This window comes from Undibacterium sp. GW821-FHT07F11, from assembly GCF_059418665.1.
Genome location: NZ_JBWKQH010000003.1, coordinates 454,053 through 511,723 on the forward strand (window position 1 = coordinate 454,053; position 57,671 = coordinate 511,723).

Sequence of the window (57,671 nt, forward strand, 5' to 3'; positions counted from 1 at the left end):
ATGGCAATCCTGTTGAAGTTGTGGGTTCATTGACCGACATCACCAAACGCAAGGAGATGGAAGCAGCTCTGTTCAAGAAAGGTGAAGAACAGCAGCTTTTAATAAAAAAACTGCAAGAAGCTCACGAACAGTTATTGCAATCAGAAAAAATGGCTTCAGTCGGCCAACTAGCCGCTGGTATCGCTCATGAAATTAATAATCCCATAGGTTTTATCAATTCAAATATCGGTAGTTTGCAAAACTACGTAGAAAAATTATTTGAAGTCATCAATCAGTATGAGGATTTAATACAGCAACAGTCCCCGCCAGCTGCCGTCAGCAAAATGGACGAATTAAAAGAAAAGGCGGACCTGGAATTTTTAAAGGAAGACATACAGGACCTGGTGCGTGAATCCATGGATGGACTCAAACGCGTGAAAGATATCGTGCAGTCTCTGAAGGATTTTTCCCATGTCGGCGAAACAGACTGGCAGGAAGCTGATTTGCACCAGGGAATAGACAGCACCCTGAACATCGTCAAAAACGAGATCAAATACAAAGCCAATGTTGTCAAAGAATATGGCCAGGTTCCTTTGGTGAAATGCATTATTTCCCAGGTCAATCAGGTTGTCATGAACTTGTTGGTTAATGCCTCACATGCCATCAAAGAAAACGGCATGATCAAAATCAGCACAGGGTGCGAGAAAGACATGGCATGGATCAAGGTATTGGATACTGGTTCTGGCATCCCGCAAGAAAACCTGAATCGCATCTTCGAACCTTTTTTTACGACCAAACCCGTAGGTAGTGGCACTGGCCTGGGTTTATCGCTTTCCTACGGCATCATCAAAAAACATGGCGGACGCATAGATGTACAAAGCGTCATGGGAAAAGGCACGTGCTTCACCGTCTGGCTACCTTTGCACCAGACAAATGCATCGACTGAGTCATGATACTGCTCTCTATCACTCAGCAGAGTCACCTACAACATATTGAAGTCCAGACAGGGCTATCGCCATGAATACGATAGAACACGACAGTATCGATATAGAAGCTGAGCTCAATGTCGCCATTGATACCAATGCATTGCATTTGCACTATCAACCTACCGTTGATTTGCAGACAGGGCATGTGGTTGGAGCAGAAGCCTTGTTACGCTGGCAGCACCCGATTCACGGCAGGATCCCGCCTGCAGTACTGATCCCGGTTGCCGAAAAATCTGATCTCATCGTGCGCCTGGGCGAATGGATTATCAAGCAGGTGTGCAAGGATATCGCCCAGTGGAATTTGGCCGGACTGCATCCACCCTGTATTGCCATTAATATTTCCCCCATACAATTGCAAAGCAATGACTTTAACAATCGACTCTCTGGAATACTGGAAAGTATGGCTGTCACGCCAGATAAAGTATCACTAGAAATAACAGAACAAATACTGATGTATCGTAGCGATAGCATAGATAAGGTATTCAGCGACTTCAAAAAACAAGGGTTTACTCTGTCACTGGATGACTTCGGCACCGGTTATTCAGCCCTGAGCTATCTAAAGCATTACCCGTTTGACTATGTCAAGATTGATCAGTCTTTTGTTCAGGAATTACCGCACAATCTTGACGATGCTTCCATTACCAGAGCAGTAATATCCATGGCTCACAGTCTGGGCATCAAAGTCATTGCCGAAGGAGTCGAAACCGAAGCCCAATGCAAATTTCTGAGTGACAATATGTGTGATCAGATACAGGGACATTTCTTCGCAAAACCCCTGGACTCAGAGCACATGCAAGTTTTTCTCCAAGAAAACCCCATTCTGGACAAGCATTTGCTGCGCTTAGGCAAACCTGATCGTACCCTGCTCCTTGTCGATGATGAACCCAATATACTGAGTGCCCTCAAGCGCCTGTTGCGCAGGGACGAATACCGCATACTGACCGCTGGTGGTGGTCATGAAGGTTTGGAAATCCTTGAAAAAAACAGGGTCGATGTCATTATTTCTGACCAGAGAATGCCAATAATGACGGGTGTAGACTTTCTACGAAATGCCAAGAAAAATTACCCTGATACGGTTCGCATCATCTTGTCCGGCTATACCGAACTACAATACATCACAGATGCCATCAATGAAGGAGCCATCTATAAATTCCTGACCAAGCCATGGGACGATGAGCTGATACGCGCGAATATACGGGAAGCATTTCACTATAAGGAAATGGAAGATGAAAACCGGCGGCTGACCTTGCAAGTTCAAACGACAAATCAGGAACTGATCAGTGCCAATAAACTATTGGCTGAAATGCTGGAACAAAAACAAAAACAAATCAGCCGTGATGAACTTAGCTTGAGCATCGTACGCGAAGTTTTGCAATACGTGCCCTTGCCCATTATTGCAGTGGATGATGAAGACATGGTGGTTTTCATCAACAATTCTGCTGAAAAAATTATTCCGCCATCAAGACTGGAACTGGGTTGTCAGATCGAATACATGATACCGGATGCCGGCCCGGGAATCCGCGAATTTTCTGAAGGACTATGGTTTCCCGTTCAGGTACACGGCCAACTTTACAATGCGCAGTGGAAAAACCTGGGAGGAAAACATAAATCAACAGGAAAAATAGTCATGCTTATGGATGATCGTAATCGCCATTAAAAAGAGGGAAACAGCACATTAAACATCAGTCACAGATCAGGGCAAAATAAAAGAGTTTTTGCATTATCGGAGACCAGGTAAAACAATGAACAAAGAATTTCCCTTGTCAGGAAGTGGTGATCTGCCTGCATCTGCAACCCCGGTTCCAGATGCTCACATCCCTGTCTTTCATGTAGAACAAGACAAAGTGAAAGCTGATGCCCCTCTGCTCAACAAGATGGGCATAGAACTCGCACAGTTTCTTGATAGTAGTCCGGTACCAACCTTCGTCATTGATTCCAATCACGTCATCACCCATTGGAACAAGGCTTGTGAATTTGTTCTTGGCTACTCTGCAGCCAGCATGATCTCAACCCGCAATCAGTGGAAACCTTTTTACCGCGATAACCGGCCTGTGTTGGCTGATCTGGTGTTATCAGGTCACGATGATATTGTGGTACACAAGTTTTACCATAATAAATTCTCGCAATCCCAATTGATACACGGTGCTTATGAAGCTATCGATTTCTTTCCTGACTTGCATGAACACGGTCTGTGGTTGCACTTTACAGCAGCACCGCTGTACAACAATGAAGGAAAAATTGTCGGCGCAATGGAAACCCTGGAAGATATTACCGAGCGCCGCGATGCAGAGAACGCTTTGCGGCAAGCCCATAGCAATCTGGAAAACCTGATAAAAAAACGTACCCTGCAACTGGCTGAAACCAATAACCGTCTGGAGGCGGATATCAAGCAAAGAGAAGCCATGGAAAGCGAGCTTTTGCGCAGGAATACGGAATTGACAGAGCTCAATGCCAAATTATCAATGGCACAGGAACAGTTGCTACAATCAGAGAAACTTGCGTCCATAGGCCAGCTTGCCGCAGGTGTGGCGCATGAGATCAATAATCCCATAGGTTATATATTTTCTAATTTTACTACCCTGGAAAACTATATTAAAGATTTGTTTGCCATCATCCATGTCTATGAATCCTCTGAGCAGCATATAGCTTCTGCCAGCATTAAAAACGAGTTGACTGAAATCAAGGAGAAAAAAGAGTTATCTTTTCTCAAAGAAGACATTCCCGAACTGGTTCAGCAATCGCGTGAAGGCATAGAAAGAGTACGCAAAATAGTCCAGGACTTGAAAGATTTTTCCAGAGTAGATTCGCAACAGGAATGGCAATGGGCAAACATTCATCAGGGCATAGATTCGACTCTTAATATCGTCAATAACGAGATCAAGTACAAGGCTGAAGTGATCAAGGAATATGGCAAAATTCCCGATGTCGAATGTCTGGCATCACAAATCAATCAAGTAGTCATGAACCTGGTGGTCAATGCTTCCCATGCCATCACCGCAGAACGCGGCCAGATCACCATACGCACCAGTTGTGATGACACCCATGTTTTTATTGAAGTTGCCGATAACGGCAGTGGCATCCCAAAAGAAATTATCAATCGGATTTTTGACCCCTTCTTCACCACCAAATCGATAGGCAAAGGCACGGGTTTGGGACTTTCCCTGTCTTATGGCATCATACAAAAACACCACGGAAAAATCACAGTCAATAGCGAAATTGATAAAGGAACCAGTTTTCTCATCAGCTTGCCCATTAAACACATCGACCAAACACTAGCTGATAGCGGTGAAAATCAATGAATGAAGAGTCAGTATCAGAAGCAATGCCCGTATTGCTCTTCGTTGACGACGAGCCGAATATCCTTTCCTCGTTGCGCAGGCTATTCAGGCAGCACTCTTACAAGATATTCATTGCCAATGGTGGCCAGGAAGGCCTGGAGATACTGGAAAAAGAGACGATTGACCTGGTTATTTCCGACATGCGTATGCCAGTCATGGATGGTGCGGTATTTTTAACGCATGTGAAAGCCAGATGGCCAGACACCATACGTCTGTTGTTGACAGGTTATGCCGACATACAATCGACGATTGATGCTATCAACCGTGGCGAAATCTACCGCTATATTACCAAGCCCTGGAACGACAATGACATTGTGCTGGTCGTCAAACAAGCGCTGGAACGCAAGTCGCTGGAGATAGAGAAAAAACGGCTGGAAGAATTAACCCAGCGTCAGAACGAAGAACTTAAGTCCCTGAATGCCAGCCTTGAAATCAAGGTGGATGAACGCACCGCAGACCTGAAAAAAGCCCATGCATCCCTGCTACACGCCAACGATAAATTAAAAAGCAATTTTCTGACATCGATCAAGGTTTTTTCCAATGTCGTCGAAATGCGCGGCGATAAACTAGTCGGGCATTCACGGCGCGTGGCCGATTTATCCAGAAAAATTGCAAAAAAACTTAATCTTGATACACGCGAAGCACAAGAAATCTTTGTAGCGGCTTTGTTGGCTGACATAGGTAAAATAGGTTTTTCAGATGAATTATTAGCAACACCCGTCAATCAGATGAATGGCGAGCAATTAGGTCATTTCCATAAACACACCCTGCGCGCCGAGCAGTTATTGATGCCACTGCAAGATTTGCAAGGCGCTGCAAGGATCATACGTGCGCAGCATGAACGCTTTGATGGCCGGGGCTTCCCTGACGGTCTGGTCGGTGAGAATATCCCCATAGGTGCACGAATATTGTCACTGGCAAGTGATTATGACAATCTGCAAAACGGCAGCCTGGTTCAAAAACGCGTGCATATGGAAGATGCCCAGGCACTGATCATACGTGGCGCTGGCAATCGCTATGATGAAAAGGTCGTTGCTGCTTTCAAGCAAATCATCAGTAATCAGGCGGATGATATTGATGATAGAGAAATTACCATAGCGCAATTACAGCCTGGCATGATACTTTCTGCAGATGTTATTTCCAAAGAGGGTATGCTGCTCTTACCGGCTGACTATGTCCTAGACCAGCACGTAATCGATAAATTGACGTTGTTCGAGCACCCTGCGGGTGCTAAATTGATCATACGTGTACACAGTAACAGGAGAAAATGATGTACAAAATCTTATTGCTCGATGACGAACAGAATGTTTTGCTAGCGCTGCAAAGAAGCTTGAAGAGTGTCGCAAAAGAGATGGAAATGACGATGGAGTTGTTTAATTCCCCTCAGGAAGCGATAAAGCGCCTTAGCAATACAGCTTTCGACTTTATCATCTCTGATTACCATATGCCGGGCATGAATGGCATACAGTTCTTGTCCATTGCCAAAGAAATGCAGCCCCATGCAATACGCCTCATGCTCAGTGCCTCTGCCGAATTCAAGACCATATTGGGTGCCATCAATGATGCAGAAGTGTTTCGCTACATAGCAAAACCCTGGAATCAGGACGAATTACTGGAAACCATACAACTGGCAGCAGCACGTCGCCAGCAAATCATGGAAGACCAAACACTGGCAGACGAATTGCGCCTGCAGCGTGGCGTGATAACGCCGCAGGAACATGAGTTGAAGAGACTGGAAGAAACCGAGCCAGGGATCACCAAGGTAAAATGGGGGCCGGATGGCTCGGTATTACTGGATTAACTCAAGCGCCATTTCGTCGCAAGGGGACATAAGCTACTTGCACATCTCCTTAAAATTCTGCATCTGCAGATTTATAGTGTTTTAACCGGGATGCACAATAGACAAGAAAACATCCCTGTCTGTGGGTCCAGCGCAGAATTTGGCAAAAACTGCTCAAAACAGGGTCTGTCGTCACATTGCATGCCACTGGCTGGCAAGTATTCGCGCATCAACTCCATCCATGCATCATTTACAGCTGTCACAGGTCCATTGAATTTGGCAACTGCATAAGCACCACCGGGTAGTGTTTTGACATTTGCCTGAGTGCCGGACACGAAATTCTCGGAGACAGTGACACATGCATCATAGCGACATTTATTACTGGCAGTGACGCTGGGGTCATCATGACCTATGCCATAGCAGATTTGATCTTGCAAGCCATGTACTTGCATCCATGGCGCGACTTTACTGCGCCAGAACTCTGTGACGCCGGGCCCATAAGGACCTATATAACGTTGATAAGCAACGCGTACTGCCGGTAATTGAACAATATTTACTTCCATAAGATACTTTCGAAGTGGTTGATGAGAGCCACCATCTTCGCAAATACCGTTCACGTTTACCTGATCAGGATTGCTGAGTATCTGACTCAGATTGCTGTCTTGTTTTGCCCGCCTTTCATAAACAACACGCACCTGTGCCAATCTGCGCTCATCACTATCGGCACGCCATTGACTGGGAGTACAGTCAAACCGGATCTTGAATGCACGGGCGAATGCTTCGCCAGAAGCAAAGCCGCATGCCAGTGCAATATCCAGTATTGATGCCTGCAGATCACAGGACAAACGCCAGGCCGCAGTTTCCAGGCGTCGCCGACGCAGGTAATCACCCAGCGTTTCTCCCATCCAGGCAGCAAATATCCTGTGAAAGTGAAAGCGCGAAAAATGCGCTATTTCGGCCAGTTGCCCCAACTCCAGGGAGGCATCCAGATGCTGGTCTATATGATCGAGAACACGGTTCAAGCGTCTGGCGTATTCCGTCTGATAAACATGGGCATTAAGCTTGGAATCAGTTTGAGATTGTGATGTGGGGAATGCGTTCATGCTTTGATTTCTGATGTGAACCGCAGAATATCGTTGACGACTTCATCCGCTTTCGTCTGCAATAAAAAATGTGGCGCGTCATATTTGCATGTTTCCATTTCATGCAATTGCCCGTGGATATCTGCGTGGGCAGATACTGGCACCAGCCGGTCCCTGGTAGCTTGCAGATAAAGTACCGGCACTTTGATGGCTTTGAGTTTTTCTCTGACATCACAACTCAGTACTGCATGCAGGCGCGCCTTCAAACTGGCTGGGTTGACCAGTGCCAAAGCGTCTGCCAATTGCCTGCGCAATTCTTTGCTGGAAAAACGCCCCAACAGCAAATGGCTGAGTACGCTCAATGGTGCCAGTCTGGTTGGCAAATAAGGCAACGCATATTTGGAAACTGTCAGCAAAGGATAAGGATTGCGTGCAAACGTCGCGCACAGTATCAAGGCCTTCAGGCGAATTGGCTGGATAGCAGCGATGGATATGGCGATAGGACCTGAGAACGATTCACCCAGCAAGACATAGTCTTCATCCGCCGGCAATTGAGCCTGAACCAGTGCTTCCAGCTCTGTATAGCCTAGCACCTGATCTACCGGATAAGTCAGTACCAGTAACCTGCAATTACCATTCAATGCCTTATACAGAGGCTCATAGAGTGTGCCTGTACCATCCATGCCAGGCAAGAGAACTAGTGTCGTCATGCTGACAATGATAACAGGCCAGACACTACCATGCGGCATCAGTGCATTTTGGGATACCCGGTGATTTGCTGTATCTCTTTATACAAAGGCTGCAAGCGGGCGTACATTTTTTGATAGACGCGATGATACAGCTCATTGTAGATCTGGTGATGGTGAGCGATAGGCTCAAAAGTCTTGCCTATGCGCGTCATCTCTTTGATGGCCACATCAAAACTGGGATGTAAGCCCAGCCCCACTGCCGCATCAATCGCGGCACCCAGTCCAGATGTTTCATAAATATGAGGGCGTGAAGTCGGCAGGCCAAAAATATCTGCGGTCAATTGCATGGCAGCGTCACTTTGTGAACCACCGCCAGAAATACGCAATTCTGTGATTGCTACACCGCTACGCTTTTCTATGCGCTCTTTACCTTCACGCAGGGCGTAAGCCAGTCCTTCCAGGATAGCGCGGTACATATGTGCACGCGTATGCACGTCACCGAAACCAATAATAGCTCCCTTGGCTTCGGCTCCTGGTACCTTGATACCCGGCGTCCAGTAAGGTTGCAGCATCAGGCCCATGGAGCCTGGCGGTACAGCATTCACCAGTTCATCAAACAAAGCCTCTGGCAACACACCCTGCTCTGCTGCCTGCAGTTTTTCATGATGTCCAAATTGCTCCTTGAACCAGTTCACCATCCAGTAACCACGGAATATCTGTACCTCGGTACTATATGAATTGGGGATCGCTGCTGGATAAGGTGGTATGAAGGGTGTCACTTCCAGATATTTTTTGCTGGTGGTATTGATGGTGGCAGTCGTGCCATAACTAAGGCAGCCGATGTTAGGCTGCTGGCAGCCAGCTCCTATCACTTCACAAGCCTTGTCCGCCGCTGCGGCCAGCAAAGGTGTGCCAGCCAGTAAACCCGTCGCTGCTTCAGCCGCCTGGTTGATATGTCCCATCACCGTGCCGGGCGGCACTAGTTCTGGCAAGGATTCTGCCTTTACCGCCAAAGCCTGCCATTTCCAGTCCAGCTTGCCTGCCCATTTCAGGCCCTTGTAATCAAAGGGCAAATAACCTACTTGCGAACCTATGGAGTCGATGAAATTACCACACAGGCGATAGTTCAGATAGCCAGATAACATCAGGTATTTATCCGTTTTATCCCAGATATCTGGCTGATGCGCCTTGATCCAGTTGGCTTCTGCCTCACCACGAAAGAAATTGATGGTGCTGGCGACACCCGCCAGTTTGAATGCTGTCATCCACAAGGGGTTAACCGGTGGGACTATGTCGGTACGCCTTTGATCCAGCCAGGTGATAGCCGGGCGCAGGGGTAAGCCCTGTTTGTCCAGATTAATCATGGTGCCGCGCTGCGTGGTCACGGCAACACCGTGTACCGTAGCAGGTGAAATCCCCTGTTCATTCCACAACCGCTGGCATGCCGTGCACACTGCTTGCCAATAATCTTCAGGATGGTGTTCGGCCCAACCAGGCTGATCTGAAAAATAAGCTTCCAGATGCACCTGGGATTTGGCGACAATATTGCCGTGCAAATCAAACAGGATAGCCCTGACGCTTTGGGTGCCGTTGTCTATAGAGAGGATATATTGTTTGGACATGATTTTTATTGTTGATGTTATGCAGACTGACGCTGAGATGATCGCCATTCAGGAATACTGGATTTCTCTGGTAAAGCATAATGCTTACTCCACAATTGCAGATAGCTTGTCTGTTCAACGTCCCATCGCTCATCATCCCATTCTAATTCAGGCTGGCAGATTGCCCTGATGCGTGGCAACAAGGCCAGGCCTCCAAGTCGCAGCAATAAGCCCAATCTGGTCCTGCGCAATAGCAAGTCTTCCAGATGCACAACCTCTTCAAATCTTGCTGCCCAGCGCAATTCTACCCACAGGGTCAGTGTTCCTGGTATGTAATCCAGCTCACCGTCCTGGGCGATCTGGACAATTCCAGCAGCAAGCTCACCATAATGGCCTTGCAGTCGCGTTTTTTGTGTATGACTTAGTTGCTTTTCATTCGCTAAATCTGAAGGGCGGGCAAACAAGCTTTCAGCTTCACGATCACTTTGATGATCAGGAAATAAATGATTGATGTGTTTCAATGCATCTTGCGCTATGAGCCTGAAAGTCGTCAACTTACCGCCTGTCACTGTCAGCAAACCTTTCTCCAGCCAGATGGCATGGTCACGCCCCTCCTTGGATGGATCAGCCTTGCCGGTATCAATGACAGGCCGTATGCCTGCATAGGTGGCGATGATGTCATCCAGCTTGAGTTGCAATTGCGGGAATTGAAAATCCATCGCCTCCATCAGGTAAGCGACTTCGTCTGCAGTGATTACCGTCTCTTGCTGCATGTCAGGGCTATGATCAACATCCGTAGTTCCGACGAGACTAACGCCCTCCCAAGGGTAAACAAATACCGGGCGGCCATCACGAGGATGCATCAGGCTCACAGCCTGCGCCACCGGCAAGCGCCAGGCGGGTAACAATAAATGACTGCCACGCAAGGGGCGCAGTCTTGCACTTTGACCCTGTTGCTGGCGTAGCCTGTCTGCCCAGGCACCCGTTGCATTGATGATGACTTTGGCTTTAACTTGATACTCTTGCTTACTCAATACATCTTGCAAGACCACGCCGCTGGCCTGTTCTTCTGCATAGACGACGTTTTTCACTGCCAGATAATTTATGGCTGTCGCGCCAGCAGCACGTGCCTCTTGCAAAACCCTCAGTACCAGACGAGCATCATCGGTCTTGGCATCCATATAGCAAGAACCACCTTTCAAGTCGGCAGCAGGTATGTGCGGCGTCAGCATTTGAAAATCCCGCGTCGAAAAATAGTGCTTGCCGCGCACCCCAGCCAGGAAATCATAAATAACCAGCCCCAGCGCAAACATCCAGCGCCCCGGCTTGCGCCCTTGATAGTCGGCAAATGCAAAACTCTGCGGCTCTACCAGGCCCGCCGCAGATTGCATCAACTGCTGCCTTTCGCGTACTGAATCGCGGGTCAGGGAAATTTTGCCTTCCTTGATGTAACGCAGGCCACCATGCACAAGTTTTGATGAGCGGCTGGACGTGCCCCAGGCAAAATCTCTTTGCTCAAGCAGTAAAACCCTTAAACCGCGCCGGGCAGCTTCCAGCAATATACCCGCGCCGGTGATACCACCGCCAATGACGACAATGTCCCAGTCTTGCTCATGATTGGCGAGGGAATTGAGCACGTCAGCGCGCGATTTGTTTTTTTTCATTGCACCACATCTTCTGCTGGCAACAACTTACCCGGATTCATGATGCCCTGCGGGTCAAAGTGCTTGAACAGATGGCGCATGCTGGATATTCCCAAACTGCCTTTTTCAGCTTCCAGATAAGGTGCATGGTCAATGCCCACGCCATGCTGGTGGCTTATCGTGCCGCCATTGGCGATGATGGCGGCAGAGACTGCAGACTTGAGCCTGCGCCAGCGCGCATAGTCATGTTCATAATCACCCGTCAGTCGATAAACAAAGGTGGAATACACACTGGCACCCTGGCCATACAGGTGAGACAAATGTGTATAGGTGTGCACCAGCTCTTTTTCGATTGCCATGGCATCCCTGCCCGCTTGCTCCATACTCAGCATCATGGTCTTGACCTTGGCCCAGTCGCAAGCTGTCTCTACGGTATCTATGGCATAACCTTGCTGCCAGGCGCTATTGCGCAGATACACATTTCTGAAGCGCCCTTGCTTCCATTTCTCACCCATGGTCTTACCGACGTGTACGCCCTTATGCTGGCTTGCAATCTTTAATGCAGACTTGATGGCATGACGCACCTGGGATTTTTCGCCGCTGGCACCGATGAGCAATACGCATTTACCTTCATCACAGTCCCGTAGACGCAGATACGATTCCAGCAGGCCTATCAACTTCTTATGACCTGCCATTGTCAGGCTGGTCAGGGTTTCAGTTGCATTTGAGAGGCGTAACATCGACAAGCCCAGTTTACTCTGGGCGATAGTCTTGACCGCTGTTTGCGCGGCATCCCAATCAGGAAAGAACACGGCATGAAATTCTTCACACGCTGGCAAAGGTGTAATACGCACTGTCACTTCAGTCAATATGCCCATGCGTCCTTCAGAACCGAGCAAGATTTCGCGCAGGTCTGGCCCGGCAGCAGATGCGGGGAAAGTCTTGATATCGAGTCGCCCGGCAGGTGTCTCTATTCTCGCACCTGCCAGCAATTGCTCTATCCTGCCATAACGCAATGACTGCTGGCCAGAGGAGCGTGTGACTACCCAGCCACCTAGTGTCGAGTATTCAAATGATTGCGGGAAATGCCCAAGCGTATAGCCATGGGCACGCAATTGTGCTTCCAGGTCAGGGCCAAAGACCCCGGCACCAAATGTGGCCAGTTGTGCCTCTTTGTCCAGGTCCAGCAATTGGGACATGCGCGACATATCGACAGACAAGATGGGCTGTGCACTTTCAGTCACCGCAAGGTGGCCAACCACGCTGGTACCACCACCGTAAGGTATCAAAGTTATGCCATGCTGCCTGGCGTAATCCAGCAAATCACGCACATCCTGTGCGCTTTCTGGATAAGCCACACCATCAGGAAAATGACTGATCTTACCAAAGCGCATTTTCAGCCAGTCTGGCAGACTCTGGCCCAGACTATGTTTGACGCGTCCGATAGCGTCTGTGCCTATTAAAGAGTGTGCTGGCAGGCGACTGGCTGGCACCCGTTGACATACCTGGTCCAGTTCTGCATCCGTCTGAGGCAGCCCCTTTCCTATTTGTGCCTGTAAAAAACTCAGGGCATCTGCACTGATCGCATAATTAATACTGTCATCCCCCCAACCATTCCAACGTCGCATTTTTTCTGTCCCTGAATGAAGCCTGAGCTTGGTATACTCAATAATTAACTTGTAGCTTAATCAAGTGTCACTTCCAGGTATTGCGCTTTCATGACAAGGTTCTTGTTTTAATATGCCAAATTCACACACAGGTTCAATCGCTGGCAGCCATAAGCTTGGACGGGTAGCCGCAGCATATCTGCAACCCTTGCTTGAACTGGCGAATGAACGTGGTTTGAATTTGCGTCATCTGGCGACTATGGCAGGTATGACCGAAGATGCGCTGAGCACGCTGCAAGAAAGCATAGCGGCTGCAGACTACGTGTGTTTGCTTGATGCCGGTGCAGAACTGAGCAAAGACCCGCACTTTGGCCTGCATGTAGGCGAGAGAGTCAAACTTGGTACCTACAATGTCTATGGCATGATACTCATGAGCTGCAAGGATTTTGAACAAGCTTTCCAACAAACCGTGCGCTATGAAGGCCTGGCGCATGACCTGGGCCGCTCAGCCCTGGTCATCGATAATGCGATGACTGAATACCAGTGGCACAGCCACTATCCGCAAGCCAACAGACATCTGGTAGAAAGTGTATTCGCTGGCATACGCGTATTTGGCAACTGGTTTGCTGGCACCATCCTGCCAGATGCCCCGGTTTATTTCAGGCATGCCGCCCCAGATGATTTGAGTGAGCATCATCGCTTGTTTGGTGCTGAAGTACATTTTGAAGCAGCTATCAACTGCGCCCGCTTCCCGACTGCCTTGCTGAGTTGGCCTGTGCCCAATGCCGATGTCAGCATGTACCCGGTCTTGCAACACCATGCCGAACAATTACTCAGACAAAAACAGCAAGCCCGGCAGGATGGCAGTATCGTTGCCCAGGTCAGGGCAGCTATCAGCAATAATTTGGCTCAAGACCAGGCCAGATTGCCCCTGATCGCACAAGAATTATTACTGAGCCAACGCACCCTGCAGCGTAAATTGAGCGAAGCGGGTATCAGTTTTCAGCAAATTCTGGATCAAACCAGAAAAGACACTGCCATCGATTACTTGCAGAAGACAGGTTTCAGTCTGGCGGACATCGCCTTCCTGCTTGGCTATCAGGAACAAAGTGCTTTTAATCATGCCTTCAAGGAATGGACAGGCATAAGCCCGGGCGCATATCGGGAAAAGAACTTGCCTCGCAAATAAAAAATGCGGAAGCTGTCTACACAGCTCCCGCATTTTATGAATTCTGGACGGTGGCTTGTCCGCTTAAATGCGAACCAAGCACACCTCACTACCGTCATACATATCGGTTGTATGTACAGCAGCTAGACATACTATAACTCAAAATTATGACGGCTGCATGAACTGCAATTTGAGCTACATCAAACCTGCAATCAAGCTGTCATTCCGCAGCAGGTGCTTCAGTTGCAACGTCGGCTACAAGCTCAGTGACTGGCACATTTTCAAAACGAAACAAGTCTTGCACAGAACAATTAAACAATTCGGCAAAGGCTTCAATAAATTCAACCTTCCAGTGTTCTGCCTTGTTATCGACGATGCGTAATAATTGAGAATGCGAGACTGTCACCCGCCTGGCGATCAGCAGGCGGTGCAAGGCAGAAACCGAACGAATCTTGTTTTCAACCATCAACTCACGAATTCTGAGCTCGGCTTTTATTTTATGTCCGGACATGGGAGTAATTAATATTACTGGGTTTGTATTGGAGATGAATAGGACTTACGCAAAATTGTCCCAGCAAGGCGTAGCGACGAAGACAGTACTTTAGTACGGCTAGGAGCTGCAACGCAGCTGGGGCAGTTTTGCGTAAGGCCTAATGAATGAACATCAAGTAACGGCTGCGATGATACAGGATATAAGCAATTTTTGCGGTCGCCGCATAAAAACAACATGAAACATTCAATTTTCTCCACGCCATGCTGGATTTTTTTCAAAAGCTGTGGCAAGATCAATTCATCGATTTTGGCAAGACTTTTATACATTTTTTAGGACGATACGTGAAAACTACCTGGCTCCCACAACTGCAACAAGACATGTGCTTAACAGCACAGGGCTTGCCGTCAGCATTGTCGGCCAAGGCAGTGGCGGGACCGGGCTATCGTGATGCGCTAACACATCTGACAACAGTATCTCGCACGATATCCAAACGCAGTGATAGCGATAGCATTATTCGCACAGTCACCAAGCATGTGAATACCCGTAACGAGCAGTTTAATCCTAACCCGAAATACCGCATCCGAAGGCCAGCCCTTCAGGTAGCAGGAGCAAATTAAGAATAGCTCCTCCCCACCTCAAGCTGAAAAGCCCGGATGCCCTGAAAAGCTCCGGGCTTTTTGTTTAATCATCTGCTGTTTTTATAAAAAACACAGACCCAGCAGTAAAACCCGCGCAAGCGGTCGTGGCCGGTAACAAGGTCACGGAAACACCAGTAAGTCAGTACACAAGCTTAATTTTATCAAGCGCATCCAATGCAAAGACGCGCAAAAGCCAAGGGGAACTCCCCTAGCTATTTTTATTTCTAAGGAAGGGAGGTAAACATGTTTGCTGTATTCTGGATAGAAATCCACAAGCAAATTAAAATGTCTCACTGCAGGGAATTTGATACCGGCGACATGATTGCCGCCCTCAAATTCGCTGACAATCTGAGACAAAGGCAGGCTGCAGGAGAATATATACGCCACATCAGCATGTCGTCAGAAAATACCAATTCTGTCGGCGTACCAAGCGCGGCTATAGATTATCACTGGGCTGAACACAAGATCGCGGCATGATACTGAAACATATCAACACCAACATCTCTATGACAAATGCATTATGCAAAGACCTGGGCTAGCTCAGGTCTTTTTACTTGCATGCTGATGAATTACTTACTGCAATTGATCCAAGATGCCAAAGGATGTGAAGAATTCGGCTCTTGCACAGAATAACGTGGTACCTGAACCGCGTCCCTCTGCTCCAGCACAGTTTTTGATGTCAGCAAATTACTGATATTTTGCGACAGTCCCTCACGATGATTTTCTTTCAGCCATGTCACCAGCTTGGTACTTGAATCAGTATCAGTCGTCATCAACACCCGCGCCGCTTCAAACAGGGAATTTTGAATAGGTACTTCATCGCAACGCCCGGGTCCATTCAAAGCAAGCTTGTAGTTTGTTTGTATGGAATTAACAAACCTGTCCAGCTTGATGAGCTGGTTATCGCGATGGGATTCATCCCTGTACTCGTCTGCAGCAGCTTGTTGAAAAAACGCATTGCGTTTGCGCGGATTGCCTTTTTTGGTGAGCTCAAGCAAGCGATCCAGACCTATATGCCAGACTGCACAGTTTGCATGATTAATAGACCTGCCAACGGTCATCCCGGGAAATTCGTCGGGAGCAAAATGACGCCCTCGTGCAGACGAAGTCCCTGCCCCAGAAAACGCATAATTCTTCAAAGGGATGTTGACATTAGGATTGAACCTGTAAGACTGGTCAGATGCCAATGGCACTCCCAGCATATCCAGTTGCCATTCCCGCCGCTGTTCCAGTAATGAATCAAATGCGCGATAGATGGAAGGACTAATAACATAGTCAATCATGCTGCTTCTGGTATCGGCCAAGGAACCACTCAAATCCCCCCTGTCGTTGACATGCGCATCCACCAGAATAAGCAAGCAGGACAAGTCCTGAGTACCAACCAGAATTTCTGAATATGCGCGGATCAGGGCATCAACACCCAGGTTATCAGACGACCCGGCATCATATAAATGCAAGAACTTGGGGCTGGGTTGATGATAGATATCGATGTCAGCATTGAAGTTCTTTAGTGCCAGAGGCACGAATAAACCAGGATAAGCAGCAGACGCTGCCACCGCGTCGGCAACGCGTAATTGATTTAAATCAGAACCAATTTCTTTAAACGCCGCATCAGTGAAGGTAAAACCCTGCAGACTTGCTTCTGAAGAATTAAGCCCGCGGGTTGTCAGCGTATCTGCCCCGACAAAACGGTGTGCATGAGAGCTATTGATATACAGCGATGGCTTGCCCGGCTTGCGCTCCCCCAAATCGCCATACACCGCACCTTTGTAAATCCCGGCATCAAACACATCTGCCAGTATTCTGGTGGCGTTTTTTCCGGAGGTCAGGGTAGGTACGAAATTAATAGGATTGGCTGAGCGATATACCCATGAAGACAAATAATCCCTGCGCAACTGGGCCGACATCAGATCAAAATCCGCCTCACTATTTAAAGGTTTCAAGCTGATCGCCGCAGCAGCAAGCGAGCCGCCGGACACGGAAGACAGTGCGGTGACCTCATCAAACAAACCAAAATTACGCAACTGTGCTACCACTCCCAAACCAAAATTTGCTGCACGCAATCCCCCGCCAGAAATTGCTACGCCCACAAACATGGGGTGGGGGCACGGATCATTTTCAGTTGCAGCTGCCGTTGTGCAACCAAGTTTGGAAGCGTAATGTGCCCGTGGAACACTGGTGTCCCCACCAGTAGCCTTGACGTTTATATGAGGATTTCTTTCATCCAGATGCAAAGAGGCACAGCCTGATAAAAGCATCGTCGCCCAGATTGAAGAGCCAACAATGGCATTTTTTATCGGGGAAATATTCAACAATTAATACTCCATGAATCACTTGAAACCTTGAATTCCCTGGCCAATACAAAAAAATACTACAGAAAATTCAGGCGCAAACTTAATAGACTATCAATTATTGCATAGGTTCCTCAATATCTCACAGAGTCGCTGCAAGCCAGGCTATTCCACGCGCAGTTACCCCGCCTCACCTATCAGGCAAGCGATGCCACAACAAAGATAAGGCATGACCATGAAAATCGACTTGTCTTATGAATCATTGTCGATTAAATTGCCAAATTAGAATTTGAATCTGATACAAGCAGCAAGTAGCGTCCGCAATGCCCAACACAATTGAAGCCATAGTACACACTTTCATCAGGAGAACACCATGACGACAGCGATAGGCAATACATCTGACCCAAATCCGGGCCTGGCAATGACGCTGGCAGCAACTGCCTACTGCACAGATCCGACCACGACCCTCAATAATCTGGACAATGGCTGGACAGCGGTCTGGACAGCCACTACCGATATCAATGGCAATATCGCCTTCATCGCCTACAACGGTAGTTCACAATACATAGTAGCCATACGTGGATCACTGCTGAACTTTAGCTGGCAAGCTTTTGATAACTGGTTCATCCAGGATCTCAATGTCTACAAACAGACGGCCTGGGCTTATCCTGCCAGCAATGCGCAACCCATGGTGTCGCAGGGCTCCTCTGATGGATTGACAGACCTGACCCAACTCGTCAATGCATCTGGCCAAAGCATTTATCAGTACCTGACGGCGAATGCCATAGGCAGCAATATCTCTATTGGCGTTGTCGGACATAGCCTGGGTGGCAACCTCGCCACAGTATTTGCGCCATGGCTGCTGTATCAGCTCCAACAAGACAAGATCGCTCCCCCGACATTATTCCCTGTGCTGACCTTCGCCGCCCCCACAGCTGGCAACGCCGCCTTTGCGGCAGCCTATGACAAGAGCTTCCCCAATTCATGGCGTTACTATAATGAGATCGACGTCGTGCCTATGGCATCTGATTCACTGCGTTCGGCAGAACTGCTCTACTCCGCCCCGGCACCCGAAGCCAGCAGCATAGAAACCACTTACAAGAAACTCACCGTCACACTCAAGGACGCGATTGGTCTGATTGCTGATTCTATCGATGTATCTGAGGGCAGCAACGGTTCCCTCTACGCCCAGACAAATCAATCCAGCGGTAGCGTTGCGCTGAATACGTCGAAAACCATCAACTCTGTCGATACCAGCAAACCGTTGATAGACCAGTGGTTCGATCAGGTCGCCTCACAACATGTGCAAAGCACTTACCTGTCATTCTTTGGGCTGCCGCCAGTTACATGTGCGCCCACTTAGATACAGACAAACCGCCCAGGCTGGCCCAAGCGCCAAACACAGACAAGCCCTTGATCATCATGGGCTTGTTTGTGTTTGCTGAAATACCAGCTGTCATGAATCGCGTTGGGCAAACAAAGTGGCAATGCTCAATATGGCCAATGCGCCAACGATCAGGCTGCCTAGTGCCTGGAAATCAAAACCAGTATCCGCAGATGCTTCCGTACTTAAATAAGATGGCATGAGGCATCCGATAATCAAGCCGCCAGCAATACCGACAAGAACATTCAGGTAAATATTCTGATGATCACCAGTCGAGGTAGTCAAAATAATCCATCCGACAATGCCACCGACGAAAACCCAAAAAATCAAGCCCATATATCCTCCCTGCCCATTCTGGATAACACATGAGAATATTACCCAGTCCAATAACAGTGCCCTTACGCGGCTCTAATAATGACCAAATCAGTGCCCAAATAATTTTTGCCTTTGCTCATGACGCTGCTGCGCTTCCAGCGACAGCGTAGCCGTAGGGCGTGCCAGCAGGCGTTCAATGCCTATGGGTTCGCCTGAATCTTCACACCAGCCATAATCTCCCTCATCTATACGTATGATAGCAGCACGCACTTTCCTCAGCAGCTTGCTTTCACGGTCCCGCGCACGCAATTCCAGCGCATGCTCTTCCTCTATCGTGGCGCGATCAGCAAGGTCTGCGATGATGTCGTTTTCCTGAAGATGCATGGTGGTTTCATTGGCATTCTGAATCAGGGTCAATTCAATTTCCTGCAGACGTGACTTAAAAAATGCCAGCTGTGCATCGTTCATGTACTCCATCTCCCCCATGTGCAGGATTTTCTCTTCCGTCAATTTTGGTTTGGGAGACGCACTCTTTGATCTGCTTGCCGGTTTTTTTGATACTGAATTGGTTTGCATGGTAGTCATGATAAAACTCCTGATTCAAGTTTATTGGTTCATCGTGCAATCAAATATTTCCCATAAGACTATGCAAGAATCCGGTAAATCCGATGACCTGGTTTGGGTTGCCTGCTTAAGAAATATTTAAAACGTATGGCAAGATACCAATCAATTCTCACGACATCTACAAGACCAAGGCCACAAAACCTGTCAGTGAATTCCTACGTCAAGCTTAATGAATGGCCGGCTTAAAGACTCACCAGAGGATATTAGCGATGACATTGTCAGAACACCAGACAAAGCCCAATGTGGACGACGTAGGGCTTTAGCTTGGGAGATTCGCTTAATTACACCCCCTTAGTGTTAATCCCAGTTAATCCCAATTTTCTGTCGAGCTAATAGCTTCGGAATTATCTTCGCCATAATCCAGCTGGATTGCCATCAGACGATATGATTGAGAAAAATCGAATGCTGGTAGATTGGCTGATCTGATTTCCAGAGAGGGCTGGGTAGAGAGAGAAGTCGACATGCCGGGTGGCTGCATACCACCCAAACCACGCCGCTTCATGGTCGAACGTTTGCCTTCGCGCGAGAAGTGCATGATTTTTCTGGACTGGTTGAGCAAATTGGATTTAACCTCGAAAAAATCACCATTTCGGCTACGTAAAATGACCCTGACCAGTTTCAGTTGCCCCACTCTTGACTTTGCCAGCTTGCCAATCATTTTCTCAACGTTCAACAACTGCTCAGGCGTCATTTCACGTCCAATAAAGCTCTTGGCTAATATCTCGCTAATTGATAATCGTTTGTTGCTGGCTTTGCCACCGGACAGGGCACTCATCGAATTCATACCTGAATCGGACTGACTACCGAAACCCGAATATCCGGTGAATCCCCCAAATCCACCACTACCGAAACCCGGCAGGTTGGGCATTGTGCTATTCCCAAAACTGAAAGGGGAGAAGGATCCACTGCCGAAATTGGAAAAACCAGTAAAACCACTGTTACCTGATCCGAAAAGACCGCCAAAACCTGAAAAACTGCTGCTTTGCCCAAAAGTCCCGCTGAAGTCAGAACCAGAGCCAAGCAAAGTGACAATAGCATTGTTTTTGCTAGTGCTAGTAGCAGGCAAAGTCAATTCCTGAGTCATTCCTGATCCATACGATAGCGGCGATGCAAAAAACTCACGCTCCTCTTTCTGCAAAGGCATTGGTCTTGGCACCCCAAAGCGCGGCATCGGGATGACGGGCAAGTTGGGATCATGATTCAAAAGCAAGGACTGGCCATAATTCATGCTGACCGAATCACTGAGCCCAAATTTGCTGCGACCAACGCCCATGGCATACAAAATACTGGCGGCCATGCGGTCGTCAAATGGTGTATTAAAATACTTTGCCAGTCTTTCTTTGACATCCTCCCTGTTAGCTGGGTAACGAACGATTTCATCGCCTCTGGTTTGTTTCGGATTATTGAATTTTTTTGCCCCCAGTTCTTTCCATGCTTGCTCACGGATACCTTGAACATACATGGCAAATTTGCGCTTGGCCCAGAATTCGCCTTTGTCCATCTTATCGTCAAAAACACCGGGAGCCGTCAACATATTAGTCAAATCGACCTTGGACAATGCAGGATAAGTCACCTCGCCATAGTGATCCTGAAGCTCCCAGGACACTTTGTCGTTAATGATATGACGAACCGACTGCGGTGAATCGGACGTAATGTCAAGCCAGGCAACGTCCTCATGCGTGTCTTCACTAGCCAAAATCAGATCAGGACGCGTACCGCCACGAGGCACCTGTGTAATCACTTGTAAACCCGCCGGGGCGTTGGGCAGATAAATTTGGGTGGCGATAGTTTCGACGGCATAACCAAAAGCTGCATTAATCAGATTGGCGTCACCATATTTTTTGTAGTCATTCCAGGTATCGACCCAGTGTTGCGTATGCCCATCCACATTGTAGGCACCCAATTCCGGGACGTTCAAAATATACAGCCTTGCTTTTTCCACCGCATCACTTAATGCCTGCATAAAGTTATTGATGCGAACCACGTAATCATCCATCTTGTTATGCACATTGACTGAAATCGCACGTTGTGCCACCTGCTGCGTCACAGCGCTGCCTTGTGGCTTGACTTGGTCGCCAGTGAAGTGATCAGGTAAAGTGTGCATATTCATGGTTGCAGCTTGCGCGCCCATGCGGTCTGCTTCTTGCTCAAGATGAGGATCATCGTTGATCGCTAAACCGGCTTGACGCATCGTAGGCTCAACCCGCTGTTGTCGCTGCTGTACCAGATGCCATGCTTCATGCGGCAATTGATGGTTCTGCCCTGGTCCCAAATAAATATTGCGTCCTTGTGCGTAGGCCAATGCGCTCAATTGTGCAGGTTTGGACGAGTTGTAATGTACTTTGACTCCATCCATACTTATACCAGAAAGGGTTTCGATACCAGCTTTGAGTTGATCGGGTAAACCCGTGTCATTGGTAGCAGGCATTTGACGTTGGACAACTGGCCGTGCCATGGGCATGGAATCTGAATTACCCTGCGCAAGCAGGCTACGTGTATAGCTGTAGTCGCCAAAGGTTTCTCCCGGTGGCAGATCTTGCTGGCGCAAACTAACATTTTCTGACTGTCGTTGCAGTACTGTTTCTCGCTTTTCCTTAGTCAGTATTTTTGTTTGCATGGCAAACCTCCACTTGTCTTCACGAGGTTTGTGCATAAAAACCACTCAAACTCTCGTGAAAAATCCAGCAAATCAATACCCAGGCGAGCTCAAGATTGTCATGCACATTAACCAGTGTTGCCCTTGGGTCGGGCTAATATCGGTTATTTGAATTATTGTTCGAATTACTTAGCGATTTGTTCAATCGTCTCGATAGAAAAAAGTTCATTTAATTTATTGAGCTTACTCTTCCATTTGTTGACAAATGCCCGCGAACCTTTGCTCGTACCAGGTTCCACATGATTCAACTGCCTGTCTTCCATGATTTTCTGGGTTACCCAATTGGCTAGCGTAGGTGGGATATTCCCGTAGCGATCAACAATCTGTATGGCAATCATAGTCTGGTCATCAGTGACAAAATTCGATTCTTCCATACCTACGTAACCAGGTACATAATCAGCCAGCGCTTCTATCTGGCTACGCAAAGGTGTAAGCTGGTCATTATTCAAAATAGTAGGTGCAGACAAGGTTTTGACAAGTTGCCGCATTTTTTGTGCATTACCAGGCTGATCCAGCTTGTCTGGAATAGTATTATTCAACTCAACTATTCTATTGATCAGCTTACTTTTATCTGCTTTATCTTTCCAATAATCTTCTCTTTTTCCATCTCTTTCCTTCACCAGACCATCAATATAATCAAGTAAGCGGATGACCGAGCCACCTATGATTTCCAGTGAGTTATCACTGGCAGCCAGGCCTGTTGCGGTGTCCACTGATAAAGTGACTGGTGCGAACTCTTCGACGCCCAAAATCCTCAATGCCGATTTCATTAACTCATCCCGAGTCTTCGTATCACTATATTTCAACACCTTTTTTACTCGCTGCTCAATGCCATGCTCGTAGATATTGTAGTTACTATACTTCAGTGATACCCTGACATCATTGCTCCATACACTGGAACCACCTGACGTGCCAAACCGGCCATTCGTATCATATTGCAAGCCTAAATCCTTTCTGGCACTGGGATCAAAAGTATTCCATACTTTTTCTACGTCCGGTCCTTGGGCTATCACCAGGTAATCGACCAACTTATTCTTGGCTTCCGAAACGTACCAACCTTTATTTTTGCTAACGAATACTTGCCCTGCTTTTACACGATCCTCAGCGTTCTTCCATTTTCCTGAAATATGCATCTCCACGTCATCGCCAGAAATAGTCCAGCCATCTAAATAATCAAAATATAAATCCACCAAACCTTTGCGCTTGATTTTGTTCCCCATCCCCTCAGCAATAGCAGGGCCGCCAGTCACTACCCAGTCTACCCCCATGCCAAGATTACTTGCAGTATAAGCGGCGTCTACACCTGCATTGGGCCCCGCAACACCAATTAAAAGTATGCCCCCTTCCAATTCTCGCTTGGCACGGTCTTGCATGATGTTTGATCGAGGATCTTTTAATTGTCGCTGGAATTCATCAAGATCCATTACCCGGCGTTTTTCCGTATTCTGATCCCTTTCAGATTTTATTTTTTCTTTGTGTTTATTAATATTATCGAATTTATGTGGGCCTATACCTAGTCCTGACACCACTTTGAGTGCATAGTAGGTGCCAGCAGAACTTTGTATCTCATACCATTTGTTTGGCAATCTGCTTACCTTGATGATCGTCGCATTTACCGGATCATTGAAACGACTGCGGAAGTATGCAATATCCTTTGACAGCTCTAAGGCATTCCCTTCAAACACTTCATCTGTTCCATCTGATTTCTTGGGCAATTGTGTATGACTGCGCTTTGGCGAAATCATGTGCATAGGATGATTGACAAAGCTGATTCCCCTGCTCTTGGGTGCTAGTGGATTCCAGGGCTGCATCTCACCAATAATGACGGTACTACGTGGGTCCAAAGAGCGACCTTTTACATTGATGTAGTTGGCAATACTGGCTCCAGTCCCCAGCAACGCGACTTGAAATGTTTTATCTGGATCTAACGTTTCATTTTTTTGCGCTTCAAATTCCTTATGCAACTCCCAAGGTTTTTTCTTTTTGTCCAGCTTTGAGGACTCTAGCTGATCTTTTCCCTGCTGTGCCTGGTAGTTCTTATTGAGGAATTTTTTGGCGCTTTGGAAATAACTGGCCACGTGCTGGGGATTATCCAGATTGATTTCACCGTAATCGATAGAGCTATTCACCAAATCCCAGAGATTATTGGCAAATGCCAGATTTCTATCCAATTCTGCTTTTACTTCTGCATAATCAGGAAACAGCTCCTTTAATTCAGTAGCATTTTCTTCTATCGCTCGCATGACCTTGTCGTGCAATGCTCCAGCCCGTTCATGAACCTGATAAAAATCCGCACGCAGAGGCGCCTCTCCCGAAAAATCTATTTTTCTTTGTATCGGAACTTGATCATTGATGCTTGCCATCGGCAGAGAATTTTCCTCACCTATATTTCTGGAAGTACCCGTGATATTGCCACTCAATTGCGCAGGGCCAGACTGCGCAGCCCTGGCCCCCATCCTGTCTGCCTCGTCTTCCAGTCCATGGTCATCGTTGACCGGTATTCCTGCCTTCATTTGCATGGTTGGACGTACACGTCCCTGGGCTTGTTGCACCACATGCCAGGCTTCATGTGGTAAATGTTGTTCTTGCCCCGGTGCCAGATGAATGTCACGCCCTTGTGCAAACGCCAGCGCACTGAGTTGCGCAGGACGCGAGGAGTTGTAATGAACCTTCACGCCATCCATATTCATGCCGGACAGGGATTCTATGCCAGTTTTGAGTTGATCAGACATGCCTGTATTATTCGGTTTGACGACTTGGCGCTGAGCAACTGGCTGGTTGTCCTGTGCCTTAGCAGTTGCGCGCCTTTGTATCGGGCTAGGGGCGTAGTAATAATCACCAAACGCAGTCGATGCTGGCAAATCTTGCCCTGATTCCGGCAATGCGATCTCCCCGGACGCTGTTCTTGTTTCAACGTCCGGCTTTCGTGCCAGCTTCATCTGTGTCTTCATTTCCATGGACGGTCTTTCAAGTTCAATCAGCCGAACATCGATTTCATTTCGATTGGGGGGCCATATTGCATGTTTCCAAGTCCGCTACCTTTCAGGAAGTTTCAATAATTGAATTTACCCCGTCTCTTTGCAATACCATCTTCAGATACTTTTATAACTAATCAATGAATGCATTACCCACCTTGCGATAGTCCACTTGATCTTCGGTTTCCTGTATTTCATCCAGATTATCTGGAAGTTGCAGGTATCCGTGGACCACGCGTTGCTCTTCGTCATCGGAATATTCATCATCGCCAAACCTGTCCAGCTGAGGATTTACGGTATCTTGAATTTCCTCGCCGTCATCCGACAATTCGCCATCCTCAATATTGAAATGAGGGTAAGCACCAATCGATCGATTTTCACCCGCTCGTTTATTGCGCAGATTTTTAGGGTTGCGATTGGCAAACAGGCGAAACAATTCAGCAATTTCGTCTTTTTGGTCTTCAGTGATTTTCTTGGTTTTCGCAACCTTGAGCAATGAACTGGCACCCGTGTCGAAGAGAATTTCATCCTTGGCATCAAGTGCATTCCTATCCATTATCCTGGCGATTTTCTTCGCAAAAGTCCGTGACAATTTCCGTGGATTTTTTGAGATACGCTTGAACAGTATCCCAAACAGATTTGCGGATACTTTATGGCTGATGTCATAACCGCTTTTTGTTCCACCAATTTCTTTTTTCAGCCGCTTGTTAAAGCCACGGGAATTGATGCGTTTTATGCGTCTCTTGGTTCGCCCAAACTGGATCGGCGCTGCAGTCAGTTGCACTGGTGGCGCAGACGGGCTAGCCCTCTCCTGTTCGGGGCTTGGCACACGTTGGCATACCCCGGCAACAGCGGTTAACGGGTCCCCCACAGCTGCACTGCTGCGCAGTGGGCTATTGGCGTAATGATAATTTCCAAAGCTTGTACCTGCTGAATACACGGTACTGGAAGCCTGCCCAACCGATGTCGACGGTTGAGCTTGCCCATTTCGTTTTGCTTTGGGTTGAAACACGGTTGGCATATGATTTCCCTTCACATTGCCGAAACGTCAAATTGGAAATTGCTGATTTACATCCTTGTTGTATCCCCCTGTGTCTGATTGAGCGGATAAGCTGTGTAAATAAATTCTGTCAGTGATAACTCGGGATTGAAATTAATTTAGCTTGCTTAATATTAGTCCAAACAATCAGGCTGAGTTTTGACGATAATTTCCAACCATATTTATTCATCCTCTCCCCATTCAAATTCACGCGCCAAAAACACCTTGCCCAATTTATGATATTCACGCTCGGTCGCCTGCAACACATGTTTTTGCGCCACGCTTTGCTTTTCTGCTGCTGCCAAAAATGCTGCATTAATCGCGATATTGTTGATGTTACCGCCGCTCAATGGAGCCCGGTTGGCCAGTAGTGGGAAGTCCAGATCCTTAGCCAGCGGTGTGGCTCTGGGAAACGCGTTCTGCCACAGCAATAGTCGCTGGTCGGTACTGGGGAACGGATATTCGATCATGAATTTGAAGCGACGGGTAAATGCCTGATCAATATTGGCCAGCAGATTGGTCGATAAAATCACGATGCCGGGATAGGTCTCTATGCGCTGGAGCAGATACCCGGTTTGCAGGTTGGCGTAGCGATCGTGTGAATCCTTGGATTCGGTGCGTTTGCCAAACAGGCTCTCGGCTTCATCGAAAAACAGCACAATATTCATCGCTTCAGCCTGGTCGAACAATTGCGCAAGTTGTTTTTCTGTTTCGCCTATGTATTTGCTGATGACATTGGCCAGGTCAATTTTGTACAAGCCCAGATTGAGTTCATTGGCAATGATGGAGGCTGCCATGGTTTTACCTGTGCCCGAGGGGCCGTAGAAAAGCACGCACAGATTTTTGCTATTCTGGTTTTTTGCGTCAAACCCCCAGGTTTCAATCACCTGGTGTCGTTGCCGTGCGTACTGCAAGACTTCACCCAGCCATTGACGAGTGCTGTCGGGCAAGATGATATCGCCCATCTTGTGTGGTGTTTTTACCTCTTGTGCCACCGTCATCAGCTCACGATTACTTTGATCCCGGCAAGTGTCAAACAGAACCGATTCCAGGGTACTGGCATCGGGTGCCAGCATTTGACTGCTGGCCACTTCACGCAACACCAGCCGGATTTGTTCTTCCGTAAACAGGTAATTATTGACCAGTTGATCTATCACTTCTTGCCCCAGTTGCAGGCTTGCTGCTTCGCTTTGCCATATCTGCTGGCGCAAGCGCGTGTCGGGCATGGCAATTTTTAGCAAGATGGACGCCACCTTGTGTTCGGCAAAGCGATGTGCCGTCTCATGAATTCTTCGCGCCGGACCATTGATGACGACTAAAAACATTTGGCTTTCCAATGCCAGGTTAAGGACATCGTCGAGCAAATCTTCACTATTCTCGGCACTACTGAGCCACTGGCAGTTTTGCAGCACGATCACACGGTTGCATAGCAAAGCATCACGCAGTAACAAACGCAATCTACGCAGCAGAGCCGGGCGACTTTTTTGCATTTGCACATACACCTGCGCAATTTGCCTGCCATCGAGCAGCACGCAGGCCATGCCAACCGGGCCAAACACTGCGCCTGCCAAACTGCATAGCAGTGGTATGTCTGGCCCTTGCAGTTGCAGGATGTAGCTATCGGCGGCACTTGTATCGGTCTGAAAACGCTCAACAAGAAACGAAAGCTGCTGCAATACTGCCGGATCTACCGGGTGCTCTGACAAGGGCCGGTTGGCGGGACACGCCTGCAATGCTTGCTCCAGACGCAGTTGCGGAGCAGCTTGCCCCAACAAATAGGCGCTGATGATCATTGGCAGGCGATAACTGCCATCCAGCGTGCCCAAGTTGGTTTCCGGACTCAGGGCCAGCAAATCCCAGTTACGCAAGCAGGCATCCGGAGCCAGGCTTTGCTGCAATTGCAAGCGCTGGGACACGCCTCCACCCAGCACTTGCCACGCACCTCGCAGCTTGACGCCATCTGTTGGTTCGTTTCCTGCGGTGAGTGCATCCAGAGCACGTAATATGGCGGCATAGCGTGGCTCCATTTCCACCAACAAACCGAACAGCAATAACTGTTGCTCAAACTCGGAGGGACGAAACAGTTGCACAACATGTATCCAGGGAATGAATGTATTGCTTTGCAGGCTTGCACCGCTGCGCTGCCGGTAGCTCTGCCAGAGCGTGTCGAACTCGGCATTGATGGTATCAAGCTCAGCTTGCAATTGGCGTTGCGGTGCCTGCTGCTTGACCGCTTGCAAAAGCAAGCTGTCGAGCTTGCCCGGCTTTGGAGACGGGTTGCTGGCTTGGCTGCCAGTATCTGCAGCAGGTTCAGATTGCAACTGGCGCACCAGCAACGCACGTTCAACCATGGCTTCGCCTATGCGATGCAAGTCTTGCAACAGGGCGGCATTGTCAGGATAGGATTCAATTTGTGCCATGGTCAGACCCGTCCCTGGGGTTTAACGAAGTCAAGTAACAATACCAGACGGTCGCTGTCACTTCGGTTCCAGGCTTCGTGTTCAACGGTGTCGTCAAAAATCAGGCATTTGCCCGGCATCCAGTTCCGTACCTGCTGGCCCACGCGTATGCCACTTGGCGCCTGCACGAGCAAGCCCAGGTGCAGCCGCAAGACATCGCTTGAATAGCCGACATGCGGAGTAATGACAGCACCAGCAGCGAGCCGGGAAAACCCTGCATTGACTATGCCAGGAATAAGCCTTAACAATCCTGTAGTAACGGGGCAAAAAACACAATTTGCAAGAATAAAACGTGATGCCAATACCAGACCATATACGTCCCAACCCTGCTTGCAAAAGCTTTTTTCTGGCCAGGGATCAAACTCATTCAGAGGCAAGGCCATGCATTCATCACGCACCATTTGCCACTGCTGCTCCAGCTCGTGGACAAAGGCAAATTGGGATGATGAAAAAAACATTTTTTTCTCACCAAAACAGATGCCACTGGCCATCAAGCCATGCACCATGTCCTTGCAGCGTAATGCGATACTGCCCAGCCCCAGAAGGAAACCCCCTGGCCTGGTGATAAGTAACGCCGGAGTGCACGAATGCACCACCCAGAGAATATGGTACAAACCTGCTGTCAGCCTGTTTCAGCAAGTTCAATGCTTCTTCATTGTCCATATCTCCGATATCAGATTCCGTGTACGACCATAGCTTCATGCCGGCCCCATGTGCTGGCATGGCTATTGGCAGAGTAAAGGACAAGGTAGGCACTTTGAGACCATTGACAACATCAGGTAAACCAACCGCCATGTGGGCAGTATCAACATGAATCGGGTTACCAGGCACACCCGCCCCATCACGACGCTTGAACCACGGTGCATGCATGATGTCGTAATAGTCCGAATACACAAATAAGGGATTAGAAGTGAGTATATGAAAACCTGGCAGGGCCAGACCAGGCGAGAAGATAATCGGTTGATTCAAGCGCGCCTGCAAGGCAGTGAGCACGGCATCATATACATCTCCAAACTGATCGAGTAGAAATGGATTGAACTGCTGCATCAGGCGTTCGTAAGGACGCCCGGGGTTAGCGGCAATATCATAGTAATTGGTGGCACCAAGGGTAAACAAAGGCAGCTGGGCATGACGAGGCAGCCAGAACGCGTCGATATCAAGCACCCGCTCCAGAATCTGACGGCAGGTTTCTTCGTCAAATACCGGATGGATAAAATCTTCTGAAATACCAAGGTCCATGTTCTGGCTTTCTGTGTTTGCGCTGTTTTACCAGTACAGCAAAAGCTGCCCATCTTTGCGTACGGCGTGGCCTTGCAGAGTGATACGTTCGAGTTTACTGTGACAATTGAGTACGGCCTGATGCAATTGAAGACCATCATGCACTACCAGCTCACCATTGCGGTACGGTACAAACACTGGATCGCCGCCCTCTTCTGGCCACCAGTTCAAACCACTGCCATCGGGATTACTTATTGGCAAAGTAAAAGTGTATACATCATTGTCAGCAAAGACCTGCTCGGGGAAGACATCACGGTATTGGGTATCACGATGGATTTTGGCGACAGGAAATGCAAACACCGGATGCGGCTGATAGATATGAAACCCTGGCCACGCCGCCTGACTGGCCAAATGCACTGGCTCCTCAAAATGCCTTTGCATTCCGGCTTGCACCAGATCGAGCAAGGCTTGAAAATGGCTTCCCAAAAAATGGTTGTTAGCATCCAGCATCGCTTGATCACGATACAGGGACCTTGATCCATCGCGGCAATCCAGGTAGGCCGTCAAGCCCAGCGTATAAAACGGCACTTCTTGTCGCCGTTTGCGCCAATGCCCGTTCAGGAACAAGGTAGTGAGAACCCAGTCTTCGCATTCATCGTCTTTCAGCAAAGGCAGGTGGACCATCGCACTCATTAGTTGTTCCCTCCGGCATCGTTTTCAGTGTTTGCAGGTGGGGATTTTTCCTCCGAAGTCGCCTCTGCACCTGGTTGTGCAACTGGCGCCGGTGTGCTTGTAGTATTGATGACAGGTTCGGTGACTGGTACAGCAGTTGCCGGTGCTGCAGCATCTGCAGAAACAGGCGGAGTGATCGGGGGCGTCATCGCCACCTCGGGGCGAGTGCGGCCATCGCCCACCAGCGTCACCAGGCCGCGCAACAAGCTACGTCTGTCGTCGCTTGAAAACTGCATATCGAGTGATTGCTGCAAGCTATCAATAAACATGTCCACATTTTTCTTGATGAGACTGAGGTTATTTCGATTGGCATCACTTTCATTGATCTGCACCAGCGCCTTGATCCCATCCCCCAACACCGCCTCCTGCTCCGGTGTGAACTGGTGACCAGTAAGTTTGCTGGTTGTATCGATCAAGTCCTGCACACTTTGCTCATCCAGTGGCTTGGCCACCACGTCGCCATTCGGCGCGGTAGAGCACACAATTTTTTGTAATTCCTGTACGAATTGCTGCCGTTCGGCTTCGCTAGCGCTGGTATGCGTGACGGAATCAAGTACCTTGGTCAAATTGCTGACGCGCTGGTTTATGGTGTCTTGTATACTGGCTGCCAATCCCCCGTTAGCACCCGGTGTTGGCACCACCATATTGTGCAGGCTCTGGTGAAATTGGTCTGCCACATTGTTGCTGTCAACGGCTTCTGTACTGACAGTACTTGTATCCGCAGGTACCGTGTCAACATCGTTCCGGGCCGGGCTATCCGGCACTACAGGCTGGTTGTTGGCATCGATATTATCCGATGCAGATTCCGCATTGCCCTGAGCGGAATCTGGGGACTCCGGTACTAACGAAGCCAAGGTTGCATTGCTCGATACACCGCTGATTTCAGAATTGGGGATAGAAGAAAGTTGAACAGCCAACTGGTTCAGATCATCAACCGATGGGCCGGGTGCATTAGTAATCGTGGAACTGGCAGAAACTGCTTGCGGCATGGCTTTGACCGTACTGACGTCATTTCCAGGCATTGTCATTGCTGAAGCAACCGCAGTATCAGAAGTAAGCGAGGTCACCGAATCAGCTGACGCAACCGATATTTCATGTGAAGCAGGTGAATCAGATGCAACAGGCGGCGTATAAGGAGAAGCAGAGCCACTCCCCAGCGGAATCCAATAAATGGCAGCATTAGGAGACGAAAAGCCGCGAATACCGGACTGGAACGCGACGTTCCAGAATTCCCCTTTTCGCACCGGCATGGTAAATGAACCAGGAACAGCAACCCATGCAGTCGTCGACCCTTTACCATCTGGCGTGGTGTACTGCACCGTGGTTGTGGCCGCCGCCATGGTACAAACCACTGCACCGTTGGAACTGCCTGTGCGGCTGGTGGCAGTAATCACTCCCCAATACAAGCCATCCATATTCTTTTGCGAAATCACTCCATAGACAAAGCCATCAGTGACAGCCTGGATTGAGTTGACAGCAGTATTGCCGCTAGATAATGACCAGGACTGGCGTGAACCAAGCAAACTGACCGTACCCGCAGCATCAATACTTAAACCAGTCACGTTCAAGGCATTGCTGATCGCGGTGGGCGTTTGCACACTGGTGGTGCCAACCACTACGGGTGCCTGCAACTGGGTAGTACTGCTCACATTGCCAGTGGCAGTGACTGTTCCTTGTACAGTCAATGTGGGACTCACTGTCACTGCCGTGGCATTTACTGTCAACAGGTTATTAGTTCCGACAGGCGCCCCCACAGCCAATAAATTGCCACTGGGGGCAGTGTTGCTGATGGTGACCGATTGCTTGGCCAGCAAGGTATTGACAGTCAGGTCATCAAAGTTGCCACCGCCAGAAAAACTGACAGCGCCGCTAACCTGCAAAGCATATTTAGGAAGGAGGTCTGTCAATTCTACATTGATGCCAACAGTATTGGGAAAGTCGGGGTTGCTGTTATTCACGATCAACATCGCGGGCGGTAATGTAGCCTCAGTTTCCTCATCCAGAACTCCATTATCACTATTCGTCTGGAACTTGGCCAGCAAGCCGTTGGTCACCATAAATGCTGATGTCGCAGCATTAAACAGCGGTGTCGAATTGTCACGCGAAGGCACCAGGGTCAAGGTATTCTGGTCGGTGACGCTCTCCACCCGCCAGGATTGCGGTGCGCCACTAACCACGGGGGAAGCGATAATCTGACCTGTGCCATTGGGAAATGCCGTCTTGAAATTACTGCCATCACCAGTCACGATCAGGCTACCTGATTCTGCAACAGTGATTGTCCCATTCCCTTTAACCGGGTTAGAACCGGTCACCACATATTGCCAGGTCAGCCCGCTTACGGCACCTGAAAATGCGCTACTCAAAGTCAATGAAGTATCGCTGGCCACGGAAACTACATTACAGGTTTGTACAATTGCTGCCGACGCGGTAAAACGCGGGATGATCAATGTATCTCCCGCGTTGAGTTGCGTGAATGTAGTTCCATTACCATTGATAGTAGTGCCATCGCTGGTAATCGTACCGGTTCCACTGGTCACGTCCCCGGTAGCAGCAGACAACACGGAGAACGCCGAGGCAATGACCGGAATTGCAAACTGCGGGTTGACTTTCATGACGATGTCGCTGGTTGGTTGGCTGGCCAGGACGGCACGTTGTTCGTTCAAGGTACCAATGGCGAGCATATCGCCCGGTTTGACCTGATCCACAAACGCGGTATTGTAGCCAGTGACAACTGTATTGTTGATGCGCGAAATCACACCGCTACCAATAATAGCCAGTCCCCCACCGACACTCAACGAGGCTTCCGGGTTACTGTCCTGGATACCGACATTGCCAGAGTTATAGTACAAATTACTGGCATTGGAACCAGGTGTTTCCTTGACCCAGTCGCTAATGATGTTCAGGTTTTTCAGACCTGAACCATTCCCCTCGAAACTTTGTGCAACAATCTTGCCACTGGAAGTAATGCCGGTAGTATTGATATTCCCATTGACATCGAGCGTGGCTGTCGGTGCCCCGCCACTCAAGGCAATGCCGACCTTGCGATCCGGGGTGATGGTCAGGGCATTGGGGCCGGTTTGCTGATTATTGGCTGCTGCTACTGCGCCAAGGCCGACTGAACCATCATAATTAACCTGAAACAGGCTACTGGTACTGCTATTGACAGCAAAACGGGCCAAGGCGGCACGAATGTAAGTGTACGTAGTGTTGGTAAGATCAGGTGAGAACGGTGTATCGACTTTGACTAAGGAACCTTGGTTTATAACGGTTTTGATGGTGCGTTTTTGCTGTACACCATTGCCAACCGACTGGTCAGAAATCAGGACGTCACCCACCTGGAAAGGTGGTGATGTCAGCACATCAAAACTAACTTGCACACCCTTGGTGGTAAAAGTCCCACGCCCCTTGAAAGTGACTGCGTCAATTTGTAAATTGGCGACCGGCTGGTCCACTCCGATTCCGAAATTGCCGCGACTACTCAAGTGCCCCATGAACTGGCTGCGCGGCGCATCAAATTCCAGATAGTAATTGGTCTGATCACCCGAACCTTCGGTTTGGGCCAAAATCTGGGCGTGCCCTGCTTCCGGCGTTACCGTTGTTTCAGCCACAATTTCATTGGTATTGACACCCGAGTCAGCTGTAATGAAGCGCACGGCACCAACACTGGTGCCCACATACTGGCGCTGTTTGTTTTGCGACTGGTAAGTGAGATTGCTGATGTTTCTATTGTCATCAAACGACACCGCAGCCAGCAAGATGTTGATGCCCGGCTCATCCAGATTACGCAGGTATTTCAATTGTGGTTGCTGGACTATACGCTTGTAACCTGGCGTGCCGGTCTCATCACTGTAATCGGCAAAAACTTCAGCATAGTTGATGGTAATGAAATAGGTGGTGGATGGTTGAATGTCATTCAATGGCAATGCCATCTTTTGCAATAAAATGATTTGCCGCCCAAGCTGGTCAATCGCCACTCCGGCAGACACCTGTACCTGTTGCACACCATTATTGGCTTCCGGCTCTGATACGACTAGCCCGGTCGCAATGCCATAGGTATACAAGCTGGCATTATGGGTCGCCAGCATACCCATTTGAAATGACTGTTCGCACACAAAATCATCGGTCAGCAATGCTTCGCCAGTGAAATAATGTGGGCGTTCTATACGTAAAGAGTTCATGAACAGAGCATTTTCAAGGATTGGAAACGGCAATCCAGTTCAACACCACACTGCTGCTAGTGGTTGAGCTGGTGGTACTGGTGGTGCTGGCGGTTTTACTGTCGGTGGCTGGTGCACTTTGTACAGCAGTCAGGGTCACGACAAACTGGGTAGTATCAGATGTCACTGCCAAGGCATAAGGAATGCTGCCCTGCACCGTTACTGTGACCATGGGTGCGGAGGTGAACGTCGTACCCGTGGTTGGGAACACTACCGTCGCGGTGGTACTGCTGCCCGCCGTTTTCATATTGCTGCTATCAACAGTGACACTACCTTTCAATGCATTGGCCATACTCACCAGCGATGAATTCAGCATTGTCGGTTGCAAATACACTGGCTGGCTGTTGTTGGTGACGCTACTGATGGTGGTACCGCTGGCTACCCCAGTTGCCAACTGCACCGCCCCACTGGGAACACTGCTACCTATCATTACCTGTGCGGTATAACTCAGCACTGGCGAACCAGCAGCGATGGGAGTACCAATAGCGGGGTACTGGGCATATACATAAAATGGATTGGTCAGGGTCGCAGGCATAGCGACAGGTGTGCCGTTACTGGCTACCACCAGCAAGTGCCCGGCACTATCAATCCCGACACCCGACGACACGATCAGGGAATTACCTTGCTGTGTTACCTGCATCCCCCCGGCAAATACCCCTGGCGTAAACGTGCATTGGTTTTGCAGGTAAATCCAATTATTGAAATATGCCTGCTCTGCCGTCATGTTGGCCGAAGTCAAAAACATGCCATCGGTATACAACAGGCTTTGCATGATATTGGAAGGTATGGTCAGACTCATGTTGTTATTCCTTGTTCACCAAGTAAAGAGTTGATGCCCAGTTGCGAAGCATGACCGCTTGCCTGCAACTGCATGCTGGGGATCAACAAGATATCGAATTGACTGCCTGCAGGTCTGATCTTGAGTAATATCTGGCGCAATTGCCTCAATACCGACTGGATCTGTGCTACGTTCTCACTGGTCAGGATATAGTTGCTGTTATAGGCATTCGGTAACAGCAGCTTGACCACAAACAACCACGGCAAATATCCCGATACCACGGGCGAGCCAGTCTGATATGCACTTTGCAGCACAAACGCCTGGCTGACCTGGTTACTGACCGGGAATGCCGGTACGGTCGGGTTGCTGACGACGACAGACATTTGACCGGTGATGCTGCTTTGCGTGTTATTCGCACTGAAGCTCACACCTGTCATTGTCGTTGGCAAATCAAGCAGCAGATTGATCATCATGCTCATACCCTGTGGGGTACCTCGCAGCCGGTAAAGGGCCATGATTTCGGCCACTACAGTACGTTTCTTATCAATACTCCAGCTATTGTCCACCACCAGATCAACCCAATTCCCCAGCCATATCAGGAAATCATTCAACCAACCAGTAATCCCTGCCAGCGGATCAGTCTGTGCAGTTTGTTCAGTATTACTATATCCAGCCATCAGATCGGTACTATCTGGCACGCCGATATAAGTATTTAATTCAATCAATAATTGGTTCTCATCATTCGTACCCGCTCCCGAAATGGGCGGAACGAAGTCAGTGTCGGCAGGCGGAAACAAGAATGACAAGCGCGGATAAAACAGATTACCAATCACTGGCGCGGCCAGCAGCTCGGCAATGCCCTTGCGGCTATCTAGTTCGGTATCGGGGATGCCAGTCAGAATTTTTTCAAAAATCTGCAAATACTGGGTCAGGAAAGCCGGGCTGGTGGTGCTGTAGACCGCCGGTAAATAGCGCAGGTAACCTGGTGTCTGGCTCATACCTGGCTCCCAATGGCAGTAATATCCAGACAGCGCAAACGCGGTAAGCCATGATAAAACTGACCTGCGGTACCCGATGGCAAATTGGCCAGTTGCGCGTTCACGTCCAGGCAAGCAGTTTGCGACAACTCAATGGTAGGGAAATAATTCATGTCAAAGGATGAAATCGCTTCTATCCCTGCCACATTCAATACCAGGTGTTGCACCGCGTCAGCAACAGGAGCCACATCATATTCCCAGCCCTGGTTATTGGGGCCACCCAGCAAAGGTAAAAAATAACGAAACAGTTTGCCAAACACTTCGTTCAGGGTCACATCGATACGGGTATTGGCAGCACACAATATCGTAATCGACAAATTGATATCTGTCCTTTGCGCAGGCCGCACCCGGACGACATTGCCACCTATGACCCGTGCCGCCAGATATTGCTGTACGTTTTTGATCAAGGTTTGCAATGCTGCGCTATTGTTACTGGGAACTACCATCGCCAGCTTGCGCATGGTATTGGCAGAGCCTTGATATTGTTGCTGATTTGGGTATATTGGAAATTGATAGCTGGGCCGGGCATCGCTCAAGATATAGGCAGTACTGCCCTCCTGTGCTACCTGGGCATATGCATTGGCCACCAGCAAGGGTCTGGTTGAAGATTCGCCCATATTTTGGGCAATCATCTGATTAGTTTCACGCGCCAGGGTTTCAATGTTGTCCAGCGTCAGTGCCAGATAGGGATGATCAACATAACTGAGCACTGCTTTTTGCAAGTCTGTGGCCGAGAGGCTGGCACCAGCCTCCATTTTGGCCAGCACCTCTTGTAAGGCCAAAAATGCAAAGTCATAATTATCTATCGCGGCCTGGCTGTAAGCCGTCTGGTTGCTCGAAAATGCCAGACCCAGCACCCAGCGCAAATCGTTTTGCTGAGTGGCAAGCGGGATGGCATTTGCCTGGTATAACAGCGATTCATCCAACCAGGCCAATAACTGTAGCAAGGTGATGCCGGGGTCAGAATCATTGTAATCAGTCCATTGACTGGTATATTGCGGAATGCGCCGCATCAAGTCCTGCACCAATTGCTGCCAGTTTTTTCTATCCAAGTTAGGCAATTCGAAAGACATGGCGATTACCCCAGCGAAAGATAAATTTGCATACGTCCTGCAACAGGTAATTCAGTTTGCCCCAGCGTCACATTGCCATTTTGCTTGTTATTCAGACTCAAGCCCTGTACCAGTACCACTTGCGGGATATGCGCCAGGAATGTACTGACAGAAGAAGCCAATACGGTTTGCCCGAAATCCCAACCCTGTCCGCGCAGGCCACCAAATACTGGCTGAAAAAATGCCTGTAACAGGCTGATAATCTGTTCTTGCACTGCATTGAGTTGGTCCGGTGAGATATTGACCAAAAGCTGGGCCGTCACTGTCACGGGCACAAAATCGGGCGGCGAGACGGTAATGCGCTGCGCCAGAGCTGCCAGGCAATGCTGGCGTGCAGCAGTCAGTACGGTATTTTGCAGGGCGGGTGTGGTATAAGGCACAGGATCTGCCGACAAGGCCAACACGGAAATCTGTATCATGCTACCGATTTCGACCGCACGGGCTTTAGCCACTTCAGCACTGGCTGCTGCCGCGATAGTGGTGATATCTGCCAATTGTACGGCATAGCCACCGCTGCGGATCTTAGCGGGGCTGGTAGCATTGATATTGGCAATGGTGTCACCATTTACACCACCACTGGCCGCCGCGGGATTGAATACCGCCGTAATATTACTAATACCGGGGCGCAGCAAGTTAATGGTCTGCGCGGGGACATTGGCTCGCAAGCCTTGGGTATATTCATAATAAGCCGCAATGACATTATTATGACCAACGGGTGGAATCATGCCGTGGTAACCATCGCCAAAGGTGACAAGCCCAGTTTGAAAATCCAGTGTATACACCCGGCTGTCAGGGCCACTGAACACAAAATTATCTACCATCTCCCAGGCCATTGCCACTTCATCACTGCCGACACTGATGCCAAATTCAGTTGCCACAGCTGCACCGGTTTGCGCGCTGAGGGTGTTGCTGCTGTTTGGGCCATCCGTCACCATACTGGCACCATCTGTTGTTGAGTTATTGCTGGTGCTGGCTGTGGAACTTGATGTACTGGCATTGGTCTTGGCCACTTTGGCGATCACATCGCCCAGACTGATACCATTCTTGCCGCTGTTTGTTTTTGCATTATTGCTGTCAAAGCCAGTACCGCTGGCAGTATTGGCGGCATCCGTTGCGACCAGGTCTTCTACCAGCAAGCCTATTGGCTCCAGCACCACCACTTTCAGATTGGCCAGCACAGGTGTGTAATTCAATTCAAAAGTCTGAAACTGCTGCGCATTACCAGAACCCAGAACTTCATTGATCACGCTGGTAATATTGCTGGCCATCACCGTGTTGGGGTACATGCCATAAATGCGGATAGTACGATCCACACACGCATTGACAATCCTGAACCAATAAGCGGACTGAGAAAACAGATACGCTTCTTGCATGGTGGCGGGTATCGTAAAACTGACTATGCCTGACCGTGACAAGCCATAGGTACTGTCATCGACCGACAGTTTTTGCCATCCCAGCCCATCAAAATATTGCCAGACCAAAGTGCCGCCTGCCTGGGCCTGTTCCTGTTGCAGATAAAAATACAGCGTCATTTTATTGCCCAGGCTCATACTGCCAAAATCACCGGGCGCGAAGGCAAAGAAAAAACTGGTCAGCAACTCTTTCACGGGCTTGAATGGGCTGAACAAAAAACGACTCAGGTCAAATGCGTTATAGCACCAGTAGCTACTTGGCTTGTTGACATATGCATAGGTAATTTGTGTCGACTGGATAAAAGGTGGAAAATATTTGGAACTGGTAAAGGTATAAGAAAAATTCACTCCAGCCGTATTATTGAGGTAATTGATAACATCTGGTTTGACGCTGGAGTCAAGGATGGAATCAGGAATACCATTAATCGTCGCACTGACACTACTGGTCTCAAAGCCGCCATCCTGGCCGTAACCACCACTGGCGATCACTACCCGCACCCACAATCCTTTACCGCCAGCTACCGTGGTTTCGCTAATAACCGGGCATTGAAACTGGATATATGCAGGACCGTTGGCATTATTCTGTTGCAGATTATTGGATTGATCGACAAAATCATAGGTACTGACATCGGTTTGGGTTTCATTGAACGATTGCCATGCCGCGCCATCCCAAAACTGCCAATTCAACACGACGGGCATGACGACTTTGACCGGTACCACCTGAAACGCGATCGTTATCCTGGCACCAGTTTTACCAAACACCGCATCGGAACGCAGGTAAAACGCATCGTTTTGAGCAGGCGTTTCGCCAAAGGGATAGACACCATTGCCAACATCAAGCAACACCGTGTTATAGGCAGCCTGTTGAGGCTGAATTTGCTTGCCATTCATCGTACATTGCAAGCCTGTAATCACCGGCAACTGCGCTTCCTGCGCTGACAAAACCTTCATGCCAGGTGCAGGCTGGACCAGCAACCAGTACATCGCCGGGTCATCGCTACTGGTTTTGGGTGAAGCTGCAAATCCGGCTTCAATCTCTTCGGCGTGATACAACTCCTCTTGCAACTGCGCTGTTGTCAGTGCATCTGCCCTTGGTGTGCTCTGCAAGCTGATATCGAGCCTGAGATTGTCTGGCGAAGCGACAACTGTCGATTCCAGAGGCTGCATGGCACCATCGAACCATTGCTCAAAATATTCGGGATATAGATTCTTGCCGGTCAAGCTGATGACGATGTTTTGCAAGGAATCGTCCGGTTTAAATAACTGGCTGTCCCCCATCATGAACCAGTGTCCCAAAGCTTGCTCAACCGGATCACTGCTTTGATCAGCGACAAACAAGGGAATGCTGGCAGCAGGGGATACTACGCTGCCACCGTTGGCGGCAGTGCTGGCGACCACCCCGACCTGCCCTCCTAAAATCAAGGGTAAGGCATCGATGTACTGGTCCTGTGCCGGAATGATGGTCATGGCTGCCACCAGGCTGGCTGGCAGTACCAGCAAATCGCTATTTGTTTGAAAACGCAGAGATTGATTGTCGCCATCCAGCACTGGCGTCTGGGCTGCTACCATTTGCGCAGCTTGATCCTGTTGCAATTGAAATTGCAATACCGCCTGGGCTGGAATTGGCGGGCGCAGGTTCATGTTCATGAACTGAAAAAATGCCAGCCGTCTCTGCAAGGGCATCTGGTTTTCGATTTTGGCCGTATAAGCTGCCAGGTGTGCAAACAGATTCAGTAGTACCAACCCCGGATCCTGATTAATATCCTGTTTGGTCGGCACAGCAGTGGGCCAGTAGTCGGCCCACTCTGGCGCATACGCCAATGCCAATTCCAGCACCTGGCTGTAAAAAGCATCGTCATCACGAAAATCAAGGATAGGGTCTGTCATTGTCAGTTCAGTCAGTTTTTGGTCGCCTGTTCATGTTCGGCCATCAATTCTTCCAGCACCTGAATCGCACCGCTGATGCGTATCAGGGTGGCCTGCAACTCACGTCTTTTCTGATCCATGTCCAGCATTTGCGCTTCTCCGGCTTCTTGATTGCGTTTCAGATCTTGTATCCTTGCTTTGATAATTTCCATGTCCATGCTGGTTTGACTCCGTACTTATGATTTAAGAAAAAATGGATAGACCAGATTACCCGGCTGATTCGAGGTGCGAATGACATAACTGACCGAAATGGTCAGGCAATTCGGCGTTTTAGGATCAATTCCTGCGGCCACCTGAGTCACGACGACGCGCGGCTCCCAACGATCCAGTGCCTGCTTGACATACAACTGTGCCAGACTGACCGAGGTGGCATTTCCCGCTGCAAACACCAGTTCATTGATGCGACAACCAAAACTGGGCAACATCACACGCTCGCCAGGTGCAGTTTGCAGGATGATCAAAATTGCCTGCTCAATGTCTGTGGTATCACTAGCCATCAACACCCGCCCTCCCTGGGTGGCTACCGGAAAGGCCCAACCTTTCCCCAGAAAATCTGCGCTGTTGGCCATGACTAGCCTACCAGGACGGTGGACATACCCAATACCTGCACTGTAGGCGGTGGCGCCTGTGGCCCCACAGGTGGAATATCGTGACAGGTCTCGCAAAAATCACCCGCACGTGCCGCAGCCTTGCCATTGATGCGCACCCGCATGCTGCCTATGATCACCCGCCCCAGATTGGTTGGTGGCACCTGAAACGTACCACTGGTTGGAATATGCGGTGGAATATTAGTCGCCATCGATCCGACAGTAGCTGCAGGTCGGCTATTGATACGCACATTCAAACTGGTATTGGCATTGATCTTGCCGTTAAATGGAAACGGCTGCGGAGTCGGTACCGGGCCGCCTGGCGAAGGCACCAGTACAATATGAATATCGGCCGCATTCACTATGCTGTCGCCTAATTTTGCCGCTGGTATACCCATTCCCTGCTCCCTAGTTGATATCGATCATGCTGGCCGACAGCTTCAGACTGGTACCGCCTGTCAGTTGCATGCTGGCTGCAGTGAGATCAGCCTTGACGCTGCCGCCGGTATTTTGTATCACCACCTGGGCACCTTTGATATTGATGCTGCCAACAGCGCTAATGCTGATATCACCCTGACTGATCAGGCTGATTTTATTAGCGCTGGTATCAATAAGGATTTGATTATTTTTGTTGTCGACAATGCTGATTTTTCCTTGATCAGAATCGTCAAAGGTAATGGTCTTGCCACCTTTGGTTTTAATCACACGGATAGTTTGCTGTTGCTCCACATTGGCAACCGGCGGTTTTTGCTGTCCATTCCACAAAAAGCCCAGTACATAGGGTTTGCTCGGATCGCCATCGGCAAAAGCCACAAGCGCAGAATCGCCGACTTGCGGCAAGAAAAAAGCCCCGCTGCTGGTTCCGGCAAAGAAACTCATGATTTGAACCCAGTCCGATTCTATCTGTGCGCCTTTGAGTGAGAACTTCACTTTGATACGCCCCAGATTTTGCTCATCTCGGGTGTTGCTGACCGTCGCCAGTGCTACCCCTGGGCTGAATTCGCCCATATCGTCATTCATCATATGCCGGTTCTCCTGATCTTCAGCGTGGTTTTGTAACCCGTACTATCGTCGTAGCTATGTGTGCTGGAGGTAATGTAATAAATACCGTTATAGCGGGTTGACAGGCCGGTCAGCTTGATATTGACGCCGGCCACCAGTTGGTTGTCACCTACCAGGTTCACGCTGCCTTCGATGAAGCTTTGTAAATTGGCCTGATACTGCGCTTTGGCCACCGCCTGCAAGGCTTGCGGGTCGCTGATATTGGGGCACTCCACCAAAATCTGGCTACTGGGAAAATCATTTGCCGCCTGATATCCGGTTTCGCTGCCCCCCATGGTTTCTTGTGGCGTGCTTGACGCTGCCACTGCTGTCAGCACTTTGTTGGTCTCAATGTCGTAACCCGTAGCCGTGACTTCATCCCCCTGGGTAGGCAACTTCATGTTCAGGTTGACATCATCCATGTCACGTGGAAACTGCAAGGTCTTGAGTGCACTGCCACCTTCCGCAGAAGGGCGGAATATCAGCGCGGTATCATCCATCAGGATTTCATAGTTCAATTGCTTGCAACGATTAAGTACAAACTTGTAGTTGGAGATATTTCTTTGCAAAACGTATTGATTCACCAGTGCCGGGTTACCAGGCGTTTGAACGGTCAGGCTGCAAGAGCGCGCGACTTGGGTGACGATGGCATTGTCATTCAAATCTTCATAGGTCTTGGTTTGTTTGCCAAACTTCAGTCGGTACATGCGGTCAAACCCACGGATTACTGCATTGGATGAGCGGGTACTGAAGTTCGGCTCGACCGCAGTAATATCGCCACTGATCAATTGATGCAGCGTATTCAAGCCCATGAAAATGGTAATTTCATCGCCAGGCTTGAACACATCCAGATCAACATCTTCCCATGTGCCATTGCTGGAAACAATATTGAGAGAAAAACTGAACATGCCTGGCACATTGATTTCATTGGTCACCTGCACATCATGAATATTGGCCAAAATCGAATTGGGCAAGGCACTGCGATTTTTCAGAATCTTGAAAGCCCCTGTATTGACGCTAAGCATTGCTCACTCCCGGAAAGCCGTCGGCATGCACATCGGGAATAATCAGGTTGCGTCCGATATCCTTAATCTGGGGGAAATTGAGTACGTCGTAAATCTGGTTGGCATCAGCAATCAAGCGCCACTGATTGGCATCGCCCAACGTATCCTGGGCAATCAGGTACAGACGGTCACTTTCCTTGACGCGCCATAACTGGCGACAATTAAAATAACCGCGCGCCTGCAAATCTTCTTCTTCCGTCAGAACGGATTTGAACGTCACCGACAGCTCTGCCCGAACCGGTATGCCGGAACTCAAAAACATCGTGAATTTTTGATCCAGCTTGGTCACAATACCGGTAAACAATGGCCCGGCCCAGGTAAACACCACCACTGGTGGTTCCTTGCGGATATTGGTACCTATGCTGGGTACTGTCAATGCTACAATTTTATTGGTCTTGGTACGCACATCGATTTGCTGTTCGTAGGTATCAAAAAATAGTGATACCGTCAGGTCATCGTTATTGACGCGCTGAAACTGGATGTTCGAACCCTCACCCTGCACCATCACGGTTTTGTTGAGCGACAACTCTGTTGGGTTATACATCACCGGAATTTCTTCGCGGGTTTGCTGCACCACGATCTTGGCCATTTCCAGCATCAATTGGCTCCTTTGCGATATTGTTCAATCGCAGTACGCTTTTCAACTGCGCTGCACAAGCGGTCCGTCAAAACCCGCATGACGGGTGGGGAAAACAGTGAGTCAACCACTACCTGATGCATGGTATTTTGATTGCGTTGAGTCAGCTCCTGAACGACTTTCATTTGAATAGAACGTTCTACTGTCGTCAACTGGCTTTCTATCAGTTTTTTCATTTCAACTTGCAAACCAGCTTGCCAGGAACGGTTGGTATGGGTTTCGCGCAACACCTGTGTCACGCTCTGACGTGAACGATAAGGTATCAGTTCTGCATTCTGTGCAGCTATACCGTGTTGATACAGTGGCTGAACCATAGGTGGTCCGAATGCCTGCTGCGCTAAAGTAAGTCGCACCGATGCTGGCTCAGACATCGTGTTGTGCTCGGCTTGTGCTGGCGGAAGAGTACGATGCACGGCGACCAGTGAGCTACGCCGCCTGATCAATGCCAACATGTCAGGAACATTCATACGACTCGCCATTTCACGCCAGCGCGCCACCTTACCCAAATGTGACAGACTGGCACGGTCTGCATCAGACTGACGCAACATGGGCTGTTCCAGATTCGCCTGTTGTCGCCCTAGAACTGGTGATGACGAATAGGCTGGCAAGCGACGTCCAGTTTGTCTTAATACATATTGACGCAAGCTGGTTTGCCAGATCATATCAACTTGCGCACGTAGCATCGACGCCACTGCGTGCCCCGCTGACCGGGTCTGGCGGGCTGCACCTGACATGCCCGTAGCTTTGGCCGGTCGCATATGTAATACACGCAACAACATACTCTCGGCAGCCGCTCCGCGTACTTCATGTGCCCGCATCACAGTGCGTTGCCAACGTTTCTGCGCCCCTTGTTGCAAAAAAGTTTGCGCCAATGAATTGCCAACATCACGTAAACGGGAACGCAAATACCAGGGTAACAGGGTTTCGATGAGCGCTCTTGCTCCAGACCGCACTTCCAACGCTACACTCGAATGAGTACGCATCACATTGATCAGATGTCGCCCCTGCTCAGCAAATTCGTATTTCATCTTGCCCGGTGGTGTCAGCAGGCGCAGTAACATGCGTTCAAGCCTGTTGCTACGTGTCACACTCAGTGCGTGCATGGCTGAAAACATGCTGCCGACATGGCTTTGCGCTGTGGACCTGGAATTGATTTTTGATATTTTTCTGTCGGTCCCAATACTGCTTCTGACCGGGCGAGCTCGCGCCATAACCTGACGCTGCAATAGGACCAAAGCAGAACTGGTTCCGGCATGGATGCCTGGACTGAGTTGCGCATGGGCAGTCTGCCTGCTCCGTTGACCAGAAAGTTCCATCATGAGCGCAGCGCTGTGCTGCATCAAAAGACGTGTCAGCAAAGGTGATGAACCTTGTCCGGCCAGTCCCAGTGGCATGCCCGGCATGGTCAGTAATGCAGGAGCCAGCACTGGCACTAGCCCGGCATTGCGGGCTTGCGACTTGATGATTAAAGTTTGCAGCCAGCGCACCCAGGTCTGTTGCGAGAGCATGGCATGAGAAAGTCGCTTACCCAACGCATTACTTTCTGCCTGCCGTCCGGCCTTACCCCCTTTCTGCAAGGGGCTTCTGCTGGCCTGCATTTCTTTTTGCAGGAATTTACCCACGCCCTGTGCCAATAACCTTTGCTGCATTTGCAGCCACTGAATGCGTTGAACAATATGGGTGAAATGATTCTGGGTGACATTCTGCGGCAACTTCAAATACGCCATGGTGGGTGGCATATCTGCATCGTGATTTACCTGCATGGTCTGACTCAGTTTAAGCAGGCTGATCAATCGTAGTACCTGCGACCTGTTCGCCCTGGCAGCATTGGCACTAGCGGTGCGCATGCCCAGTGCCATCAAAGTAACCCCTTGGCGGCAGAATATGCGACACTGGCCAGGCTTTTCTTGATACCTTCATGCGCCAGGGTAAAACTCTGGGTAGCAATCATGTTTTGCCCGGCATCCAGACTTGGCCCCTGCCAGGATATTGGCCAGGCATTGAAGAAATCCCACCATACACTGGGCAAACCAGAATCATCCAGAATATAAATTGAGCCGTTCTTGCGCTTGATCTGTCCTTGCAAGGTGGATTGATACCACAGCCACATAGGGTCAAGTGCTGTGACTCCAGCTTTTAACACGATATCGGAATAAGTCATCTGACCAGGTAGTTTGTATTCCGTATCATTGACTCCACCCTGGCGTACGGTTTTGACTTCGGTGCGAGACTCCAGCCCCTCCACCGATGAAAACCCGCCTACCAGGATACCTTCGACTTCGACAAAAAAATTGTAAGCCTTGAACGGGTCAATATGCAAACCCAGTTGACGTTGAGCTAAACCGGCGGCAGCATTTACACCCAGTACCATCTCATACTCCCAGATTTTTCAAACTCTTATGATTATCATCACTGCTCATGGCTTTGTTGATTTTGGAAATTTGCTCGCACCACCGTCGCCGTTCTGCATGCTCCATCGCCAAAATTGCCTCGTACGACCAATGAAAGTGATAAGCAATAAAAGCGATTTCTGCATACAACTGCTCGGGTACGCGCCCTACTTTCCCGCCCCGCCCTGCCCTTCGTCCGTATCAACCTGGTTGATCTTGTTGTAGAGTGTTTGCAAATAAGTAAAATCGGCAGAAAACAAATCTTCCACCAGTTTAGTATTAATAATATCCAGGCTTCCCAAACGCACAATCACACGTGAGAGCACGATGATGATCAGATAAGCCGGATTATTCTGGACCCGGTGATCTTTGAGCGGCAAGATTTCATCTCCTGCAGTGGCCAGCCGCATCACCCCGTTCTTGTGCAAATTGCCGTCGGCGTCGCGATAGCCTATGGGCAAGGTAAATTCCACTTCTGTACTGATCACATTCATGAGACATAACTCCAGGGTTAAGAGACACGCACCATGTATTGCATGGTCAATTCAAAAGTTTCCACCATCACATCGCTGGTCGATGCATTCAAGCCAGTACTTTCATATTTACTGGCAAAGGCATTAATAACGTTCCAGCGTGCCTTGTCAGCCCCGGTGGTATCCACCAGGATCAGGGACACATTTTTCTGTGCACCTGTGGCAGTTGAACCCTGGGTCGATACCAGGGTGAACCAGTTATATAAATCCATGGAATCTGTCAGCCCTTTTTTCAAGGTCAGTTTGCCATAGCTGGTCAAGCCAGAATATGGCCGTTTCCACACCGGATCGGTGCCTTCGCGGTAGTCCACGGTTTCAACCGTGATATCAGGCACGGTTGCCTCAGAAAATGCTGCAATCTGAATGCCGGAAATTTCAACCCGGAAGAGAAACCCACGGTAGGGGTCAGTTAAAGTTGTAGCCATTGTTTTCTCCGCAATCTGTCATCTGGTTTTTTGAGGGGAGTCGGGTCAGATTAACCGCCCGAATCCGGCGCAGCCGTTTTTTGCGACATCCGCAAAATCACAAACTCAGCCGGATAAACCGGTGCCAGACCAATATCAATGAACATCTGTCCTAACATCCTGGTATTGGGCGGGTTGTTCGACGCATCACAAGTCACGAAAAATGCCTCCTGTGCAGTCGCACCAAATAAACCACCCTGTTGCCATAAAGTAGTCAGAAAAGCGGTCACATCCCGCGTCACTGACGACCAGGTGGTTTGGTCATTAGGTTCAAACACTACCCATTGCAAGCTTTGTTTCAGGCTTTGCTCGACATAGATGAACAAACGGCGAATGCTGATATACGTCCATTCAGTATTCAAAGCCAGTGTACGCGCGCCCCAAATCACGTTGCCGTAATTGATAAAGTTGCGAATCGCGTTGATGCCTTCAGGGTTGAGTTGATCCTGATCCGAGTCAGTAATGCTCTGATCCAGCAACACCGCCGTCAACAAGGCACCATCATCCACCCCCGCTGGCGACTTCCATACTCCGACATTGGTATCGGTATAAGCATAACGCCCCAAAGTGGGACCAGAGGGAGGAATCGGTACATTAGCGCCAGCAATCGGGTTGTAGATATACACCCAGGGATAGTAAATTGCACCAAAGTCCGAACTCAATGCATTGGGGTTGCCTGATGTGGCACTACCCTGGCCGGTTTTGAATGACAAAATACCTTGTACATCCAGGCCAAATGGAGGATCAATGACATAAAACAGATTTCGCTGTTGCGAGTTTTCACAGAATAACAGCTCCTGGTTGATCAGCGTGCCCTGAGTTAATAATGGATTGCTGTCCCCTGCTTTTTCGTAGGTAGTGATATCAGGAACAGAAAGCAGGCTGATACCCTGGACTTTTTGCAGCAAGGCAGTGGCCGCGGTAAAATTGTAGTTGGGTGAGGTACCACCTTTTAAAGCCGACGGCGTGGCGGTATTGGCTGGCCGCGAACTGGTGGTAATCGCCTTTGCGTTCGGTGCAATGCGGATAAACATGGAACTGCTGTTGATTTTGGTCGCGATCGGACTATATGCTCCGGCATCGCCTATCAAGCTGTTGCCAGTAAATCCGTTAAACGACTCAAGCACATAATAGGTTTGCCCAGACTCAACTTGCAGATTATTCTGCAGCACATAGCGCTGCAATAAAGCATTCGGCATCCCGATCTGCGTCGGTGCCGCCGTGCTGCTCAGGCCAATTTTAGATTGATCTACCGTGACACTCAGATTAAATACCGGCGTGCTACCACCAGCGGCAAGCGGCGTACTGCCATTGCTGATCATGACGCCCAGCGAATTACCCCAGGTACCGGCGGTCACGGCATTGACGACCAGGCTGCTCAGGGTCGCGGTCGCCGCCTTGGCCGCAGCCGTATCGGAACAGCGCACCACCCAGCATGCCGTACCGCCTTCGTTAAAAAATTCATAGACAGTCCAGGACACCATCGCGTACCAGGCCAGATTCCCAAACGCACTTTGGTAGGCATTCCAACTGGTGATCAGTGTCGGTTGTTCAATGGGCCCGAATTCGGTCACCCCAATAAAGACCGGAGTTGAAGTAGAGGCGCCCTGAATGCTGCGAGTGCCTGGCACTTCCTGTATATATATGCCGGGATGTTTATAAGTAGCCAAGATAGTTCTTCCCTTATCAATTATTGCATTTCAACAGACACACACTGCATTATTCCGCTTTGCACTGTGACGCTCTTTTGCACACTCTTCAAACCGGGTTTACTGAAACTCAATACCACCGCACTTTGTGGCGCAAGATTACCCCTCAGGGCCAGAGTAAAACAGCCCGCATGACGACCATCACCAAAAGAACGCGTACTCGCCGTTTTGGCGTTGGCGCGTGCAGTCTGGTAATTCGCCATCACGTCAACTCCTGACACTGGCTGCTGTCGGGCTGCGAGCACCTGCCCTGCAATCAGCGTAGTGCCCGGCGGATAAGGGTAGGCTGGTCCGGGCAGCATCGTGACAACCGTAATGGCATCAACCAATGGCTCTCTCAACGGCACCTGCAACTTGACTTCCTGATCCAGAAACCAGGGCTTATGGCAAATAATCTTGAGACGGTATTGCCCATCATCGAGGTCAGGGAATGCATAGAACGCCTGCTGTTTTGCCTGTGCTGCCACTGGTTTGCCGTCCAGCAGAAAACTCACCGCCAGCGCTTCTGCTGGTTGACCTGTAAAACCGTCAATCAACTGCACCACTGCCGACAGCTTGATCATGTTTGCTCCACCGTTTGCAGCAATGTGTCAACTGGTCGCTGCTCCGCCACTAAATCACCTTCCGTGATCATATTGACCTGGCTTACATCCCCTGACGGTATGCGAACAGGGGACAGCGTATACAATTTGGTTAATTTATAGGGCTTGTTGGGAAAGCCGCTCCATATATTATGCAAGCGTTCAAAATTGCTAAAGTCCGGCACAATGGGAATCACTTCATTGCCGCTTTGGCGCAACACCGGATGCAGCCATTGTCCATACAAGGCTGGCACGTCATGAAACAGTCGCACCAGTTTATCCACCAGTACCAGTTCCAGTTCTGCCGAACGCGCATACGGCACCATCATATACAGCAGGTCTGCCACCAGCGGAGGTGCCGTCACCGTCAGTGAATTTGGCATGCCATTTGCACCTTGCTGGCGATTAAGTGTCGCCGGTGTATTGCGCAAAAACGGATTGATTTCAAGCTGATACAAAAATAATGACAGCTTGGTTTCCCCTTGGCTGTCGATGTCAGCAGGCGATTCAAACACCACCGCCGATTCCGACGACAATTCCGAAATATGAGCGCGAATCAGGTTGCGCAGCGATTCGCTGACACAGCGCAGCACCTGGCCACTGTCAACGCTGGACGATGCGTCACTCATAGCGTAAACACCGTATAGGTTTGACTGACCAATTGTGGTTGACGATTGCCGACATGCGCATACATGCTGATATGACCGTCACAACTGGCTTTCAGATAAATGTAAGGTAAAGTCTCAGGATTCCAGCCTATATATGCCAGCATTAAAAACTCCATCTCTTCATTATCGTTGTCCTGGGTTTTCGCGGTTTCAAAGGTCAACACCGAAGTACCATACGACATGTAGTTGAGGGGGACTCCGCCGTTCAAGCCCATGAGACGTATACCACCCGATTCTGAGAACGGTGGTCCCAGGCACCAGTAGACATTACCCAAGCCTTTTTTGGTAGTGACATCAAGCGAAATCCGGTTTCCAGGTCGCGCACCATGCACTGAAATCAAGACACTGCGATACTCATGAGCAGGATCACGCAACGCCGCGCTGATGCGGCCGTTACGCCATTCGTTGGCACGTTGCGCACCAAAATACGCCATCACGCTGGCTTCATTATTGAGCGTGCAATACCCTTGCAGATAATCAACCCCTGGTGTCACCTTCAGAGACAAAGCCAGAGCAAACGAACTTAAGCCTCCATTGTTGTTGGCGGTCGTAATCGCCAGCATTTGCTCATTGAATTCGATTTTCTGGATACAAGACTCAAAACTGTCGTCCGTTTGTTCGGATAACATGGAAAACCCCAAACTGTCACCTGAACGTGCACCCAAGGACCAACTCACCCCTGCCGTGGTAAACATGAAATTGATATTTGAATTGGCCGCGACGTTGTCAAATTTCAGAACAACAGGTATTAGTTCACGGATCATGGTGTTTTCCCTATTCCAGATCAATACCAAACGAGCTCAGGCCAATGATGCTGGTGCGGTCGCAACGCGATTGCATCGTGACGCTTGCACCAGGAGGCAAATCGACTCGGCCTTTTAACTGAAACTGTTCAGTGCGTACGTACAGGCCAATATTGATTTCACTGCAGTCCTGATAAGTTTCCAAATACATTTCACGTGCATTGATCAGAAAATTACGCAAATACAGGGTTGGTTGAGTACTGGTTGAAAAACTCAAGCCCACCATCTTGCTGCTTTCCCCCCCTTCGCTCCAGATCGCCATTTGATCAGGCCGGATAGATAGAAACGCCTTGCTGTTGGCCCGCAAGTTATAAAACGTGATATTCATTTGCCGGAATACATTGACTTCGGTAAAGCAATGCTCATTAACTTGGTGCAGGGGATTGGCTTTCAGGTGCGAATTTAGATAAAGCCGTTCCTCTTCGCTCAATTCAACATCATCATCGTCACTACCGTCTGCACCTAAAGAGCTGGCTTGCTCCTGCAATAATCGCAAAACATCCGAGTCCGGATGACTGCCTATTTCAGGTGGAATGGCAACCTCGGGAAGAATCACGGGTGCAGCTGCCGATGTAGCCTGCGGTTCAGGCACATCGATAACTGGAGCGTCCTCAGCTTGAATTGAGGCCACCTGTCCTACAGCAGCATCTTCAGCATGGACTGGTGCCACCTGCTCTATTGCTGCCTCCGCAGCCGGAACAGTCGAATCACCTGCAGCAACCTCAGGCGATTTTGTCTTGGATGGGGCACCATTTTTGCGGGCACTCATGAAACTTTCCTTCGTGTTGGAAAAATCACATCCACAATTATTTCGATTCTTGTTTTCCCCATACCCGCCCAACAGGTCTGACGACAACCTGAGTGCGGGGTTCGGGCATGGCTAACTGGTCATCAGACTCAGGATGGCCACATCACACCAACTTGTGCGCTGGTCAGAGTGACTGACTTGGAATTGGAGAATGCAAACGTCACCGTCACACCTGGATCTGCAGTACAACTCATGCCAACGTAACCGCCAGTATTCGCATTAGAAATATAAGTGGCGATACTGAACGAAACAGTTGAAGAGCCCGAGCTGGAGCCACCGGAAGCCGTAATTGTCTGCATGACCTGATTTGTCATGCTGAAAGAATTGACAGGAACAGGCGAACCAGAGGTTGTTGACAGCGTGATGCCACTATTATTGGGATCACTTGGGTTACCTGAGCTCCATGCGAAGCCCTGCTGAGGAGCAATATTGATTGCAACTGACTGACCAGGAGTTGCATTACTGACTGTAATAGTACCTGACGCAAAAGTAGACATAATAGCATCCTTTTAAATTAGAAAATTATTCCAAAAAAGACTTCTAAACATCGCAAAAGCAAAGAACATTTGCAGCATGGCTAAATTCGTCGCTCCTGTTTCTCTCGTAACCGATTCAATTACGAGCGGTCATCGTACATCCGAATTAGATGAAAAATCCATAAGTAAAGTTATCTTTTTAAAACTAAATATTTTTTAGCTTTTTCGCAACAATATTGTCTTTTTATTTAGCTTATTTATTATTTTAAATGCTAATATGGCAATCGGCTTTTAATTTGCCTGTTTGAATTGATAGGGGGTTCCCTGCAAGTTCTGTCGATGGCAGGTTGTGCAGGATTCTCATCCTGATAAAGACAGGCATTGCAAAAAACTGGCCTGATCAGGTGATGTAAAAGAGTTTGCCGGATTCCGGCGACGCATCGTGCCGTGGCATGCACCCTGCATTCAACAGCAACGGAGATTGACATGCAAAAATTATTCTGGACATGTATATTCATTTGCAGCATTAGCCTGGCAGCACAGGCGCAAGCCAAAGACGGAGCGTATTTTCTCAGGGCATGTGAGGCTGCTGTGAAACAGGCAGATGGAGCGCAAATGACATTGGAAGACAGTTTGTCCGCCCTCAATTGCATGACCTATATTTCCGGTTTTCGCGAGGCCCTGGCGCTTAACAGCAAAATCAGCAAGACCCCAAAACTCTACTGCCCGCCTGATGGTGGCGTAACCCACGAGCAAGTGGCCCGCGTGTTTGCCAAATTCTTGCAAAACAACCCGGAATCCCTGAGCCAAAATGGCAGCCTGTCATTGTACATAGCACTTAGCAAGAACTATCCATGCGTTGACTCCTGATGCGCTGACCAGTTTACCGGACAAGCGATACAAACATGCATGGTCAATTCACTCGCCCGGCAAAACAGACAAGGGTCAAGGCGGATGAGCCTGCACGCACTGCTGAACCAGCATCAGCCCAACAAACCGGGCTGGAACCCATGGGCAACTATCAATATGCACGCAGCCCCATGCAGTTGCGCAACAAACCCAATCAGACTGGTTTGCCAGACTCACTCAAAACCGGCATAGAAACTTTGTCCGGCATGTCCATGGACCATGTTCGCGTCCATTACAACTCCAGCAAACCGCGACAGCTCAATGCCCTGGCTTATGCCCAAGGGAGCAATATTCATTTGGCCCAGGGGCAAGAACAGCACTTGCCACATGAAGCCTGGCACGTAGTACAACAAGCCGAAGGGCGGGTCAAACCCACGCTACATGCCAATGGCCTTGCCATTAACGATAATCAACAACTGGAACAAGAGGCCGACCAGCGTGGCAGCCAGGCCATGCAGCTGCAGAGCAGCACATCTCAGCCACAAAGATTCATGCTACCCAATGACAGGGGCTTGATCCAACGCCAACTGGATGAAGATTTTGATGCAGCCGGAACCACCAGCAAAAAGAACCTGAAAGCCTGCCAAGACTTTGCCAAAATTGTCAGCGACCTGGTCGACCAAGCCTATGATGAATTGATGACAGGCAAAATCCAGGACTGGACTGGCGCAAAAATTGCCACTTTCCTCAATTTACTTCAGCGTAATAGCAATATGGCTGTCACGCATGTCGGTAATGCCATGGAAGAGCGGGTATATGCGCTGATGAATGAAACCGACCTGCCACTGAACTGGGCCAAGCAGCGTTCCGAAGACATGGGTAGTGTCTCATATCCCGATATCGTTCTCCATCTGGATGACAAAAAAGAAGGATTGATCGACATCACCTCAGACCGTCGTCACATCCTGGGTAAAAGTGGTGGCTGGACCACTAGCGAACGCTATGTCTACGTCGCAGAAGCTTACTTCGAATCCGTCACCAAGGAAGACTTACCAAACATCAAGAATGCCATCAAAGAAGGTGGTATAACAAAAAAACATGCCAAAACTCTCAAAAAAGAGGCCGACAGGCAGCGACAACTTAAATTACTGGCCCGTCAAGAGCAAATTGACGAAGCGCGGAAACTGTACAACAAGTACAGCAGTTTTAGCGAATTTGTTATTGCTGAATTTGCAGGAGACAGAACCAAAGCGGGTCGGTACATGCGCAGAAATGGCCTGGGTAACCTTAAAGGCGTACCCAAAGTGAAGGGCAAGCGCAAATTGTCGGATGAAGGCAAGAAAAAACGCAAAAAAATCGCAATGAAAGAGAAGCAAGCGCTAAAAAAACAAAGACTGGATGATGAAAAGGAAGAAGAGGCAGATAATGAATCTGAAAAATCGGAGTCTGAAAAATCGGAATATGTCAGTGACAAATCTGATGATGAAAATAATTTTGATTGATCATTGGCGCAAGGATTGTGGCAAGACATTTTCCCGACCTTGAATCTGATTGCGCAGTGCCTATGTGGCCCGGTATTTTTTCGCAATCAGCACATTATTACTTCCGCCAAACGCAAAAGAATTCGACATGACACAATCAATATTTTTGTGGCGAGCCGAAGTCACTACATCGATTCCCAAACGCTCATCCAGCTCACGACAATTTGCCGTTGGCGGAATCAGATCATGCTCCATCGCCAACAACGAGAGAGCAAGTTCAACTGCGCCACCAGCCCCCATCAAATGACCATGCACGGCCTTCGTTGAACTGACCGGCACTGCCTCGCTGCGATGACCAAATACCGTTCGTATCGATTCCGCTTCAATGGCATCCCCTACCACTGTCGCCGTACCGTGAGCATTGATGTAATCAACTGCGTCCGCGTTTATACCTGCATCCTTCAAAGCCAGGCGCATGGCTCTTACCTGCCCATCCACCGACGGGTGTGTAATATGACTGGCATCACAGGAACTGCCAAAACCGACAAGTTCAGCAAGTATGCTTGCCTTACGTGACAATGCAGAATCCAAAGACTCCAACACAAGAAATGCTGCCCCCTCCCCCAGCACCAGCCCATTCCTGTCTTTTGAAAATGGTCTGCACGAAGCAGCAACATCCTGATCCGCCGGAGCCAAGGCACATAGTGCATGCCAGGCATGCAGCACACCATAAGTAAGCAATGCCTCACTACCCCCGGCCAACACACGATCGGCATACCCGTGCCGGATAGTTCGCAAGGCTGCGCCAATAGCCGCAGAAGAAGACGCGCATGCCACCGCATAGGTATTATTTTGACCGCGAATACCAAACTTGATCGATATCTCTGACGCAGAAGCACTCATCATCCCGCGCGGTAAAGACATTGGCGCAATGCGATCTTTATTCTCCGCATATAGCCGATGGAATGCAGCATCTTGCGTTGCGTTGCCACCACTGCCCGTACCCAAATGGATAGCCATTTCGGTCAACAAATCTGGACGTTCCAGCAGACCGGCATTGTCCAAAGCACGCCGCCCAGCGGCCAGTGATAACTGAGCAACACGATCGCTGCTAGCACTCTCCTGCGCCACGGCTTCATCAACAAAGGCTGCCAACAGCACAGGTGACTGACGGGCAGATGCAGGCAACAGCCGAATTGCAGAGCGCCCGGCAGCAACGTTATCAAACACCTGCCCAGGCCAATTACCGGAGGGACAGACGATGCCTATCCCGGTGACAACAACACGCGTTAAATTCATGATCACCCTGCCGCCAGATTGATCGCTTCTTCAATTTGGTCGAATACTTCGCCCAATGTAACTGGTGGACTGACGAATTGACCAAAACGGATACCAAATGCATCTTCAACTTCAAACTTAAATTCAATGAGAGCCAACGAATCAAATCCAATTTCCTGAAGCTTAGATTCGCGCGTCAACTCTTCATGTGGCAACGTCAATTCTTTCGGCAACATTGAGAAAAGACGTTCTTTTAACTCAGTATTTTTCAACATAGAAGCACCCGATAATTTTAGATCAGTTGATGATGAAGACCTGCACATATGCGTACCACAGGTGCCACCGAATTATTTGCTCAATAATTTACTTAAAATATTGGCTGCCAGCATGCGCCAAGTGCCTTTGTCATTGAGTAATTAAATGGCAATTAAAATGCAATTTTAACATCTACGGATATATGCGCCCATTTCCAGGCACAAGGTTCAACACTCAGCGGCGAAGTGTTGTTTGATTGCCGCATCCTTTGGATGTGTGAGGCTGGAATGACGCTTACAAGTTTTAAAAAATGCGCTACTCATGCAGGGGTCGCTGGCTAAGCTCACAGCCCGTATTACCCAGGACCAGGCCAAAGCCACTGCGTTGGAAAATGAAAGACTCATGTTTGATTTGCATGGTAGTCATGATAAAACTTCTGATTCAAGTTTATTGGTTCATCGTGCTGCCAAATATTTCCCAGAAAACTATGCAAGAACCCGGCAAATCCGATGAGCTGGTTTGGGTTGTTTGCTTAAGAAATATTTAAAACGTATGGCAAGATACCAATCAATTCTCACCACATCTACAAGACCAAGGCAAAGCAGCTCGCAAGCAAAGCCTGCACGGATGCTTGTAATACAGCCGTCGAAAAAACGAATGTATTCAGCAAATACACTTACCCTTTCTCTTGGGAAATTTCGGTGCTTCAACTTCTATTTTGTAAGTTTCTTCCTACCATCAAAATTGACATGCGCCTACAAATTGTTTTTACATTTACCGACTGTTTGATGCCAGAACCGTGTTTACCATGGCCTCACTAGCAGGCTTTGCAGTTTTTTTTGAAAGCTCTGGCATATATCCTCTTGTT

Annotated in this window: 51 protein-coding genes (1 of these 51 only partly in view); 11 read left to right on the forward strand and 40 right to left on the reverse strand. The window is 49.1% G+C overall.

The features are described from left to right. The 5 genes from AC07OI_RS09240 to AC07OI_RS09260 all read left to right on the forward strand — a co-directional run. Window positions 1-932, forward strand: partial view of an ATP-binding protein gene (locus tag AC07OI_RS09240; protein ID WP_492704518.1) — the 3' portion only. The gene continues 391 nt to the left of window position 1, outside the view; only the last 932 of its 1,323 coding nucleotides appear in the window; its start codon lies beyond the left edge, outside the window; it ends in the stop codon at window positions 930-932. A gap of 64 nt (window positions 933-996) precedes the next feature. Then, window positions 997-2,622 carry an EAL domain-containing protein gene (locus AC07OI_RS09245; protein WP_492704519.1) on the forward strand — a complete coding sequence of 542 codons (1,626 nt, stop codon included), beginning with the start codon at window positions 997-999 and terminating at the stop codon, window positions 2,620-2,622. Window positions 2,623-2,707: 85 nt separating this feature from the next. Further along, window positions 2,708-4,264, forward strand: a complete 1,557-nt coding sequence (locus tag AC07OI_RS09250) for an ATP-binding protein (protein ID WP_492704520.1) — start codon at window positions 2,708-2,710, stop codon at window positions 4,262-4,264. Further along, a complete protein-coding gene (gene nosR / locus AC07OI_RS09255; RefSeq protein WP_495257002.1) occupies window positions 4,261-5,574 on the forward strand; it encodes a response regulator c-di-GMP phosphodiesterase, NosR family in 1,314 nt (437 codons plus the stop codon). Before AC07OI_RS09250 ends, nosR begins: the two co-directional genes overlap by 4 nt. After that, on the forward strand, window positions 5,571-6,104 hold the full coding sequence (locus AC07OI_RS09260; protein ID WP_492704522.1) for a response regulator: 534 nt from the start codon (window positions 5,571-5,573) through the stop codon (window positions 6,102-6,104). Before nosR ends, AC07OI_RS09260 begins: the two co-directional genes overlap by 4 nt. A 71-nt stretch (window positions 6,105-6,175) precedes the next feature. Here the strand turns inward: AC07OI_RS09260 and AC07OI_RS09265 are convergent, their stop codons facing one another. From AC07OI_RS09265 to AC07OI_RS09285, 5 genes are read right to left on the reverse strand one after another with little or no spacing between them, the layout of a single operon-like run. Then, window positions 6,176-7,186, reverse strand: a complete 1,011-nt coding sequence (locus AC07OI_RS09265; RefSeq protein ID WP_492704523.1) for an AraC family transcriptional regulator — start codon at window positions 7,184-7,186, stop codon at window positions 6,176-6,178. Beyond that, on the reverse strand, window positions 7,183-7,875 hold the full coding sequence (locus AC07OI_RS09270) for an alpha/beta fold hydrolase (RefSeq protein WP_495257003.1): 693 nt from the start codon (window positions 7,873-7,875) through the stop codon (window positions 7,183-7,185). The genes AC07OI_RS09265 and AC07OI_RS09270 overlap by 4 nt, the downstream gene beginning before the upstream one ends. A gap of 38 nt (window positions 7,876-7,913) precedes the next feature. Further along, the gene (locus AC07OI_RS09275) at window positions 7,914-9,476 is read right to left on the reverse strand and encodes an FGGY-family carbohydrate kinase (RefSeq protein ID WP_492704525.1); all 1,563 of its coding nucleotides are present in this window, start codon (window positions 9,474-9,476) and stop codon (window positions 7,914-7,916) included. A gap of 17 nt (window positions 9,477-9,493) precedes the next feature. Then, window positions 9,494-11,119, reverse strand: coding sequence for a glycerol-3-phosphate dehydrogenase/oxidase (locus AC07OI_RS09280; protein ID WP_495257004.1), 1,626 nt, complete (start codon window positions 11,117-11,119; stop codon window positions 9,494-9,496). Then, window positions 11,116-12,726, reverse strand: coding sequence for an FAD-binding oxidoreductase (locus AC07OI_RS09285; RefSeq protein WP_495257005.1), 1,611 nt, complete (start codon window positions 12,724-12,726; stop codon window positions 11,116-11,118). The genes AC07OI_RS09280 and AC07OI_RS09285 overlap by 4 nt, the downstream gene beginning before the upstream one ends. A gap of 112 nt (window positions 12,727-12,838) precedes the next feature. On the opposite strand from AC07OI_RS09285, the gene AC07OI_RS09290 reads away from it, so the two are divergent. Further along, window positions 12,839-13,894 carry an AraC family transcriptional regulator gene (locus AC07OI_RS09290; protein WP_495257006.1) on the forward strand — a complete coding sequence of 352 codons (1,056 nt, stop codon included), beginning with the start codon at window positions 12,839-12,841 and terminating at the stop codon, window positions 13,892-13,894. 199 nt (window positions 13,895-14,093) lie between these two features. On the opposite strand, the gene AC07OI_RS09295 is transcribed toward AC07OI_RS09290, so the two are convergent. Further along, window positions 14,094-14,384 (reverse strand): helix-turn-helix domain-containing protein, encoded by a 291-nt coding sequence (locus AC07OI_RS09295; protein WP_495257007.1) that lies wholly within the window; start codon window positions 14,382-14,384, stop codon window positions 14,094-14,096. A 323-nt stretch (window positions 14,385-14,707) separates the two neighbouring features. Here AC07OI_RS09295 and AC07OI_RS09300 point away from each other — a divergent pair, with 323 nt between their 5' ends. After that, a complete protein-coding gene (locus tag AC07OI_RS09300; RefSeq protein WP_495257008.1) occupies window positions 14,708-14,983 on the forward strand; it encodes a hypothetical protein in 276 nt (91 codons plus the stop codon). A gap of 264 nt (window positions 14,984-15,247) precedes the next feature. Then, complete coding sequence (locus AC07OI_RS09305; RefSeq protein WP_422639042.1) at window positions 15,248-15,481, forward strand: hypothetical protein; 234 nt, start codon at window positions 15,248-15,250, stop codon at window positions 15,479-15,481. A gap of 92 nt (window positions 15,482-15,573) precedes the next feature. Here the strand turns inward: AC07OI_RS09305 and AC07OI_RS09310 are convergent, their stop codons facing one another. Further along, window positions 15,574-17,262, reverse strand: coding sequence for a patatin-like phospholipase family protein (locus AC07OI_RS09310; protein ID WP_495257178.1), 1,689 nt, complete (start codon window positions 17,260-17,262; stop codon window positions 15,574-15,576). A 406-nt stretch (window positions 17,263-17,668) separates the two neighbouring features. On the opposite strand from AC07OI_RS09310, the gene AC07OI_RS09315 reads away from it, so the two are divergent. Beyond that, entirely contained in the window at window positions 17,669-18,658 is a 990-nt protein-coding gene (locus AC07OI_RS09315; protein WP_495257009.1) for a lipase family protein, read from the forward strand. Between the two features lie 93 nt (window positions 18,659-18,751). Here AC07OI_RS09315 and AC07OI_RS09320 read toward each other — a convergent pair whose 3' ends face one another. The 31 genes from AC07OI_RS09320 to AC07OI_RS09470 form a co-directional block, all read right to left on the reverse strand. Next, on the reverse strand, window positions 18,752-19,015 hold the full coding sequence (locus AC07OI_RS09320; RefSeq protein WP_492704533.1) for a GlsB/YeaQ/YmgE family stress response membrane protein: 264 nt from the start codon (window positions 19,013-19,015) through the stop codon (window positions 18,752-18,754). Window positions 19,016-19,102: 87 nt separating this feature from the next. Next, entirely contained in the window at window positions 19,103-19,570 is a 468-nt protein-coding gene (gene dksA / locus AC07OI_RS09325; protein WP_492704577.1) for an RNA polymerase-binding protein DksA, read from the reverse strand. A 355-nt stretch (window positions 19,571-19,925) separates the two neighbouring features. Beyond that, window positions 19,926-22,235: an eCIS core domain-containing protein gene (locus AC07OI_RS09330; protein WP_492704534.1), complete on the reverse strand. Its 2,310-nt coding sequence runs from the start codon at window positions 22,233-22,235 to the stop codon at window positions 19,926-19,928. 164 nt (window positions 22,236-22,399) lie between these two features. Continuing rightward, a complete protein-coding gene (locus AC07OI_RS09335) occupies window positions 22,400-25,231 on the reverse strand; it encodes an eCIS core domain-containing protein (RefSeq protein WP_495257010.1) in 2,832 nt (943 codons plus the stop codon). A 151-nt stretch (window positions 25,232-25,382) separates the two neighbouring features. Then, the gene (locus AC07OI_RS09340) at window positions 25,383-26,270 is read right to left on the reverse strand and encodes a hypothetical protein (protein ID WP_492704536.1); all 888 of its coding nucleotides are present in this window, start codon (window positions 26,268-26,270) and stop codon (window positions 25,383-25,385) included. 200 nt (window positions 26,271-26,470) lie between these two features. After that, complete coding sequence (locus AC07OI_RS09345) at window positions 26,471-28,708, reverse strand: ATP-binding protein (protein ID WP_495257011.1); 2,238 nt, start codon at window positions 28,706-28,708, stop codon at window positions 26,471-26,473. A 2-nt stretch (window positions 28,709-28,710) separates the two neighbouring features. Further along, window positions 28,711-29,205 (reverse strand): aspartyl/asparaginyl beta-hydroxylase domain-containing protein, encoded by a 495-nt coding sequence (locus tag AC07OI_RS09350; protein WP_492704538.1) that lies wholly within the window; start codon window positions 29,203-29,205, stop codon window positions 28,711-28,713. Between the two features lie 7 nt (window positions 29,206-29,212). Further along, window positions 29,213-29,986 (reverse strand): hypothetical protein, encoded by a 774-nt coding sequence (locus AC07OI_RS09355; RefSeq protein WP_492704539.1) that lies wholly within the window; start codon window positions 29,984-29,986, stop codon window positions 29,213-29,215. Between the two features lie 27 nt (window positions 29,987-30,013). Further along, window positions 30,014-30,658 (reverse strand): hypothetical protein, encoded by a 645-nt coding sequence (locus tag AC07OI_RS09360; protein WP_492704540.1) that lies wholly within the window; start codon window positions 30,656-30,658, stop codon window positions 30,014-30,016. Further along, complete coding sequence (locus tag AC07OI_RS09365; protein WP_495257012.1) at window positions 30,658-34,875, reverse strand: beta strand repeat-containing protein; 4,218 nt, start codon at window positions 34,873-34,875, stop codon at window positions 30,658-30,660. Before AC07OI_RS09365 ends, AC07OI_RS09360 begins: the two co-directional genes overlap by 1 nt. Before the next feature lie 13 nt (window positions 34,876-34,888). Continuing rightward, complete coding sequence (locus tag AC07OI_RS09370) at window positions 34,889-35,713, reverse strand: hypothetical protein (protein ID WP_495257013.1); 825 nt, start codon at window positions 35,711-35,713, stop codon at window positions 34,889-34,891. Continuing rightward, the gene (locus AC07OI_RS09375) at window positions 35,710-36,690 is read right to left on the reverse strand and encodes a phage tail protein (protein ID WP_495257014.1); all 981 of its coding nucleotides are present in this window, start codon (window positions 36,688-36,690) and stop codon (window positions 35,710-35,712) included. The genes AC07OI_RS09370 and AC07OI_RS09375 overlap by 4 nt, the downstream gene beginning before the upstream one ends. Beyond that, window positions 36,687-37,802 (reverse strand): hypothetical protein, encoded by a 1,116-nt coding sequence (locus AC07OI_RS09380; protein ID WP_495257015.1) that lies wholly within the window; start codon window positions 37,800-37,802, stop codon window positions 36,687-36,689. The genes AC07OI_RS09375 and AC07OI_RS09380 overlap by 4 nt, the downstream gene beginning before the upstream one ends. 5 nt (window positions 37,803-37,807) lie before the next feature. Continuing rightward, entirely contained in the window at window positions 37,808-41,140 is a 3,333-nt protein-coding gene (locus tag AC07OI_RS09385) for a baseplate J/gp47 family protein (protein WP_495257016.1), read from the reverse strand. An 11-nt stretch (window positions 41,141-41,151) separates the two neighbouring features. Continuing rightward, on the reverse strand, window positions 41,152-41,337 hold the full coding sequence (locus AC07OI_RS09390; RefSeq protein WP_492704546.1) for a hypothetical protein: 186 nt from the start codon (window positions 41,335-41,337) through the stop codon (window positions 41,152-41,154). 18 nt (window positions 41,338-41,355) lie between these two features. Continuing rightward, the gene (locus AC07OI_RS09395; RefSeq protein ID WP_495257017.1) at window positions 41,356-41,748 is read right to left on the reverse strand and encodes a GPW/gp25 family protein; all 393 of its coding nucleotides are present in this window, start codon (window positions 41,746-41,748) and stop codon (window positions 41,356-41,358) included. 2 nt (window positions 41,749-41,750) lie between these two features. Further along, a complete protein-coding gene (locus AC07OI_RS09400) occupies window positions 41,751-42,164 on the reverse strand; it encodes a PAAR domain-containing protein (protein ID WP_495257018.1) in 414 nt (137 codons plus the stop codon). A gap of 10 nt (window positions 42,165-42,174) precedes the next feature. Then, the gene (locus AC07OI_RS09405; RefSeq protein WP_492704549.1) at window positions 42,175-42,789 is read right to left on the reverse strand and encodes a phage baseplate assembly protein V; all 615 of its coding nucleotides are present in this window, start codon (window positions 42,787-42,789) and stop codon (window positions 42,175-42,177) included. Further along, window positions 42,786-43,832 carry a phage late control D family protein gene (locus AC07OI_RS09410; RefSeq protein WP_495257019.1) on the reverse strand — a complete coding sequence of 349 codons (1,047 nt, stop codon included), beginning with the start codon at window positions 43,830-43,832 and terminating at the stop codon, window positions 42,786-42,788. Before AC07OI_RS09410 ends, AC07OI_RS09405 begins: the two co-directional genes overlap by 4 nt. After that, window positions 43,825-44,469, reverse strand: a complete 645-nt coding sequence (locus AC07OI_RS09415) for a CIS tube protein (RefSeq protein ID WP_495257020.1) — start codon at window positions 44,467-44,469, stop codon at window positions 43,825-43,827. The genes AC07OI_RS09410 and AC07OI_RS09415 overlap by 8 nt, the downstream gene beginning before the upstream one ends. Next, a complete protein-coding gene (locus tag AC07OI_RS09420) occupies window positions 44,469-46,355 on the reverse strand; it encodes a hypothetical protein (protein ID WP_495257021.1) in 1,887 nt (628 codons plus the stop codon). Before AC07OI_RS09420 ends, AC07OI_RS09415 begins: the two co-directional genes overlap by 1 nt. 11 nt (window positions 46,356-46,366) lie before the next feature. Then, complete coding sequence (locus AC07OI_RS09425) at window positions 46,367-46,879, reverse strand: phage tail protein (RefSeq protein WP_495257022.1); 513 nt, start codon at window positions 46,877-46,879, stop codon at window positions 46,367-46,369. A 1-nt stretch (window position 46,880) separates the two neighbouring features. Continuing rightward, on the reverse strand, window positions 46,881-47,048 hold the full coding sequence (locus AC07OI_RS09430; RefSeq protein ID WP_422640262.1) for a DUF6760 family protein: 168 nt from the start codon (window positions 47,046-47,048) through the stop codon (window positions 46,881-46,883). A 17-nt stretch (window positions 47,049-47,065) separates the two neighbouring features. Then, window positions 47,066-47,392, reverse strand: coding sequence for a hypothetical protein (locus AC07OI_RS09435; RefSeq protein WP_492704554.1), 327 nt, complete (start codon window positions 47,390-47,392; stop codon window positions 47,066-47,068). A gap of 17 nt (window positions 47,393-47,409) precedes the next feature. Then, window positions 47,410-47,856 carry a phage tail protein gene (locus AC07OI_RS09440; protein WP_423004975.1) on the reverse strand — a complete coding sequence of 149 codons (447 nt, stop codon included), beginning with the start codon at window positions 47,854-47,856 and terminating at the stop codon, window positions 47,410-47,412. A gap of 50 nt (window positions 47,857-47,906) precedes the next feature. Continuing rightward, window positions 47,907-49,565, reverse strand: coding sequence for a phage tail sheath C-terminal domain-containing protein (locus AC07OI_RS09445; protein WP_495257023.1), 1,659 nt, complete (start codon window positions 49,563-49,565; stop codon window positions 47,907-47,909). A gap of 20 nt (window positions 49,566-49,585) precedes the next feature. Beyond that, window positions 49,586-50,167 (reverse strand): peptidase associated/transthyretin-like domain-containing protein, encoded by a 582-nt coding sequence (locus tag AC07OI_RS09450; RefSeq protein WP_495257024.1) that lies wholly within the window; start codon window positions 50,165-50,167, stop codon window positions 49,586-49,588. Next, complete coding sequence (locus AC07OI_RS09455; RefSeq protein ID WP_492704557.1) at window positions 50,164-50,814, reverse strand: Pvc16 family protein; 651 nt, start codon at window positions 50,812-50,814, stop codon at window positions 50,164-50,166. The genes AC07OI_RS09450 and AC07OI_RS09455 overlap by 4 nt, the downstream gene beginning before the upstream one ends. After that, window positions 50,811-51,617, reverse strand: coding sequence for a hypothetical protein (locus AC07OI_RS09460; RefSeq protein WP_492704558.1), 807 nt, complete (start codon window positions 51,615-51,617; stop codon window positions 50,811-50,813). The genes AC07OI_RS09455 and AC07OI_RS09460 overlap by 4 nt, the downstream gene beginning before the upstream one ends. 10 nt (window positions 51,618-51,627) lie before the next feature. Next, window positions 51,628-52,425, reverse strand: coding sequence for a hypothetical protein (locus AC07OI_RS09465; protein ID WP_495257025.1), 798 nt, complete (start codon window positions 52,423-52,425; stop codon window positions 51,628-51,630). A gap of 128 nt (window positions 52,426-52,553) precedes the next feature. Continuing rightward, on the reverse strand, window positions 52,554-52,961 hold the full coding sequence (locus AC07OI_RS09470) for a hypothetical protein (protein ID WP_492704560.1): 408 nt from the start codon (window positions 52,959-52,961) through the stop codon (window positions 52,554-52,556). Window positions 52,962-53,426: 465 nt separating this feature from the next. On the opposite strand from AC07OI_RS09470, the gene AC07OI_RS09475 reads away from it, so the two are divergent. Together AC07OI_RS09475 and AC07OI_RS09480 are read left to right on the forward strand one after the other, a co-directional pair. Further along, complete coding sequence (locus AC07OI_RS09475) at window positions 53,427-53,810, forward strand: Rap1a/Tai family immunity protein (protein WP_495257026.1); 384 nt, start codon at window positions 53,427-53,429, stop codon at window positions 53,808-53,810. Window positions 53,811-53,845: 35 nt separating this feature from the next. Next, a complete protein-coding gene (locus tag AC07OI_RS09480) occupies window positions 53,846-55,291 on the forward strand; it encodes an eCIS core domain-containing protein (protein ID WP_495257027.1) in 1,446 nt (481 codons plus the stop codon). Window positions 55,292-55,351: 60 nt separating this feature from the next. Here the strand turns inward: AC07OI_RS09480 and AC07OI_RS09485 are convergent, their stop codons facing one another. Beyond that, a complete protein-coding gene (locus AC07OI_RS09485) occupies window positions 55,352-56,569 on the reverse strand; it encodes a beta-ketoacyl-[acyl-carrier-protein] synthase family protein (RefSeq protein ID WP_495257028.1) in 1,218 nt (405 codons plus the stop codon). A 2-nt stretch (window positions 56,570-56,571) separates the two neighbouring features. Continuing rightward, window positions 56,572-56,823, reverse strand: coding sequence for an acyl carrier protein (locus AC07OI_RS09490; RefSeq protein WP_492704564.1), 252 nt, complete (start codon window positions 56,821-56,823; stop codon window positions 56,572-56,574). Between the last annotated feature and the right edge of the window lie 848 nt (window positions 56,824-57,671).

Coding starts and splice junctions, on each gene's coding strand:
- AC07OI_RS09245 (WP_492704519.1), top strand. CDS start 997: ATGAATACGATAGAACACGACAGTATCGATATAGAAGCTGAGCTCAAT.
- AC07OI_RS09250 (WP_492704520.1), top strand. CDS start 2,708: ATGAACAAAGAATTTCCCTTGTCAGGAAGTGGTGATCTGCCTGCATCT.
- nosR (WP_495257002.1), top strand. CDS start 4,261: ATGAATGAAGAGTCAGTATCAGAAGCAATGCCCGTATTGCTCTTCGTT.
- AC07OI_RS09260 (WP_492704522.1), top strand. CDS start 5,571: ATGATGTACAAAATCTTATTGCTCGATGACGAACAGAATGTTTTGCTA.
- AC07OI_RS09265 (WP_492704523.1), bottom strand. CDS start 7,186: ATGAACGCATTCCCCACATCACAATCTCAAACTGATTCCAAGCTTAAT.
- AC07OI_RS09270 (WP_495257003.1), bottom strand. CDS start 7,875: ATGACGACACTAGTTCTCTTGCCTGGCATGGATGGTACAGGCACACTC.
- AC07OI_RS09275 (WP_492704525.1), bottom strand. CDS start 9,476: ATGTCCAAACAATATATCCTCTCTATAGACAACGGCACCCAAAGCGTC.
- AC07OI_RS09280 (WP_495257004.1), bottom strand. CDS start 11,119: ATGAAAAAAAACAAATCGCGCGCTGACGTGCTCAATTCCCTCGCCAAT.
- AC07OI_RS09285 (WP_495257005.1), bottom strand. CDS start 12,726: ATGCGACGTTGGAATGGTTGGGGGGATGACAGTATTAATTATGCGATC.
- AC07OI_RS09290 (WP_495257006.1), top strand. CDS start 12,839: ATGCCAAATTCACACACAGGTTCAATCGCTGGCAGCCATAAGCTTGGA.
- AC07OI_RS09295 (WP_495257007.1), bottom strand. CDS start 14,384: ATGTCCGGACATAAAATAAAAGCCGAGCTCAGAATTCGTGAGTTGATG.
- AC07OI_RS09305 (WP_422639042.1), top strand. CDS start 15,248: ATGTTTGCTGTATTCTGGATAGAAATCCACAAGCAAATTAAAATGTCT.
- AC07OI_RS09310 (WP_495257178.1), bottom strand. CDS start 17,262: ATGCTTTTATCAGGCTGTGCCTCTTTGCATCTGGATGAAAGAAATCCT.
- AC07OI_RS09315 (WP_495257009.1), top strand. CDS start 17,669: ATGACGACAGCGATAGGCAATACATCTGACCCAAATCCGGGCCTGGCA.
- AC07OI_RS09320 (WP_492704533.1), bottom strand. CDS start 19,015: ATGGGCTTGATTTTTTGGGTTTTCGTCGGTGGCATTGTCGGATGGATT.
- dksA (WP_492704577.1), bottom strand. CDS start 19,570: ATGCAAACCAATTCAGTATCAAAAAAACCGGCAAGCAGATCAAAGAGT.
- AC07OI_RS09330 (WP_492704534.1), bottom strand. CDS start 22,235: ATGCAAACAAAAATACTGACTAAGGAAAAGCGAGAAACAGTACTGCAA.
- AC07OI_RS09335 (WP_495257010.1), bottom strand. CDS start 25,231: ATGGAAATGAAGACACAGATGAAGCTGGCACGAAAGCCGGACGTTGAA.
- AC07OI_RS09340 (WP_492704536.1), bottom strand. CDS start 26,270: ATGCCAACCGTGTTTCAACCCAAAGCAAAACGAAATGGGCAAGCTCAA.
- AC07OI_RS09345 (WP_495257011.1), bottom strand. CDS start 28,708: ATGGCACAAATTGAATCCTATCCTGACAATGCCGCCCTGTTGCAAGAC.
- AC07OI_RS09350 (WP_492704538.1), bottom strand. CDS start 29,205: ATGTTTTTTTCATCATCCCAATTTGCCTTTGTCCACGAGCTGGAGCAG.
- AC07OI_RS09355 (WP_492704539.1), bottom strand. CDS start 29,986: ATGGACCTTGGTATTTCAGAAGATTTTATCCATCCGGTATTTGACGAA.
- AC07OI_RS09360 (WP_492704540.1), bottom strand. CDS start 30,658: ATGAGTGCGATGGTCCACCTGCCTTTGCTGAAAGACGATGAATGCGAA.
- AC07OI_RS09365 (WP_495257012.1), bottom strand. CDS start 34,875: ATGAACTCTTTACGTATAGAACGCCCACATTATTTCACTGGCGAAGCA.
- AC07OI_RS09370 (WP_495257013.1), bottom strand. CDS start 35,713: ATGAGTCTGACCATACCTTCCAATATCATGCAAAGCCTGTTGTATACC.
- AC07OI_RS09375 (WP_495257014.1), bottom strand. CDS start 36,690: ATGAGCCAGACACCAGGTTACCTGCGCTATTTACCGGCGGTCTACAGC.
- AC07OI_RS09380 (WP_495257015.1), bottom strand. CDS start 37,802: ATGTCTTTCGAATTGCCTAACTTGGATAGAAAAAACTGGCAGCAATTG.
- AC07OI_RS09385 (WP_495257016.1), bottom strand. CDS start 41,140: ATGACAGACCCTATCCTTGATTTTCGTGATGACGATGCTTTTTACAGC.
- AC07OI_RS09390 (WP_492704546.1), bottom strand. CDS start 41,337: ATGGACATGGAAATTATCAAAGCAAGGATACAAGATCTGAAACGCAAT.
- AC07OI_RS09395 (WP_495257017.1), bottom strand. CDS start 41,748: ATGGCCAACAGCGCAGATTTTCTGGGGAAAGGTTGGGCCTTTCCGGTA.
- AC07OI_RS09400 (WP_495257018.1), bottom strand. CDS start 42,164: ATGGGTATACCAGCGGCAAAATTAGGCGACAGCATAGTGAATGCGGCC.
- AC07OI_RS09405 (WP_492704549.1), bottom strand. CDS start 42,789: ATGATGAATGACGATATGGGCGAATTCAGCCCAGGGGTAGCACTGGCG.
- AC07OI_RS09410 (WP_495257019.1), bottom strand. CDS start 43,832: ATGCTTAGCGTCAATACAGGGGCTTTCAAGATTCTGAAAAATCGCAGT.
- AC07OI_RS09415 (WP_495257020.1), bottom strand. CDS start 44,469: ATGCTGGAAATGGCCAAGATCGTGGTGCAGCAAACCCGCGAAGAAATT.
- AC07OI_RS09420 (WP_495257021.1), bottom strand. CDS start 46,355: ATGCGCACCGCTAGTGCCAATGCTGCCAGGGCGAACAGGTCGCAGGTA.
- AC07OI_RS09425 (WP_495257022.1), bottom strand. CDS start 46,879: ATGGTACTGGGTGTAAATGCTGCCGCCGGTTTAGCTCAACGTCAACTG.
- AC07OI_RS09435 (WP_492704554.1), bottom strand. CDS start 47,392: ATGAATGTGATCAGTACAGAAGTGGAATTTACCTTGCCCATAGGCTAT.
- AC07OI_RS09440 (WP_423004975.1), bottom strand. CDS start 47,856: ATGGCTACAACTTTAACTGACCCCTACCGTGGGTTTCTCTTCCGGGTT.
- AC07OI_RS09450 (WP_495257024.1), bottom strand. CDS start 50,167: ATGATCAAGCTGTCGGCAGTGGTGCAGTTGATTGACGGTTTTACAGGT.
- AC07OI_RS09455 (WP_492704557.1), bottom strand. CDS start 50,814: ATGAGTGACGCATCGTCCAGCGTTGACAGTGGCCAGGTGCTGCGCTGT.
- AC07OI_RS09460 (WP_492704558.1), bottom strand. CDS start 51,617: ATGATCCGTGAACTAATACCTGTTGTTCTGAAATTTGACAACGTCGCG.
- AC07OI_RS09465 (WP_495257025.1), bottom strand. CDS start 52,425: ATGAGTGCCCGCAAAAATGGTGCCCCATCCAAGACAAAATCGCCTGAG.
- AC07OI_RS09470 (WP_492704560.1), bottom strand. CDS start 52,961: ATGTCTACTTTTGCGTCAGGTACTATTACAGTCAGTAATGCAACTCCT.
- AC07OI_RS09475 (WP_495257026.1), top strand. CDS start 53,427: ATGCAAAAATTATTCTGGACATGTATATTCATTTGCAGCATTAGCCTG.
- AC07OI_RS09480 (WP_495257027.1), top strand. CDS start 53,846: ATGCATGGTCAATTCACTCGCCCGGCAAAACAGACAAGGGTCAAGGCG.
- AC07OI_RS09485 (WP_495257028.1), bottom strand. CDS start 56,569: ATGAATTTAACGCGTGTTGTTGTCACCGGGATAGGCATCGTCTGTCCC.
- AC07OI_RS09490 (WP_492704564.1), bottom strand. CDS start 56,823: ATGTTGAAAAATACTGAGTTAAAAGAACGTCTTTTCTCAATGTTGCCG.